This window comes from Streptomyces chumphonensis (genome assembly GCF_014779715.1).
In the GTDB taxonomy this organism is placed as follows: domain Bacteria; phylum Actinomycetota; class Actinomycetes; order Streptomycetales; family Streptomycetaceae; genus Streptomyces; species Streptomyces chumphonensis.
The window spans coordinates 229,480-286,879 of record NZ_JACXYU010000006.1 but is presented as its reverse complement, the minus strand read 5'-3'; the positions used below and the strand labels follow the sequence as shown (position 1 = coordinate 286,879).

General features: G+C 72.9%; 48 protein-coding genes and 1 pseudogene (2 of these 49 running past the window's edge). 22 read left to right on the top strand and 27 right to left on the bottom strand.

Annotated elements, in window-relative coordinates:
- From IF129_RS14760 to IF129_RS14740, 5 genes are all read left to right on the top strand, one after another.
- Window positions 1–571: the 3' portion of a class I SAM-dependent methyltransferase gene (locus tag IF129_RS14760; protein WP_191210096.1), read on the top strand. 119 nt of this gene lie to the left of the window's left edge; 571 of the gene's 690 nt are visible here — the last part of the coding sequence; the start codon falls outside the window, past its left edge; its stop codon occupies window positions 569–571.
- Window positions 572–621: 50 nt separating this feature from the next.
- The gene (locus IF129_RS14755; RefSeq protein ID WP_191210095.1) at window positions 622–1,122 is read left to right on the top strand and encodes an SRPBCC family protein; all 501 of its coding nucleotides are present in this window, start codon (window positions 622–624) and stop codon (window positions 1,120–1,122) included.
- A gap of 94 nt (window positions 1,123–1,216) precedes the next feature.
- Window positions 1,217–3,058: an asparagine synthase (glutamine-hydrolyzing) gene (gene asnB / locus IF129_RS14750; RefSeq protein ID WP_191210094.1), complete on the top strand. Its 1,842-nt coding sequence runs from the start codon at window positions 1,217–1,219 to the stop codon at window positions 3,056–3,058.
- 83 nt (window positions 3,059–3,141) lie between these two features.
- A complete protein-coding gene (ubiG, locus tag IF129_RS14745) occupies window positions 3,142–3,915 on the top strand; it encodes a bifunctional 2-polyprenyl-6-hydroxyphenol methylase/3-demethylubiquinol 3-O-methyltransferase UbiG (RefSeq protein ID WP_191210093.1) in 774 nt (257 codons plus the stop codon).
- Window positions 3,912–5,717 (top strand): FAD-dependent monooxygenase, encoded by a 1,806-nt coding sequence (locus IF129_RS14740; RefSeq protein WP_191210092.1) that lies wholly within the window; start codon window positions 3,912–3,914, stop codon window positions 5,715–5,717. Before ubiG ends, IF129_RS14740 begins: the two co-directional genes overlap by 4 nt.
- Window positions 5,718–5,843: 126 nt before the next feature.
- On the opposite strand, the gene IF129_RS14735 is transcribed toward IF129_RS14740, so the two are convergent.
- The 3 genes from IF129_RS14735 to IF129_RS14725 form a co-directional block, all read right to left on the bottom strand.
- On the bottom strand, window positions 5,844–6,320 hold the full coding sequence (locus IF129_RS14735) for a hypothetical protein (protein ID WP_191210091.1): 477 nt from the start codon (window positions 6,318–6,320) through the stop codon (window positions 5,844–5,846).
- A 120-nt stretch (window positions 6,321–6,440) separates the two neighbouring features.
- Window positions 6,441–6,650, bottom strand: a complete 210-nt coding sequence (locus IF129_RS14730; RefSeq protein ID WP_191210090.1) for a DUF397 domain-containing protein — start codon at window positions 6,648–6,650, stop codon at window positions 6,441–6,443.
- On the bottom strand, window positions 6,632–7,474 hold the full coding sequence (locus tag IF129_RS14725; RefSeq protein WP_191210089.1) for a helix-turn-helix domain-containing protein: 843 nt from the start codon (window positions 7,472–7,474) through the stop codon (window positions 6,632–6,634). The genes IF129_RS14730 and IF129_RS14725 overlap by 19 nt, the downstream gene beginning before the upstream one ends.
- A gap of 470 nt (window positions 7,475–7,944) precedes the next feature.
- Here IF129_RS14725 and IF129_RS26755 point away from each other — a divergent pair.
- The 3 genes and pseudogenes from IF129_RS26755 to IF129_RS27090 all read left to right on the top strand — a co-directional run.
- Window positions 7,945–8,904: pseudogene (locus IF129_RS26755) on the top strand (ATP phosphoribosyltransferase regulatory subunit); the annotation flags it as partial.
- Window positions 8,905–8,993: 89 nt separating this feature from the next.
- The gene (locus tag IF129_RS26750; RefSeq protein WP_263576228.1) at window positions 8,994–9,326 is read left to right on the top strand and encodes an ATP phosphoribosyltransferase regulatory subunit; all 333 of its coding nucleotides are present in this window, start codon (window positions 8,994–8,996) and stop codon (window positions 9,324–9,326) included.
- Between the two features lie 27 nt (window positions 9,327–9,353).
- Window positions 9,354–9,524: a His/Gly/Thr/Pro-type tRNA ligase C-terminal domain-containing protein gene (locus tag IF129_RS27090; protein WP_345602004.1), complete on the top strand. Its 171-nt coding sequence runs from the start codon at window positions 9,354–9,356 to the stop codon at window positions 9,522–9,524.
- A 95-nt stretch (window positions 9,525–9,619) separates the two neighbouring features.
- Here IF129_RS27090 and IF129_RS14715 read toward each other — a convergent pair whose 3' ends face one another.
- Window positions 9,620–10,786, bottom strand: coding sequence for an RCC1 domain-containing protein (locus tag IF129_RS14715; RefSeq protein ID WP_191210088.1), 1,167 nt, complete (start codon window positions 10,784–10,786; stop codon window positions 9,620–9,622).
- Between the two features lie 484 nt (window positions 10,787–11,270).
- On the opposite strand from IF129_RS14715, the gene IF129_RS14710 reads away from it, so the two are divergent.
- From IF129_RS14710 to IF129_RS14690, 5 genes are all read left to right on the top strand, one after another.
- A complete protein-coding gene (locus tag IF129_RS14710; protein ID WP_191210087.1) occupies window positions 11,271–11,525 on the top strand; it encodes a hypothetical protein in 255 nt (84 codons plus the stop codon).
- Window positions 11,522–11,749 (top strand): hypothetical protein, encoded by a 228-nt coding sequence (locus tag IF129_RS14705; protein WP_191210086.1) that lies wholly within the window; start codon window positions 11,522–11,524, stop codon window positions 11,747–11,749. Before IF129_RS14710 ends, IF129_RS14705 begins: the two co-directional genes overlap by 4 nt.
- Window positions 11,750–12,108: 359 nt before the next feature.
- On the top strand, window positions 12,109–15,474 hold the full coding sequence (locus IF129_RS14700; protein ID WP_191210085.1) for an RHS repeat-associated core domain-containing protein: 3,366 nt from the start codon (window positions 12,109–12,111) through the stop codon (window positions 15,472–15,474).
- A gap of 302 nt (window positions 15,475–15,776) precedes the next feature.
- Window positions 15,777–15,992 (top strand): hypothetical protein, encoded by a 216-nt coding sequence (locus IF129_RS14695; RefSeq protein ID WP_191210084.1) that lies wholly within the window; start codon window positions 15,777–15,779, stop codon window positions 15,990–15,992.
- A 285-nt stretch (window positions 15,993–16,277) separates the two neighbouring features.
- Window positions 16,278–16,658 carry a hypothetical protein gene (locus tag IF129_RS14690; protein ID WP_191210083.1) on the top strand — a complete coding sequence of 127 codons (381 nt, stop codon included), beginning with the start codon at window positions 16,278–16,280 and terminating at the stop codon, window positions 16,656–16,658.
- 593 nt (window positions 16,659–17,251) lie between these two features.
- On the opposite strand, the gene IF129_RS14685 is transcribed toward IF129_RS14690, so the two are convergent.
- Window positions 17,252–17,860 carry a CGNR zinc finger domain-containing protein gene (locus tag IF129_RS14685; protein WP_191210082.1) on the bottom strand — a complete coding sequence of 203 codons (609 nt, stop codon included), beginning with the start codon at window positions 17,858–17,860 and terminating at the stop codon, window positions 17,252–17,254.
- A gap of 93 nt (window positions 17,861–17,953) precedes the next feature.
- On the opposite strand from IF129_RS14685, the gene IF129_RS14680 reads away from it, so the two are divergent.
- Window positions 17,954–18,742 (top strand): MBL fold metallo-hydrolase, encoded by a 789-nt coding sequence (locus tag IF129_RS14680; RefSeq protein WP_191210081.1) that lies wholly within the window; start codon window positions 17,954–17,956, stop codon window positions 18,740–18,742.
- A gap of 247 nt (window positions 18,743–18,989) precedes the next feature.
- Window positions 18,990–20,876, top strand: coding sequence for an ATP-binding cassette domain-containing protein (locus IF129_RS14675; RefSeq protein ID WP_191210080.1), 1,887 nt, complete (start codon window positions 18,990–18,992; stop codon window positions 20,874–20,876).
- Window positions 20,877–20,897: 21 nt separating this feature from the next.
- Here the strand turns inward: IF129_RS14675 and IF129_RS14670 are convergent, their stop codons facing one another.
- The 13 genes from IF129_RS14670 to IF129_RS14610 form a co-directional block, all read right to left on the bottom strand.
- A complete protein-coding gene (locus IF129_RS14670) occupies window positions 20,898–22,565 on the bottom strand; it encodes a serine/threonine-protein kinase (RefSeq protein ID WP_191210079.1) in 1,668 nt (555 codons plus the stop codon).
- A gap of 98 nt (window positions 22,566–22,663) precedes the next feature.
- A complete protein-coding gene (locus tag IF129_RS14665) occupies window positions 22,664–23,935 on the bottom strand; it encodes a Glu/Leu/Phe/Val dehydrogenase (RefSeq protein ID WP_191210078.1) in 1,272 nt (423 codons plus the stop codon).
- 376 nt (window positions 23,936–24,311) lie between these two features.
- Entirely contained in the window at window positions 24,312–25,709 is a 1,398-nt protein-coding gene (locus IF129_RS14660) for an FAD-dependent oxidoreductase (RefSeq protein WP_191210077.1), read from the bottom strand.
- Window positions 25,706–27,808, bottom strand: coding sequence for a molybdopterin oxidoreductase family protein (locus IF129_RS14655; RefSeq protein ID WP_318153746.1), 2,103 nt, complete (start codon window positions 27,806–27,808; stop codon window positions 25,706–25,708). Before IF129_RS14655 ends, IF129_RS14660 begins: the two co-directional genes overlap by 4 nt.
- 11 nt (window positions 27,809–27,819) lie before the next feature.
- Window positions 27,820–29,349: an FAD-binding oxidoreductase gene (locus IF129_RS14650; protein ID WP_191210076.1), complete on the bottom strand. Its 1,530-nt coding sequence runs from the start codon at window positions 29,347–29,349 to the stop codon at window positions 27,820–27,822.
- Entirely contained in the window at window positions 29,346–30,188 is an 843-nt protein-coding gene (locus IF129_RS14645; RefSeq protein WP_318153745.1) for an aminotransferase class IV, read from the bottom strand. Before IF129_RS14645 ends, IF129_RS14650 begins: the two co-directional genes overlap by 4 nt.
- Window positions 30,189–31,430 (bottom strand): FAD-dependent oxidoreductase, encoded by a 1,242-nt coding sequence (locus IF129_RS14640; RefSeq protein ID WP_191210075.1) that lies wholly within the window; start codon window positions 31,428–31,430, stop codon window positions 30,189–30,191.
- A 37-nt stretch (window positions 31,431–31,467) separates the two neighbouring features.
- On the bottom strand, window positions 31,468–33,057 hold the full coding sequence (locus IF129_RS14635) for a class I adenylate-forming enzyme family protein (protein ID WP_191210074.1): 1,590 nt from the start codon (window positions 33,055–33,057) through the stop codon (window positions 31,468–31,470).
- An 84-nt stretch (window positions 33,058–33,141) separates the two neighbouring features.
- Window positions 33,142–34,635 carry an AMP-binding protein gene (locus IF129_RS14630; protein ID WP_191210073.1) on the bottom strand — a complete coding sequence of 498 codons (1,494 nt, stop codon included), beginning with the start codon at window positions 34,633–34,635 and terminating at the stop codon, window positions 33,142–33,144.
- Window positions 34,636–34,684: 49 nt separating this feature from the next.
- Window positions 34,685–36,823, bottom strand: coding sequence for an aminodeoxychorismate synthase (gene pabB / locus IF129_RS14625; RefSeq protein ID WP_191210072.1), 2,139 nt, complete (start codon window positions 36,821–36,823; stop codon window positions 34,685–34,687).
- A gap of 53 nt (window positions 36,824–36,876) precedes the next feature.
- Window positions 36,877–38,262 (bottom strand): 3-deoxy-7-phosphoheptulonate synthase, encoded by a 1,386-nt coding sequence (locus IF129_RS14620; RefSeq protein ID WP_191210071.1) that lies wholly within the window; start codon window positions 38,260–38,262, stop codon window positions 36,877–36,879.
- Window positions 38,263–38,314: 52 nt separating this feature from the next.
- Complete coding sequence (locus IF129_RS14615) at window positions 38,315–39,688, bottom strand: aldehyde dehydrogenase family protein (RefSeq protein ID WP_191210070.1); 1,374 nt, start codon at window positions 39,686–39,688, stop codon at window positions 38,315–38,317.
- Window positions 39,688–40,773: an AMP-binding protein gene (locus IF129_RS14610; RefSeq protein ID WP_191210069.1), complete on the bottom strand. Its 1,086-nt coding sequence runs from the start codon at window positions 40,771–40,773 to the stop codon at window positions 39,688–39,690. The genes IF129_RS14615 and IF129_RS14610 overlap by 1 nt, the downstream gene beginning before the upstream one ends.
- Before the next feature lie 420 nt (window positions 40,774–41,193).
- On the opposite strand from IF129_RS14610, the gene IF129_RS14605 reads away from it, so the two are divergent.
- The 3 genes from IF129_RS14605 (at window position 41,194) to IF129_RS14595 (ending at window position 43,498) form a co-directional block, all read left to right on the top strand.
- On the top strand, window positions 41,194–41,673 hold the full coding sequence (locus IF129_RS14605; RefSeq protein WP_191210068.1) for a carboxymuconolactone decarboxylase family protein: 480 nt from the start codon (window positions 41,194–41,196) through the stop codon (window positions 41,671–41,673).
- A gap of 71 nt (window positions 41,674–41,744) precedes the next feature.
- Window positions 41,745–42,347 (top strand): hypothetical protein, encoded by a 603-nt coding sequence (locus tag IF129_RS14600; protein ID WP_191210067.1) that lies wholly within the window; start codon window positions 41,745–41,747, stop codon window positions 42,345–42,347.
- Entirely contained in the window at window positions 42,344–43,498 is a 1,155-nt protein-coding gene (locus tag IF129_RS14595; RefSeq protein ID WP_191210066.1) for an FAD-dependent monooxygenase, read from the top strand. The genes IF129_RS14600 and IF129_RS14595 overlap by 4 nt, the downstream gene beginning before the upstream one ends.
- Here IF129_RS14595 and IF129_RS14590 read toward each other — a convergent pair.
- Window positions 43,492–44,514 carry a helix-turn-helix domain-containing protein gene (locus IF129_RS14590; protein WP_191210065.1) on the bottom strand — a complete coding sequence of 341 codons (1,023 nt, stop codon included), beginning with the start codon at window positions 44,512–44,514 and terminating at the stop codon, window positions 43,492–43,494. The two genes, IF129_RS14595 and IF129_RS14590, sit on opposite strands and share 7 nt — an antisense overlap.
- 368 nt (window positions 44,515–44,882) lie before the next feature.
- Between IF129_RS14590 and IF129_RS14585 the strand changes: the two genes are divergently transcribed.
- A complete protein-coding gene (locus IF129_RS14585) occupies window positions 44,883–45,365 on the top strand; it encodes a MarR family winged helix-turn-helix transcriptional regulator (RefSeq protein WP_191210064.1) in 483 nt (160 codons plus the stop codon).
- 24 nt (window positions 45,366–45,389) lie between these two features.
- Here the strand turns inward: IF129_RS14585 and IF129_RS14580 are convergent, their stop codons facing one another.
- The 3 genes from IF129_RS14580 to IF129_RS14570 form a co-directional block, all read right to left on the bottom strand.
- Window positions 45,390–45,971: a DsbA family oxidoreductase gene (locus tag IF129_RS14580; RefSeq protein WP_224754948.1), complete on the bottom strand. Its 582-nt coding sequence runs from the start codon at window positions 45,969–45,971 to the stop codon at window positions 45,390–45,392.
- 549 nt (window positions 45,972–46,520) lie between these two features.
- A complete protein-coding gene (locus tag IF129_RS14575; RefSeq protein WP_191210062.1) occupies window positions 46,521–46,919 on the bottom strand; it encodes a RidA family protein in 399 nt (132 codons plus the stop codon).
- Window positions 46,916–48,025 carry an acyl-CoA dehydrogenase family protein gene (locus tag IF129_RS14570; RefSeq protein ID WP_191210061.1) on the bottom strand — a complete coding sequence of 370 codons (1,110 nt, stop codon included), beginning with the start codon at window positions 48,023–48,025 and terminating at the stop codon, window positions 46,916–46,918. The genes IF129_RS14575 and IF129_RS14570 overlap by 4 nt, the downstream gene beginning before the upstream one ends.
- Before the next feature lie 123 nt (window positions 48,026–48,148).
- Here IF129_RS14570 and IF129_RS14565 point away from each other — a divergent pair, with 123 nt between their 5' ends.
- The 3 genes from IF129_RS14565 to IF129_RS14555 are packed head-to-tail and all read left to right on the top strand — an operon-like array spanning window position 48,149 to window position 50,953.
- Window positions 48,149–49,777, top strand: a complete 1,629-nt coding sequence (locus IF129_RS14565) for an AMP-binding protein (RefSeq protein WP_191210060.1) — start codon at window positions 48,149–48,151, stop codon at window positions 49,775–49,777.
- A 31-nt stretch (window positions 49,778–49,808) separates the two neighbouring features.
- The gene (locus IF129_RS14560; RefSeq protein WP_191210059.1) at window positions 49,809–50,627 is read left to right on the top strand and encodes a PaaX family transcriptional regulator; all 819 of its coding nucleotides are present in this window, start codon (window positions 49,809–49,811) and stop codon (window positions 50,625–50,627) included.
- A gap of 41 nt (window positions 50,628–50,668) precedes the next feature.
- Entirely contained in the window at window positions 50,669–50,953 is a 285-nt protein-coding gene (locus IF129_RS14555) for a DUF3099 domain-containing protein (RefSeq protein ID WP_191210058.1), read from the top strand.
- Between the two features lie 6 nt (window positions 50,954–50,959).
- On the opposite strand, the gene IF129_RS14550 is transcribed toward IF129_RS14555, so the two are convergent.
- The 5 genes from IF129_RS14550 to mmuM all read right to left on the bottom strand — a co-directional run.
- Complete coding sequence (locus IF129_RS14550) at window positions 50,960–53,242, bottom strand: bifunctional salicylyl-CoA 5-hydroxylase/oxidoreductase (RefSeq protein ID WP_191210057.1); 2,283 nt, start codon at window positions 53,240–53,242, stop codon at window positions 50,960–50,962.
- A complete protein-coding gene (locus IF129_RS14545) occupies window positions 53,227–54,054 on the bottom strand; it encodes an enoyl-CoA hydratase family protein (RefSeq protein ID WP_191210056.1) in 828 nt (275 codons plus the stop codon). The genes IF129_RS14550 and IF129_RS14545 overlap by 16 nt, the downstream gene beginning before the upstream one ends.
- A 75-nt stretch (window positions 54,055–54,129) precedes the next feature.
- The gene (gene argF, locus IF129_RS14540; RefSeq protein WP_191210055.1) at window positions 54,130–55,134 is read right to left on the bottom strand and encodes an ornithine carbamoyltransferase; all 1,005 of its coding nucleotides are present in this window, start codon (window positions 55,132–55,134) and stop codon (window positions 54,130–54,132) included.
- 90 nt (window positions 55,135–55,224) lie between these two features.
- Window positions 55,225–56,451: an arginine deiminase gene (locus IF129_RS14535; RefSeq protein ID WP_191210054.1), complete on the bottom strand. Its 1,227-nt coding sequence runs from the start codon at window positions 56,449–56,451 to the stop codon at window positions 55,225–55,227.
- Window positions 56,452–56,530: 79 nt separating this feature from the next.
- Window positions 56,531–57,400, bottom strand: partial view of a homocysteine S-methyltransferase gene (gene mmuM, locus IF129_RS14530; protein ID WP_191210053.1) — the 3' portion only. 30 nt of this gene lie beyond the right edge of the window; 870 of the gene's 900 nt are visible here — the last part of the coding sequence; its start codon lies off the right edge, out of view — the gene reads right to left on this strand; its stop codon occupies window positions 56,531–56,533.

The window sequence follows — 57,400 nt, the reverse complement described above, 5'->3', positions numbered from 1 at the left end:
CCCGCTGTTCTGGCGCTGCTCGCCGCGCGACTTCGAGCGCCTCTACCACACCAGCGTCGGTGCGAAGCACGTGGAGATAGGCGTCGGCACCGGCTATCTGCCGTCCCGCGCCCGGTTCCCGGTGTCCAACCCCAAGATCACGCTCGTCGACCTGAACCCGGCGACGCTCGACTTCGCCGCCTCCCGGCTGCGCTTCTTCGAGACGACGAAGGTCGTCGGCAACGCGCTGGAGCCGCTGCCCGTGCCGGACGAGAGCCACGACTCGGCGGCGCTGTGCTTCCTGCTGCACTGCGTGCCGGGCAGCCTGCGGGACAAGGGGGTGGCGCTCAAGCACGCGGCGGCGGCCGTCCGCCCCGGCGGCACCGTCTTCGGCAGCACCGTGCTGTCCTCGGGCGTCCCCGTCACCTGGGCGGGCCGCAGCCTGATGGACAAGCTCAACGCGAAGGGCGTCTTCCACAACGACCAGGACAGCCTGGCGGACCTGACGTCCCAACTGAAACAGAACTTCACGGACTTCGACCTCGTCACGCGCGGCAGCGTGGCCCTGTTCCGCGCGCGCAAGGCCGCGTGACACCGCTCCTCCCCCGCCCCCGTCCCCCGCACCGCCCGGAAAGGAACGTCATGCCCACACGCTGGTACCCGATCGAGGAGGCCGACGACTCGCTGTTCGCGACGGCCTCCCTCCACCACGCCCGCTCCGTCGAGGTGCCCCACTCGGTCGAGGAGACCTGGGCGGCGCTGACCGGCGACGAGGTGTCCAGCTGGACCAAGGGGATGAAGCGGCTCACCTGGACCTCGCCGCGTCCGTTCGGCGTCGGCACCACCCGCGAGATCGAGCTGGGCGGCGGCTTCCTGCTGCGGGAGCGCTTCTACCGCTGGGAGGAGGGGCACCGGAAGACGTTCTGCGCCGTCGAGACGACGCGGCCCATCTTCCGCCGGCTGGTGGAGGACTACGTCGTCGAGCCGACGGAGACCGGCTCGCGGTTCAGCTGGCGCTGGGCGGCCGACCTCAACCCGCCCTACTCCTTCTTCAAGGGGACGCTGGACCGGCTCGCCTTCGCGCCGACCGGCCGCTCCCACATCGACGGGCTGGCCACCCACCTGGCCACCACCCGCCGCTGACCGCCGCCGACCCGGCGACGCGACCGGCCCGCGCACGTCCCGGGCCGGTCCGCGCCGCCCCGAGCACCCCGACGAGCGAAGGAAGAAGACGCACATGTGTGGGATCACCGGATGGATCGCCCTGCGGCGGAACCTGGAGGAGCAGCGGCCCGCGCTCGACGCGATGACCGCGACCATGGAGTGCCGCGGCCCGGACGCCGAGGGCGCCTGGGTGTCGGGCCCCGCCGCGCTGGGACACCGTCGGCTGGCGGTGATCGACCTGGAGGGCGGCGTCCAGCCCATGACGGCCGAGACGCCCGACGGGCCGGTCGTCCTGACCTACAGCGGGGAGACCTACAACTTCCGTGAGCTGCGCGATGAGCTGGTCCGTCGCGGTCACCGGTTCCGGACCGCGAGCGACACCGAGGTCGTCCTGCGCGCCTACCTGGAGTGGGGCGAGGAGGTGGCCGACCACCTGGAGGGCATGTACGCGCTCGGCATCTGGGACGGCCGCGTCGACCGGCTCCTCCTCCTGCGCGACCGGCTCGGCATCAAGCCGCTGTTCGTGTACGAGACGGAGGACGGCGTCCTGTTCGGGTCGGAGGCCAAGGCGATCCTCGCCCACCCGGAGGCGGAAGCCGTCGTCGACGCCGACGGCTTCCGCGAGCTGTTCGGCTTCGTCAAGGAGCCCGGCCGGGCGGTGTGGGCGGGCATGCGCGAGGTCGCTCCCGGCACCATGCTGCTGCTGGACCGGGGCGGGCTGCGCGAGCGCGTCTACTGGCGGCTGGAGGTGGCCGAGCACCGCGACGACACGGAGACGACGGTCGGCCGCGTGCGGGAGCTGCTGGAGGACAGCGTCGCCCGTCAGCTCGTCGCGGACGTCCCCCGCTGCGTGCTGCTCTCCGGTGGGCTGGACTCCAGCGCCCTGACGGCTCTGGCCTCCCGACAGTTGGCCGAGCAGGGGGAGCGGGCGCGGACGTTCACCGTCGACTTCGAGCAGCCGGAGGCGTTCCGCCCCGACGAGCTGCGCGGTTCGCAGGACGCCCCGTTCGCCCGCGCCGTCGTCGAGCACCTGGGCACCCTGCACACCGACATCAGGATCGACCACCAGGAGCTGGCCGACCCGGAGGTGCGGCGGGCCACGGTCCGGGCGCGCGACCTGCCCTTCGGCTTCGGCGAGGCGGACAACTCGCTGTACCTGCTGTTCAGGGCGATCCGCGAGCACTCGACGGTGGCGCTCTCCGGCGAGTCGTCCGACGAGATCTTCGGCGGCTACCCGTGGTTCCACCTGCCGGCCGTGACCGAGGTCCCGATGTTCCCCTGGGTCACCGCCTCGGGCATGGGACCCAAGTCGCACCCGACCAAGCTCATCGACCCCACGCTGCTGCTGGAGACCCTCGACGTGCCCGGCTACTGGGCTCAGCGCTGGGCGGACAGCGTCGCGCACCTGCCGGCCCTCCCCGGCGAGGACGCGCGCGAACGTCGGATGCGCGAGCACGCCTACGTCCACCTGACCAGCCTGCTGGGCCTGCTGCTGGACCGGAAGGACCGGATGAGCATGGCGGTGGGGCTGGAGGTGCGGGTGCCGTTCTGTGACCACCGGCTCGCGGAGTACGTCTTCAACACCCCCTGGTCCATGAAGACGTTCGACGGCCGGGAGAAGAGCCTCCTACGCGCTGCCGTGCGCGACACGCTCCCGACGTCGGTGGTGGAACGCGTCAAGGCGCTCTACCCGCACACCCAGGAGCTGCGCTACGTCGCGGCGTTGCAGCGCCAGGTCGGCGAGCTGCTGAGCGACGACCACGGCGCGGCGGACTTCTTCGACCGGGACGCGCTGGCCAAGGCCGCGGCCGGTGAGCCCGGCGCCGTCGAGCCGGACGAACGCGAGGCGTTCGAGCGCGTCCTGGACCTCGCCGTCTGGCTCGACACCTACCGTCCGACGATCAAGCTGTCCTGAGCCCGGACGGCCGCCCCGCCGTCCCGTCTCTCCCCCACCCCCACGCGCCCCTTTCCCTTCCCTTCCTGAGGAGCAGCCGAGCCATGGCAGTCGACAACGACGTCTACAACGAACTTCCCTGGTGGGACGACGACCAGCCGTTCGCCACGCTGGAGGCGTTCACTCCGGCCCGCTTCGACTACTTCCACCGCGTGCTCACCGACCGTCTGCGCCTGGACCCGGCGGGCCTGCGGGTGCTCGACATCGGCTGCGGCGGCGGGCTGCTCGCGGAGCGCTTCAGCCGCCTGGGCGCCCACGTCACCGGCGTGGACCCCTCGGGCCCCTCCCTGGCGTCGGCGCGTGAGCACGCCGCCCAGGAGGGCCTGGCCATCGCGTACCAGGAGGCCGTCGCCGAGGAACTGCCCTTCGAGGACGCCTCGTTCGACCTCGTGTACTGCTGCGACACGCTGGAGCACGTCACGAGCACCGACCGGGCCGTCGCGGAGGCGGTCCGCGTCCTCAAGCCCGGCGGCCACTACTTCTACGACACGATCAACCGGACGTTCCTCTCCAAACTGTCCATGATCAAGATGGCCCAGGACTGGAAGGCGACGCGCTTCGCGCCGAAGAACCTGCACGACTGGAACAGCTTCATCAAACCCGAGGAGCTGTACGCCCTCTTCCGCAAGCACGGCCTGGAGAACCAGGACACGGTCGGCTTCGCCTCCGACCGCCCGAAGGGCGAGCTGCTGCGGGCGATGCGCAGCCGCGCCAAGGGCGAGATCACCTACGGGGAGCTGGGACGCCGCTTCCAACTGGGCGTCCACCGGGACACCTCGGTCGTCTACGGCGGCTGGGCCCGGAAGGCGCGCCGATGACCCACCGCCCGCGGGGCGCCCCCGCCCCCGGTCCCGCAGGGACGCCCGCACCCGACGTCCGCGTCCCGGTGCTCGTCGTCGGCGCGGGCCCGGCCGGGCTGACGACGTCCCTCGCCCTCTCCCGGCAGGGGGTGCGCCACCTGCTGGTGGACCGCCACCACGGCAGCGCCCACACCCCCCGCGCCCACCTCCTCAACCAGCGCACCGGGGAGATCCTGCGCGACCTCGGCCTGGAGGAGCGGGTGCTGGCCGAGGCGACCCCGAGCCCGATGTTCGCCAACCACGTCTTCATGTCCACCTTCGCGGGCCCCGAGGTCAGCCGCCTGCACGCCTACGGCAACGGACCGGACCGGACCGGGGACTACCTGGCCGCCAGCCCCAGCCGGATGTGCAACCTCGCCCAGCACCTGCTGGAGCCGCTCATGGTCGCGGAGGTGGAACGCGCCGGGGTGGGGTCGCTGCGCTGCGGCCAGGAGTTCGTGCGGCTGGAGCAGGACGGGGAGGGCGTCACCTCGGTCCTGCGGGACCGGCGGACGGGACGGGAGTGGACCGTACGGTCGCAGTACGTCGTCGGCGCCGACGGCGGACGCAGCCGGGTGCGGGAGAGCTGCGGCATCGCGCTGGAGGGCACCGAGGGCCTGGCCCGGGCGGTGTCGGTCTGGTTCGAGGCGGACCTCTCCCGGCACTGCGCGGACCGTCCGGCGATCCTCTACGTCGGGGGCGTGCCCGGCCGGCCGCCCGAGGACGGCCGGGTCTTCGTGAGCGTCCGCCCGTGGCACGACTGGATGTACCTGCGCTTCCTCGACGCCGAGGGCGCCGCGCCCTTCGACCCGGACGACCACGAGGAGATCGTCGCCCACATCCGGCAGAGCATCGGCGACCCCGCGATCGACGTCCGCGTGAAGTGCGTGTCGCCGTGGCAGGTCAACGCGGTGGTCGCCGAACGCTTCGCCGCCGGACGGGTGTTCTGCCTGGGCGACGCCGTGCACCAGATGCCGCCGACGAACGGCCTCGGCCTCAACACGGCCATCGCGGACGCCTTCAACCTGGCGTGGAAGCTCCAGCTGGTCCTCGCCGGGCGGGCCGGCCCCGAGCTGCTGGCGAGCTACGAGGCCGAGCGTCGTCCCGTCGCCGCGCAGGTCGTGGACCGGGCCGTCCGCAGCATGGTCGACTTCCTCGGCATCCCCGCCGCCCTCGGCTACACGGCGGGACAGAGCGCGGAGGAGCAGTGGGAGCTGCTGCGCTCCCTCGACGACGACACCCCCTCGGCCGCAGCCCGACGCACGGCCCTGGCCGAGGCCACCGCGCGCATCGACTACCAGGTCAACGCGCACGGCGTCGAACTCGGCTACCGCTACCGGACGGGCGCACGGATGGACGACGGCACACCCGAGCCCCCCGCCGAACGCGACCCGGAGCTGTACTACACACCCACCACCTGGCCGGGCGCCCGTCTCCCCCACGCCTGGCTGGAGGACGGCCGCCGTCGGCGCTCCACCCTGGACGTCACCGGAGGCGGTCGCTTCACCCTGCTCACCGGCCGGGGCGGCGACGCCTGGTACGACGCGGCGAGGGCGGCGGCCCGCGAGACCGGCGTGGACGTCACCGTGCTCTCCATCGGCACCACCGACGGGCTGCGCGACCCCTACGGCACCTGGGAGCGGCTGCGCGAGGTCGACGCCGACGGCGGCGTCCTCGTCCGCCCCGACACCCACGTCGCCTGGCGCGCCCCGACCTCCGCCTCGGCCCCGGACCTCCCGAAGATCCTCACCGAACTCCTCCACACCCCGTCCCACCCCTGACCCGACCGCTCACCCGCAGGGACGTACGGCGACGGCCCGACGACCGACGGATCGTCGGGCCGTCGCGCGTGCCGCGCTCCATCCGGAACCGCCGCACGCGCAGGGCGGGCATGGCCATGCGCAGACTCAGCCCACCACGCACGTCGGCCAGAACTGCACGAGGTAGCGCTCCACCCCGCGCGGAACGCCACGGACCGCCAGCCGCGCCACGGCGGCCCGCCCGGCGGAACGCGCCCGCACGCGCCAACACAGGCCACCAGCCCCGAGCTCGACGGCGGTCGGCACGCTTCCGGCGACCACTTCGGCGGAAAGCCGCCCGCTGACCGACACCAACTGCGCCTCTGCTGTCACCTCCCAAGGCGTCCCCTCCTCCTGCGGAGGCTCCGCATCCCACACCTCGGCTACCAGCTCGGCCGTATGGGTGTGCCCCGCGCTCGCGAAGTCCAGCCGCATGTCGAACGCGGTCAGGAACGGAGGGTCGTCTGAGACCTCCCGGCCCTCCGGATACGGCAGGGGCACCTCCATGTCGTCGTAGTCCTGAAGCGCGAAGCCGTGGAAGTCCACAGGGATCTCCACGACCTGCCGCCGCGACAACGACGCCATCGCGTCTCCTTCCGGACACGGCTCCTGCCAGCGGCGCGCGCCGCGAAGAAGTGGTCCGCACCCACGTCAACGGCTCCTGCGATCAACAAATCGCAGAAGCCGTCGCACGCACCGGGGGGCTCAAGCCGTGAACTGCCCGCTCTTCACCGCGCCCAGGAAGGAGGTCCAGCCGCTCGCGGGGAACGCGAGCACGGGCCCATGCGGCGCCTTGCTGTCCCGCACCGGCACGACAGCGGCGAAGTCGTCGGAGACCTCAACGCACTCGCCTCCGTCCTGGTTGCTGTAACTGCTCCTACGCCAGGTGATGATGCTCAGGTCGATGGGTCGCACGCCGCTTCCTCCAACATGGCCAGGACGAACTTCTGCGACTCGACCGGGGACAACGCCAAGTCGCGCATTGCATCGTATGCACGCTGCAAGCGCTCAACCGGCGCGTTCGCCTCGATCAAGTCACCGCCGTAGCCGTGCTCGGTGTAGGCCACGGTACGAGCATCCATGAGCCTCAGGAACATCACCGTCGCGTTGGTCAGTCCGTGAAGTCCTGCCTTCAGCGGCAGGACCTGCAACGTCACGTTCGGTCGCTCTGCGACCTGGGCGACGTACTCAAGCTGTTCGCGCCACGCCTCCGCCTCCTCCAACGGCGTGCGCAAGACCGCCTCCGACAGGATGGTTCGAAACGGCGGGGCGCCCTCGCCCTCCAAGAGTCCGCGCCGACCCATTCGGGCCTCGACTTGCTGGTCGAGGTCAGGGCCCTTCAGGCCACCGGCTGACAGCACGTCCCGCGCGTACCCCGGCGTCTGCAACAGCCCCGGCAGGACGCTCACCGCGAAGTGCCACAGGCTCACCGCTTCCGCCTCCAGCGTCATGTACCGCCGGTAGCGTTCGCGGAACTGGGACTTGTCGCCGGCGGCCAACTCCCACATGGCCAGGAGCAGACCCGGGGTGCCGTAGAAGCCGTCGAGTGCCTCGGCGACCTCGGGGCTGCCGATGGTGTCGCCCTTCTCCATCTTGCCGAACAGCGACCAGTCCCAGCCCATCCGCTCTCCGAGCTGCCGCAGGGTGATGCCCCTCTGCGACCGCAGTCTCCGCAGCTCCTCGGCGAAACGCTGGCGTGGCTCCTGGCTCCGACCCGTGACGACGCGACGTTGCGGCATGCGGTGTTCCCCTCCGTGCTGGCCGTTGGTCCCGCCCGTGGAAGGTGTGGAACAGACGTGGAATGGCGTGGAACCATCCCGCCCGCCCTCGTCCCAGCCCTCCCTTGGCGGCCAAGCTCGTAATGAACCTGTTACAAACCGTAGTTCGCGCCACCGGACTTTCGCAGGCAAACCCCCAGATATCCACAGAAAGAGTCACCAACACCGAGCTGAAGTGCCGCGCTGACGGCTCAGAGGAAACTCGAAGGTGACGCCTGAACACCAGCAAGCACAGCTGACATGAGGTACGTGAGAGCGGCAACGCCGTGCCATCGGTGCCCGCAACCGTTGTTGACAGGCCCCATCCGTACGCGGGCGATCTCGCGACGCAAAGGCCCTTCCACACTGCCGCTGACCGATGCCTTCCGCCCGTGCGGTCTCCATAGGCCCCGGCGAACCGTTGACGTCCCTGACGACTCCACCCGCGGGGTATGCGCTTCCGTCGTGGCGACAGGTCGGCTCGTGGAACGTGTGGAACAAGAACTCTGGCCTGTGGCGGCAACCTTCTTGTGAGCCGACGAAAGCCCTGTCCGGCACACACTCGACGCAAGACATGCTGCGAGGTTCTTGAGGCCGCCCTCATGGCCTCGCTGACAAGGCTGACTCAAAGCACCCTTGTGCGGCCGGAGCTTGGTCGACTTGACAACGCCTACACCTGGAGAAGCACGAGCATGGGGCAAGCCGCGCAGGCACCGTCGGGTACCCGGGACCTCTTGGCCGATGAGGTACGCCGCCGAAAGGCCGCGTTCGACACGTTGGCCGAAATCTTCGAGAGCTTCGGGTTCGACCCCCTGGAAACCCCGGCTTTCGAGAATGTGGACGTGATCACCGGGAAATACGGAGAAGAAGCGTCAAAACTCGTCTTCAAGATCCTCAAGCGCGGCGTGCATGAAGCATCCGGGCAGCCCGATCTGGCTCTGCGCTACGACCACACGGTGCCGCTGGCGCGAGTCATCGGTAGTCACGGCGGCAAGTTGCCCAGTCCCTAAAAGCGTTACGCGATCGGTCCGGTGTGGCGGGCGGACCGGCCGCAGGAAGGGCGCTTCCGTGAGTTCGTGCAATGCGACATCGACACGGTCGGGTCCCACTCCCCGCTTGCCGACGCTGAGGTCGTTCTCGCTCTCGCGCAATGCCTCGACGCCCTCGGCGTGCGCGAGTTCACCGTCATGGTGAACTCCCGGAAGGCTCTCTACGCCCTGCTGGACGTCTACGGCATCGCTCCGGACAACGGCCCCGGCGTCCTGGGCACGCTCGACAAGCTCGACAAGATCAGCGCCGATGCCGTCGCGAAGGAGCTGGCGAGCGAGCGGGGCATCTCCCCGGACGTCGCCGAGTCGCTGGTCGCGGACGTGGCCGCCGACAGCCCGAACCGCGTCCGGGAGCGCCTGGAGGCAACCGAGCAGGGCAAGGCCGGCTTGGCCGAGATCGACACACTCATCCGCCTCACGACCAGTGCCGGACTCGCTCGCGAGCGCATCGTATGGTGCGCGGTCTCGACTACTACACGGGCGCGATCTACGAGGTGGTGGCCGCCGGATTCCCCGGTTCGATCGCCGCCGGCGGCCGATACGACCATCTCGTGGCGACGCTGGGCGGCCCCGATGTTCCCGCCTGCGGTGGTTCCATCGGCATCGAACGCATCCTGGCGATCCAGGGCTCGCAGCTCACCGAACCACGGGGCCTCGATGTCGCCTTGACGGTGATCGGTGGCGAGGACGACGTGATGCGCCTTGCTGCCGAGCTCCGCAGCAAGGGGAAGCGTGTGGGCACCTACCTGGGTGCTTCCACGAAGCTCGGCAGACAACTCAAGTAGGCCGCCGACCAGAAGGCCCGCATCGCGGTGTTGTACGGCCCGGACGAGCGAACCGCAGGAGAGGTCACCGTCAGGAACATGCACTCGGGTGAGCAGGCTCGGGTACCTCTCGCCGAGGCCGCCTCGTACCTGTGCGAAGCACTTGAGGAGTCCGGACTCCGCCCCGACCAGGAACACCTTGGGGCAGACCTCCGCTGAAGTGTTCCCGTCCAACGGGCAGGGCGCAGACGGTGACCGGGTCGGCGGTCGGCACATCCGGCCGCCGACCCGGTGCTACGCGGTGTCTTGTGCCGCTATCCGGCGAGGCTGAACGCTCCCCCTGCGGCGATCAGCGAGATGCTGCTGAGGCTGTTGACGGGTGCGGAGAGGGTCGTGCGGTTGACGGCGGTGCCGTCACCGATCTGTCCGTTGTTGTTGTAGCCCACGGCACTGACCTTGCCGTCACGATCGAGGACAAGGGTGTGGTAGTGACCGGCGGAGATGGCGCGGATGTTGGTGGCGCCGTCGAGGGTGATGGGGGCGGGGCGGTTGGTGAGGGTACCGTCGCCTTGCTGCCCCTGGGCGTTGTAGCCCCAGGTCTTGACCGTGCCGTCCGCGAGCCGGGCGACGCTGTGGTGGACACCGGCGCTGATCTCGCGGGCGGTGGTGATCTCGTCGACCTTGACCGGCGTGAGGCGCTGCGTGGAGGAGTTGTCGCCGAGCTGCCCCTCGGAGCCGCGGCCCCAGGCCCAGACCGTGCCGTCGGCGAGCCGGGCGAGGCTGTGGACATTGCCGCCCGCGACACTGCGGACGTTGGCGAGGCCGGTCACGGTGACCGGGGTGGTGCGGGTGGCGACGCTGTTGTCGCCGAGCTGGCCGTTGCCGTTGAGGCCCCAGGTCTTGACGGTGCCGTCGGCGAGGACGGCCAGGCTGTGGGCGCCTCCGGCGGCGATGGCTTCGACGTTGGTGAGACCGGCGACGGTGACCGGGGTGGTGCGGTTCGCAAGGCTGTTGTCGCCGAGCTGACCACTGGAGTTGAGGCCCCAGGCACGCACGGTGCCGTCGGCGAGCAGAGCCAGACTGTGGTTGGAGCCCGCCGCGATGGCGACGACGCCGCGCAGCCCGGTGACGGTGGACGCCTGGTCCTGGTTGGTGGCGGTGCCGATGCCGAGCTGACCGCTGGTGTTGAGGCCCCAGCTCTCCACAGTTCCGTTGGAGAGTAGTGCGAGGCTGTGGCTGGCGCCGGCTGCGATGCTCTCGATGTCGGCGCCGGTGAGCCCGGGGACGGTCACGGGCTTGTACTTGGCGCTGGTGACGACGCCGCCCAACTGGTAGCTCTCGTTGGCTCCCCAGCCCTTGAGCCGGCCCTCCTGGGCGGTCGCGACGGAGGGCAGGGCCCACGCCGCGAGAATCGCCAGCAGCGTCAGCAGCCCCGCAAGGGCGGGAGACCTGCGGCTCCGGCCGTGTTGAAGTGCGTCCATCTCGGTCCTTAGCGATCAGGTGGCGCGGGCAGGGCAGCAAAGCCGCCCAGACCAATCACCCACAGTGAAATAGCTGTCGCCGGGAGTATCTGCCCTTGGTGAATCGTCGCTGCCCCAGATGGCGGGTGCGTTCACCCGAAGTGGTGGGCAGACCGGGCGTGTCGCACGTGACACGCCGTCTTCGAAAGCCCGGCGCACGCCCCGGAAGTCACCGGCGCAGGCGGGGGCGCGCCCGTCACTGACTCCGATCCGCGACAACTCGGCGCTCCGACCGGGCCCGGCCGCTCGCTTCCGCCGTCCCCGCGTCCCTGGCGTGGAACGTGTGGAACGAGCGCTCTGACCTGGGGTAGTCACGTCACCCGACACGTCGTCAGCCGCCCCCGGGCGGCATTCTCGTCATGCCTCTACTACGCAGCGTGTTCCCTGCTGCGACTCCGGCGCAGGGAGGCAGTGAGACCAGGCGAGACACAGGAAGAGGCACGGCATGACGACGACACCACGACCCGACAGCGAGACCGCCGCCCGACGGGCCAAGGTCAAGGAGGCCCTGACCGCCCAGTACGCGCTGGCGGACGCCCTCCGGCGGGCCGGCATCCAGCTTCCGGCCATGGAGATCCGTACCCCATGGGCCGACGAGTCCGAGGGCGGGGCACGGTATGCGCTCATCCATCTCGGCGTCTGTTCGGCCCCCGTCGCTCACCTGCTGGCCGATGTCATCGCCAGGGGCGCCGAGCGGTGACGGCGGCCGAGCTGCCCGCCGTGGGCACGGCGGTGCGGGACACCGGATCCGACCGCGTCGGGGTCGTCATGGCGCACGAGGGCCCGTACGTGCAGCTTCGCCCGCTGCTCGGCGGGCTGGAGTGGGACGCGGCCCCCGACGCCCTCGTCCCGCTGGACTCCGGCGAGCGACTGCGCGCCCACGTGGCGGAGCTGAACGCCCGCAGCCGCCGCCCAATCCGCTGAACGCACCACGTCGCTGCCGTCGGCGACGCGCGGCGCGTGCCCCTTCCGCGTGTCGCCGAGGCTCGACGCGGAACCTCCTGCTCCGAGCACAAGATCACGCCAACTTCCCCTGGCGCGATGCCCAGTGTTCCCACTGGTCAACTCTTGCTGGCAGACAACTGAGCGATCCTGGCGGGCCGGCGACCTTGGCAAGAACTGGCCGGTATGGCCGGTGAGTTCCGGGGCACAGGCAGGCCACTTCTGGGGCTGCCGTGACACCTTGCGCGTGCTGTGGCGGCCACTGGGGCCGTCCTGGGGGTCTTCCTGGGGGGAAGATGCTGCGCAAGCGTGCTGCGGGCACGCCATATCGGCGTGCCCGCATGTCAGTGAGATCCGGCCTGGTCGCGGTCGTCGCGGCGTTGGCCACCACCGCCGGTGCCATCCCGGCCGTCGCCCTGTCCGATCCGGGCCCGGAGTCGGCGTGGGGCAAGGGCGGTGACGCGAAGGTGCCCCCGGTGGAAGTCGGGGAGACCGAACCGCCGGCGGCGTTGGACGAGCGGACGCCGTCGAAGGAGGTGTCCGACTGGCGGGACGCCCAAGAGCGGCGCGCCACCGAGGGCAGGGATGGCGAGAAGTCGCAGGGTCCGGACGCCGTGCCCGGCGCCGATGCCGAGGCCGACGCGACGGGCTACGTGCCCGAGGGTCAGGGCCAGGTCCCGTGGCACGAGATCACCGATATCCGCGTCACCGACTCCCTGGTGGCGCGCGTCAACTACTCCACCGGCAACCTCATGCTGGCCGCGACCGACTTCGACATCGCCGGGGTCGGCCAGAGCCTGCGCCTGGCCCGCACCTACAACTCCCTCGACGCGCCGTGGGGCAAGGTCTCCCAGCGCTGGTGGCAGGAGTACGAGCGCTACCTGCTCGTGCAGCAGGACGCCGTCGTCCTCTACGACGCCACCGGCGCCTCCGCGCGGTTCACCCAGGACGGCAGCGCATTCACCACGCCGGACGGCTCCAGCAAGGACCTCACCCGCGAGGGCGACGGCTCCTACACCCTCACCGACCGCAGAACCGGGGCGAAGGACCACTTCAACAGTCACGGCACCCTGACGTCGGTGGAGGAGCGCAACGGCGGCCGGATCACCGTCGACCAGCACGACCAGGGCGCCGAGCACCTGGGCTTCAAGCTCACCGAGACCCGCTCCGGTCGGTGGGTGGACCTGGTCAAGACGGCCGGTGATCAGTGGCAGGCGAAGGACCACACCGACCGCACCGCCGTCTTCAATCTCAACGCGGCCGGTGACCTGGCCGAGACCATCGACACCGAGGGCAAGAAGACGACCTTCGGCTACGACCACGACCGCCGCCTGACGAAGATCACCACTCCCGAAGGCCGCGTCACCGTCTTCACTTACGACGCCCACAACCGCGTCACCTCGATGCTGCGCGCCACCGAGTTCGACGGCGACGGCCACACCGGACCCACGTACACCTACCACTACACCGCCGCCGCGCCGGGCGAGGCGGGCACCACCACCGTCACCGACCCCCTCGGCCACGCCACGGAGTACGAGCACAACGCCGACGGTGAGGTCGAGAAGGTCACCGACCCGCTCGGCCACTCCCGCTCGCGCACCTACAACGTCTCCACCGCCACCGACGCCATGGGCACCGGCGGCAGCGGCGGTAACGTCACCGCCTACGGCTGGGACGCCCGCAACAACCCCACCTCCGCCGAACTGCCCACCGGCGCCACGGCGGCGCTGACCGGCTACCAGACCATCGCCGGCACCGACCTTCCCGGCACCCTCACGACCCCCGACGGCGAGAAGACCGACTACGCCTACGACGGCGCGGGCAACACCACCTCCGTCGCCGTGTCCGGGAGCGGCGGCGGAACGCGGGAGTTCACCTACAACGACGACACCCCGCACTGCGGCGGCTTCGAGGGCCAGCGCTGCACAGCCAAGGACGCCAACGGCAAGACCACCGAGTTCGAGTACGACGCCACGGGCAACCTGAAGAAGGTGATCCCGCCCTCCCCGCTGGGCGCTACGACCTACACCTACGACGACCTCGGCCGCCCCAAGACCGTCACCGACGGTCGCGGGATCGAGAGCGTCTACGTCCACGACCACCGCGACCGTGTCACCAAGGTCTCCACCGCCACCACCACGGTGACCTACGGTTACGACGGCGACGGCAACCTGGCCATCCGCTCCGACGGCACCGGCGTGACGAAGTACGCCTTCGACCCGCTCTCCCGCGAAACCGTCCGCACCCTGCAGAACGGCTCCCAGACCGTCCTGACCTACACCCCCGACGGCAACGTCAACACCTACACCGACCCCGGCGGCACCACCACCTACCACTGGGACTCCGCAGGCCGCCTGGAATGGCTCAAGGACCCGGCCGACCGCAAAACCACCTACGCGTACGACAACAACGACGTCCGCACGAAGACCACCTATCCGGGCGGCACCGTCCAGGACGTCACCCTCGACGCCTCCAGCCGCCCCACCCGCATCAAAGCGACCTCCCACGAAGGAACCCTCGCCGAGCTCTCCTACGACTACACCTACACCGCCGGTGGTCAGGCCGCCGACGGCACCAAGATCCGCACCCGGACCGACCACACCACCGACACCACGACCACCTACACCTACACCGACGCCGGACGCCTCTCCCGCGCCACCGAATCCGGCGGCGGCGCCACCTGGCAGTACTGCTGGGACCCCGCAGGCAACCTCACCAGCCAGGGCATGGCGTCCGGCTGCCCGGCCAGCACCACCTACACCTACAACGACGCCTCCCAACTCACCGCGAAGAACGGCGACACCACCGGCTGGTCCTACGACCCAAGCGGCAACGAACTCGCCGGAGCCTTCACCAACGCCACCGCCCGCACCGACGCGCAGTGGTCGGACCACTCCCAGATGACCTCCGTCGAGGTCGACGGAACCACCTTCGACGCCCAGTACGCCTCCACCGACCAGAGCGAACGCATCCGCCTGGGCAACACCTGGTTCCACAACGGGCCGTTGGGCCTCGCGGCCAAGACCACCGCAGGCCAGGACATGGGATTCGTCCGCGAACCCGGGGGCACGCTCAATTCCATGACCACCGGAGGCACGGCGTACTACTACCTCACTGACGCCCTCGGCTCCGTCATCGCCATGACCGACGAACACGGCAACAAGAAGAACACCTACGCCTACACCCCCACCGGCACGCTACGCGCCAGCCAGACGAGCGAGGAGGTCTCCCAGCCCTACCGCTACGCCGCCGGCTACCAGGACACCACCGGCCTCTACCACCTCAGCGCCCGGTATTACGACCCTCAGATCAGCCGCTTCACCCAACCCGACCCGAGCGGCCAGGAATCCAACCCATACCTCTACGCCGAAGGCGATCCCACCAACCGCATCGACCCCACCGGACTGTGGTCCATCGGCCTGGGAGGCGAAGCTTGCTTCATCTACTGCATCGGGGGAGGCTTCAACTGGGATGCTGACAGCTCCGAATCGGGAGCCTACTTCCGCATGGGCCTGGGGTGGCCAGGCGTTGAAGGAGGCGTAACTGCATCTAGCGGGAATCCAAGCGAAGGGCATTCCGGCTATGGAGGTTGCGGCGCCGGACCACTGATGGGAGAAGCCAACTACTCAGACAAATGGGTCGGCACAACAGGAATAGGCTACTTCAGCTCTCCAACTTGCTCGGCCGGTTGGCAATACCAGTGGTAGTGATGGTGCCCCGCCTCCCGTAGGCGGGGCACCATCACGTTGTAAAATCCTAAAGAGGGAGGCTTCGTGGGTATACCGTTCAGCATATTTTTCATCGCTTTCGGTACCTCACTCATAATTTTTCGAGAACGGTTCATACTTGGCGCACTTGAAAGTCAGCAAAAGATCTTCCACACTGACGGCCGCGGATTTGAGAAAGCCGGGCGCATCATGGTTTTCACCATGGGGATCGGAATGACACTGCTAGGCATCCTGGGGGTTTCCGGGATAGTTTAGCGGTGACATCAACGGGAGTGGCCATAATGGAATTACTATTCGGAATCTTCTTGACCGTTTTCGGCTTGGCCATGGTCGCCTACCGAAAGCGATTGGTGCAAGGGTCCATGGCAGGACATCGGACTGTATTCGGCCTGGGTGGCAAATTCACTCGACTCTACGCCACGGTGATTTTCACGGCCTCCGGCATCTCCCTCTCAGCTTTTGGCATTCTCATCATGATCGGCGCTATCGAAATGTGAGCAGTCGCACCGATACCGCTGCAGACGTCGCCAGAAAGGATCGTCCAGACGAGGACATGGCGTGACGCTGGACGCGGATGGCCGTGATGTCCGGGACCGAGCCCGGTTCGACTTCCGATATCCACAGCGGAACGCCGTTGGGGGCGGCCAGGAGTTGAAGGTTGCCGGCGAAACGGCGGGCCTTCCCAAACGTGGTTCCACAACGGGCCGTTGGGCCTCGCGGCCAAGACCACCGCAGGCCAGGACATGGGATTCGTCCGCGAACCCGGGGGCACGCTCAATTCCATGACCACCGGAGGCACGGCGTACTACTACCTCACTGACGCCCTCGGCTCCGTCATCGCCCTCACCGACGAACACGGCAACAAGAAGAACATTTACGCCTACACCCCCACCAGCACGCTACGCGCCAGTCGAACAGACGAGGAAGTGCCTCAGTCCTACCGCTTCGCCGCCGGCTACCAGGACGCCACCGGACTCTTCAGCTTCGCCGATGCTGTCCGCGTGGTCGTCGGCACTGCCACCGGTGCCCTCGGCGTCTCGGCTGTCGGCGCTCTGTGCGGGAACGTTCGGGATCGGTGCGTGGGTGCCGCGGTCGTGACCGGAACCCTGTGGGGCGCCGCCGGCGGCGGCCTCGGGGCTACTCTCGCGGGGCGTTCCCGCTGAGAGGGAGAACGGTGTCTGGGGTGGCCTGCCGGGCGGTGCGACCGGCGCACTCCTCAAGTAGGGCGTGAACCGATGAGAAACCGACGCATTCTCACCGTGGCGCTCTGCAGCCTGGGCACTGCCCTGGTGGGTGGACTTGCCACAAGCCTCGGGGTCTTCGACTGGGAGGTGTGGCAAGGCGCGGCAGTGTTCCCCGTGGCCGGACTGGTCTCAGGGGCTATCGCCTCCGCGTCACGTTCAAGGCCGTAGCACCTCCGGAATCTCCCGTTTCACCGATGACCGAGGTCGGGATACCACAAACCTCATCGACCCACCGCACTCTGCTCCTACGATGAACTCGTTCCAGACATGCCCTGCCCGCCGCCCGCTGGCAGGCCGCCCGCGCCGCCGTCGACGCCGACACCCCCCTCGTCCTGCCGGACGTCGACCCCCGCGCCGTCACGGGGCTGAAGTTCTCCGCGGCCCTCCCCCGACGCCTGGCCGTGGCCACGCTCGCCGCCCGCCTCGCGGACTTCACCGGCGCCCGCGCCGCCCTGGCCGAACCGACCCGCCTGCACCTCGACACCTGAGGCGCCGTCGGGCGGCGGGGCGCGTCAGGGCCGGGTGGCGGTGCGGCGGGCGTAGGCGCGCGCGGCGCGGACACGGTCGCCACAGCGCGTGGAGCACCAGTGGCGCCTGCCGTGCGTGCGCAGGAGGAACCGGTCGCAGGGGGCGGATCCGCAGACGGCGAGGATGTCGGCGTCGGAGCCGGTGAGCAGGTCGGCGGTGTCGGATGCGAGGGTCGCCAAGGCGTGGTTGACGGCCCGGTCGGTCGGATGCGCCCGGACGCGGCCCGGCCCCCGGGATTCGCCCCAGGTGAGGAGAGGTGCGGTCGGTACGGCCGTGAGGGCCTCGTTCACCGCGCGCAGGGACTCCTCGGGCGGGACGGTGCCGTCGGCGCGGGCGGCGAGCAGGGCGCGTACGTGAGTGCGCAGGGTGCGCAACCGCTGGGCGCACACCTCGTACAGCCGCACGTCGGGGGCGATCAGGTCGTGGGCGGCGAGCCAGTGCATGGCGGTCGCGGGGGTGGCGAGCAGGTCGTAGCTCTGCTCGGCGGGCAGGGTCGCGGCGGTGTCGGCGAAGTCGAGGGAGCGGTAACGGTCGGCACCCGGCGCCGGCGGCAACGGAGGCCGCGCCGGGTCGGGAGCCGGGGCGTCGTCCATGCCTCTCATGGTAGCGCTTGCGCTTTTCCGTGAAACCCGCTTAGCCTCACATCACGCTAAACACTCGCTTCTTTCGTGAGAAACGGAGACGTGATGTCCCATCCCGACGCCGATCAGTTCCCGGTCCGCACGCTCGGGGGCCCGACCGCCCTGTTCGAGTACGGCGGCCTGCGCTTCCTGACCGACCCGACCTTCGACGGCCCCGGCGAGTACCCCTCGGCCGGGCCCACCCTGACCAAGACGGCCCCCGCCACCGCCACCCCCGCCGATCTCGGCCCGATCGACGTGGTCCTGCTCTCCCACGACGAGCACGCCGACAACCTCGACACCTCCGGCCGGGCCCTGCTCGCCGATGTCCCTCTCACCCTGACCACGCCCGGTGGCGGCGAACGCCTCGGGGAGCGGGCCCGGGGCCTGTCCGACTGGGAGGCGGTCGCACTGGATCGGCCTGGCGGCGGCACCCTCAGCGTGACCGCCGTACCCGCCGTCCACGGGCCCGGACCGCGCGCGGACGTCGAGCCCTTCACCGGGCAGGTCGTCGGCTTCGTCCTGACCGGTGCGGGGCTGCCGACGGTCTACGTCAGCGGTGACAACGCCTCCCTCGACGCGGTCAGGGAGACCGCCGAGCGCTTCGCCCCGGTGGACACCGCCCTCCTGTTCGCCGGCGCCCCCCGCTTCCCCGTGCTCTTCGGCGGCGGGCTGCTCGTCCTGGACAGCGCGCAGGCCGCCGAGGCCGCCCGGATTCTGGACGCCCGCCGTGTCGTCCCGGTTCACCACGACGGTTGGGCCCATTTCACCGAGGGCCGGGGCGAGTTGGAGGCGGCCTTCGCCGCCGCCGGACTCACCGCACGCCTGGACCGGGACTGGAGGGCGCACGCCTGACCCTCAACCGTCGCCGGGACCCTCGTGGGAGCAGGGTGCCTGCACACGTGGCCCGCGCCGAGTAGGTACGTTCCGGCCATGGAGGGCGACGCGGGGGCGTTGCGGGAGTGGGGTGGGTGGTGGGTGCAGGAGTCGACACGCGTGGGGTTTCGGGGTTCGGAGGCTGACCGAAACACATCAGTTCGACATCCCGGGCAGGCTCGTTGGGCCCCTCGACCGCGCTGGACGACCGTCAGGGGTGACCACGTTGACCTCGACCGCTGTGCACGAGAAGCCGGAAGCCGTGCCTCCGCCGCCCCCGGCGGAGATCACCTACACCGGGCGGTACTCCGTCAATCCGCTCGCCGAGGTCTCCTTCCGGCGGATGTGCGCGCAGATCCCTGCCGTGCTGGGGCGGATCGGCCGGCTGGCGTGGCGCACGGACCGACGGGCCGTGCAGATCCTGCTCGGCTGCCAGGTCGTGACGGGCGTCGCGGCGGCCGTCCTGCTCACCGCGACCGCCCGCGCCATGGGGCCGCTGCTCGGGGCCGGTCCGGTAGCCGAGCGGCTGCACGGGGCGCTACCCGCGCTGCTGGTAATGGCGCTCGCCGCCGCGCTGGGCCGGGGGGCGGGGGCGGTGGCCACCTACGCCGAGCGGCGCATCACGCCCCGGCTCGTCACCGAGACGGACAGCGCGCTGGTCGAGGCGGTGTGCCGGGTGGAGGCCGCCGCCTACGCGGAGGACGGGTTCGTGGACCGTCAGGAGGCCGCCGAGATGGGGGTGATCCGCGCGCAGTTCATGGTGGCCGACGCGCAGCGGTTCAGCTCCGCGCTGATCCGCATGGTCACGGCGGCCGGGGTCCTGTCGGTGCTCAACGTGCTGATGCTGCCGCTGCTCCTGCTGGCCGTGCTCCCGGCCGGTGCCGGCGCCGTCCTGACCGCGCGGGTGGACTACGAGATCCACTACGCCAACATCGCCGACCGCAACGTGCGCGGCATGATGCGCTGGTGGGCCACCACGTCGAAGTACGCCGACGAGGTCCGTGCCAACTCGATGACGGACTACCTGGTGTTCTGGTACCGGTCCCTGTCCGACCGCTGCGACCGGCGGACGCTGGCCGGCACGCCCCGGACCTTGCGCATCGCGCTGCTGTCCTCACTGGCCGGCGGGGTGTTCCTCGTCGCCGCGTGGGGCGCGCTGGGCTGGCTGGCCGTGACGGGCCGAGTCGACCTGGCCGTCGCCGCCACCGCCGTCATCGCCGTGCAGACCACGCTGGCCGCGCTCTCCGGGGTGGTCGTCAGCGGGGCGGCCGTCTTCCACACCAGCCTGTACCTGAGCGACATGCAGGCGTTCCTCGACGACGCCGTGGCACGGGCCCCGCGACGCGGCCGGGCCGCCCTCACCGGCCCGGCGGAGGAGATCCGGGTGGAGGAGGTCGTCTACCGCTATCCCGGTAGGAGCCGACCGGCCGTGGACGGCGTCTCCCTCACCCTGAGGCGCGGACAGATCCTCGCGATCGTCGGGGCGAACGGCTCGGGCAAGTCGACGCTGACCCGGCTGCTCACCGGGGTCTACCTGCCCGACCGGGGCAGGGTCACCTGGAACGGCACCGACCTCGCCGACATCGACCCGGGGACGGTGTGGGCGCGCACCGGCCTGGTGCCGCAGATCTTCGCCCAGTGGCCGCTGCGGGTGCGGGAGAACGTCACCCTCGGCCAGCCCCGGACGCATGACGACGGGCCGGTGTGGGAGGCGGTCGACGTGGCCGGGCTGCGCGAGGCCGTCGAGGAGCTGCCGGCCGGCCTGGACACCCTCCTGGCCCGCGACGTCTTCGGCGGGTCGGAGTTCTCCGGGGGCCAGTGGCAGCGCGTCGCCTGTGCCCGCGCGCTGTACCGGCGGTCCGAACTGCTGATCCTGGACGAGCCCACCTCCCAGATGGACCCGCGCGGCGAGCACCGGATCTTCGAGCGGATCAAGGCCGTCGCCGCCGACCGCGTCACCATCGTGGTCACCCACCGGCTGGAGAACACCCGGCTCGCGGACCACGTCGTCGTGATGGAGCACGGCCGCGTCACCGAGCAGGGGCACTACGACGATCTCGTCCGTGCCGACGGGACGTTCGCCGAGTTGCTGGCCCTGTCGCAGGACCGCTGACGGACGCCCGGGTCCGCGGCGTCAGTCGGTCTCGTTGGGCATCACGCGGGTGACGCGGCCCTGCGGGTCCGCCTCCAGGTAGCCCACCTCGTGGTAGTCGTTGGTGAGGTAGACGGCGAGGCCCAACGGGGTCTCGAACGTCGGGTCGGGGGCCCGCACGGTGGCGTAGCGGACGGTGACGTCCTCGACGCCCAGCCGGTCCTCGGCCGTCCTCAGCAGCGCGGGGAGGGTGTCCCAGTCGAGGTCGTCGATGCTGAAGGGGCTCTCCGTCGCGCTCACCGAGCCGCGGATGATGCCCTTCTCCGCGCCGGTGGCGGTGCGGTAGGTCCAGCTGTCGTAGCGGCTGTCGCTGCCGTCGACCATGACGTTCGCCGAGACGTGCTCGGCGTACACGGTGAAGGAGCTCATCCGGTCGGTGCCGGTCGCCTCCTTGAGCGCGGCCACGGCGGTGCGGACGCCGTCCGGGGTGAGGAGGTCCGCCGCCGAATCCCGGGCCGGACGGGCGGTCCCGGTGGGCTCGGCCGTCCCCGCACCCGGCTCCGGAGTGCCGGAGGCGGGGGTGTGGGGCCCGGCGGAGGGGCCGGGCGCCCTGGCCGCCGGGTCGCCGCTGCCGGCATCCCCCCACGACGCGACGGCCCACAGGACGCCGCCGGTCAGCGCGGCGGCGGGGAGGGCGATGTTCCACGCGAGACGCCGGGCACGGCCACGGCCGACCGGCACAGGCGCGGTCGGCGGGGAGGCCGGTGGGGCGAGGGGGTAGGAGGTGGGGGTGTCCTCGTCGGCCGGGGCGGCCGGGGCGGCCGGGGCGGCCGGGGCGGGCGGGGCGGGGACGGGCGGCGGGCCCGGACGTGCCTGCTCGGCCGCCGCGAGGAGGTCGTCCAGCGCGGCGGCGGAGGGCCGCGCGGCCGGGTCCCTGCGGAGGACGGCGTTCAGGGCGGGCGTCAGCGGCCCGGCCTGGGCGGGCGGCGGCAGTTCCTCGTTCAGGACGGCCGCCAGGGTGGCGAGGGTGCTGGAGCGGCGCAGCGGATGGGCGCCCTCCACGGCGACGTAGAGCATCATCGCCAGCGACCACAGGTCGGCGGCGGGTCCGCCCGGTGAGCCGGAGATGCGCTCGGGGGCCATGTAGTCGGGCGTGCCGATGACGGAGCCGGTGGCGGTGAGCGCCGTCGCCTCGCGGACGGCGGCGATGCCGAAGTCGGTCAGGACGGCGCGCCCGTCCGGCCGCAGGAGGACGTTGGCGGGTTTGACGTCGCGGTGCTGGACGCCGGCCGCGTGGGCGGCCCGCAGTCCGGAGAGCACCTCGCGGCCGAGGCGGGCCGCCGCGTCGGGGGTCAGCGGGCCGCGGGCCAGCCGCTCGGCCAGGGAGCCCCCGGTGACGAGTTCCAGGACGAGCCAGGGGTAGTGGTGATCGGCGCCGTCCACGACGTGGTGGACGGTGACGACGTGCGGATGGTCGACGCGGGCCAGCGCCCGGGCCTCCCGCAGCACTCGGGCGCGCAGCGTCGCCGCCGCGTCGGGGTCGTACTCGGCGAGGTCCGGGTCGGAGGGCCGGACCTCCTTCAGCGCCACGGCCCGGTCCAGCACGAGGTCGCGTGCCCGCCACACCGTGCCCATGCCGCCGCCCCCGAGGCGTGCCTCCAGTGCGAAGCGCCCGTCGATGACCCGTCTGCCGGGCTCCCCCTGCGTCATGGAAGGGATGCTACGAGAGGGCCCTCAGCACGGCGGTCCCGGCCCCGCGCCCGCCGTTGCGGCGGTGCGGGGCCGGGCGTCCGCCTCGGGCGGCGTGGTCAGGCGGCGGGGCCCGCTTCCTGGTGGGCCATGTGGCGCTCCTCCCCGAACTCGGGGAAGAGGCCCCGGAACGCGACCGCTCCGCCGTACTCGTGCACGAGGCGTCCGGCGTTCTCGTGGGCCAGGTGGGTCGCCTCGGTCCGGACGGGGACGCCCAGGGCGTCGGCGCGTTCCAGGAGGCCCTGGACGAGGGGGCGCATCTGCGCGGACAGCCGGCTGCAGGCGCCGGAGGGGCTGATCACCTCGCCCAGGATGACCCACCAGGCCCCGGCGGCGGCACCGGTGTTGGCGACGAAGTCGGGGACGACGGTCACGCCGCGCCCCAGCAGGCGCTGCTCGGCCTCGGGGGTGGTCGGCACGTTGGCGGCCTCCACGACGAGCGGGGCCGTGATGAGGTCGCAGTTGTCGGCGGTGATCGTGTAGGACACGGCGGCGGGGACCAGCACGTCCACGTCCAGGCCCAGCCACGCGTCGCCGGGGCACTCGACGTCGTCCTCCCGAAGCACCGTCCGGTCGATCACGCCGGACGGGCTGCGGGCGGCCAGCAGGGCCTCCACGTCCAGGCCGCGGGAGGTGTTGAGGACGAGACCGCGGGCGTCGGTGATTCCGACGACCGTCACCCCGGCGCGGGCGAGGTAGAGGGCCGTGGAGCCGCCCATGGCGCCGAAGCCCTGCACGGCCGCGCGGGCGGAGGCGGCCGGGACGCGCCGCTGTTCCAGGGCAGCCAGCGCCGCCTCGGCGACGCCGTAGCCGCCGATGAGTTCGCCCAGGAGCAGCCCGTCGGTGCGGGCGGTGAACGCCTGGCGGACGCGGGAGCGCGCGTCCGCCTCGTCGGGGGCACGGACCATGGCGGCGTGCAGGGAGGTGTCGCCCAGGCCGATGCGGACGAAGGCCCGGTCGAGCTGGTCCTGCGGGGTGCCGAGGTCGCCCGCCGTCACCCAGAAGCGTTCGAGGAGCGGCCGGACGGCCTGCAGGAAGCGCTCCCGGACGGACTCGGCCCTCGGGTCGGCGGGGTCGAAGTCGATGCCGCCCTTGGCGCCGCCGACGTGGAGGTCGAAGACGCCCATCTTCAGCGTCATCTCCCGCGCGAGCGCCGCGACCTCGTCGCGGGTGCAGCCCGGCCGCATGCGCAGCCCGCCGGTGGCGATGCCGGTGATCAGCCGGTCGATCACGACGTGGCCTCGGGCGGTGGTCTCCGGGTCGTGCCAGGTGATCTCCAGATACGGCTGATCGCGGGCCTGAAGAGGGGTCTCGACAACGGTTTCCAGCACGGGGCACTCACCCTTTCCAGCCACTGAGCAGCACGAGATCGACGCCGGTGCCCCGGTCGGCGCGTACGCCGTCGGCCCGGGGGCACAGCGAGGAGGTTCCTTTCGGGGTCACGAAGGTCGGCTCGCGTGGGAGCCGAAAACGTTCACGAGCAGGCTGAGGAGCCCGAGGGGGCGGAAGAGTCCGCACGACCGATAACACGTAGCGCCGGGACACCGGAGGAACGCGGATGATGGCGTCGCAGGGGTCCGTGACGCCCACTGTGAGCTGGGGGTTCGGGCGTTGTCAAGACATCCCGGATCCCGTTCCCCCACACGGGTACGGGGGTGGTCGCCGGGGTCGTCCGACGGGGCGTCGGGACGGGCTTTCGGGGGCGGTTCAGCCCTCGGTGAGCAGGCGTTCCACGGCGGAGCGGCAGCCTCCGCAGCCGGTGGTCGCGTGGGTCCGTCGGGCGACGTCGGCCGTGTCCCTGGCCCCTTCGCTCCGGCTGCGCCGGATGGCCTCGGCGGTCACGTGGGCACACCGGCAGACGACCGCGTCGGACGGCTCGGTGTCCTGCGCTCCGGCGGCGAGGCCGGGGAAGAGGAGCAGCCGGCGGTCCAGCGGTATGCGGGCTCCGGTCAGGTAGAGACGCGAGAGCGGGCCCGCCGGTGCGGCGTCGCCGAGCAGGACGGCCCCGACGACGCGCTCTCCGCGCACGACGATCCGCTGGTAGACGTGTCGGCCCGAGTGGGAGAAGTGCAGGACCTCGGCGTCGGGGTGCGCCTCCTCGGCCTCCACGTCACCCATGGCGGCCAGGTCGAGGCCCTCGGCCTTGAGCCGGGTGAGGGGCGCGGAGCCGGTGTAACCGGGGCCGGGGTCGCCGTCGGTGAGGGCCTCGGCGGCGATGCGGGCCTGTTCCCAGGCGGGTTCCACGAGGCCGTGGGCGACACCCCGGTGCTCGGCGCAGTCGCCGACGGCGTAGACGTCCGGCGCACTGGTGCGCAGGTGGTCGTCCACGACGACGCCGCGCGCCGTGGTCAGGCCGGCGGCGGCCGCGAGCTGGGTGTCGGGGCGGGCGCCGCAGGAGACGACGAGGAAGTCGCCGGGGACGTGCCGGCCGTCGGCGAGGACGAGGCCGCGCATCCGGCCGCCGCCGAGCACGCGCGCGGCCTGGGCCCCCGTCCAGCAGGTGACGCCGAGCTCGGCGAGGGCTCCGGCGAGCGCGGCGCCCGCGCCGGGGTCGAGCTGGCGCTCCATGAGGTGGCCCATGGCGTGCACGACGTGTACCTCCAGGCCCCGGGCGGCCAGCCCGCGGGCGGCCTCCAGGCCGAGCAGCCCGCCGCCGAGGACGATGGCGCGCCGCCGCCGGGAGGCCAGGTCCGCGATGCGGCGGCAGTCGTCCAGGGTGCGGAAGGCGACGGCGTCCGGGTGGAGGTGGCCGTCGTCCGAGACGAGCCCCTTGACCGGGGGCAGGACGGGGTTCGCGCCGGTCGCCAGCACGAGGCGGTCCCAGCGCAGCTCGCGGCCGTCGGCGAGGACGACCGAGCGCGCGGCGCGGTCGATGGCCGTGGCGCGGTGGCCGGTCAGCGGGGCGGGGAGGCCGTCGGGCCAGGGCAGGGTGAGGCGTTCGGCGTCCGGTCGTCCGGCCAGGAGGTTCGTCAGCAGGACGCGGTTGTAGGCGGCGTGGGGCTCGGCCCCGACCACCGTGACGTCCCACTCGGGGCGCGCGGCGTGCACCCGCGTGGCGACCCGGTGCCCGGCCATGCCGTTGCCGACGATCACGACGTGCTTCACAGCGGCTCCAGACGGACGGCGCACGCCTTGAACTCGGGCATGCGGGAGACCGGGTCGAGCGCGGCGTGGGTGAGGGAGTTGACGCGTCCCTCCCCGCCCCAGTGGAAGGGCACGAAGACGGTGTCCAGAGGCGCGGCCGGGACGACGCGGGTGACCGCCCGAACGGTGCCCCGGCGGCTGACCAGGCGGACGGGACCGCCGTCGGTGAGCCCGTGGCGGGCGGCGAGGTCGGGGTGGATCTCCGCGTAGACCTCGGGCTCGCGCGCGGTGAGGGAGGTGACGCGGCGGGTCTGCGCGCCCGACTGGTAGTGGGCGGCCGAGCGCCCCGTGGTGAGCAGCACGGGGTAGGCGTCGTCGGGCTCCTCGGCGAGGGGACGGTCCTCGACGGGCACGAAGCGGGCCCGGCCGTCGGCGTGCGCGAAGGCGTCGGTGAACATCCGCGGGGTGCCCGCCCCGTCCTCCTGCGAGGGGCAGGGCCAGAAGACGCCGTGCTCGGCGTCGATCCGCTCGTAGCTGATGCCCGAGTAGTCCGCCGGGCCGCCCCGGCTGGCCTCCCGCAACTCGGTGAAGACGGCGTGCGGGTCGCTCGGGAAGCCCCGGTCGTGGCCGAGCAGCCGGCTGAGGGCGGCGAGCACCTCCAGGTCGGTGCGGACGCCCGGTGGTGGGGGCAGCAGGCGGCGCCTGCGGATGACGCGGCCCTCCAGGTTCGTCATGGTGCCGTCCTCCTCGGCCCACTGCGCGACGGGCAGCACGACATCGGCGAGTCGGGCCGTCTCGCTGAGCACGACGTCCGCGACGACCAGCAGGTCGAGGGCGCGCAGGCGGTCGGTGACGCGTCCGGCGTGCGGCGCGGAGACCACCGGGTTGCTGCCGAGGACGAGCAGGCCGCGCGGCCCGCCCTCCGTGCCCAGGGAGTCGAGGAGCTCGAAGGCGCTCGGTCCGGGGGCGGGCAGGGTGTGCTCGGGCACGCCCCACACGGCGGCGACGTGGGCGCGGGCGGCGGGGTCGTCGAGGCGCCGGTAGCCGGGCAGTTGGTCGGCCTTCTGCCCGTGCTCGCGCCCGCCCTGGCCGTTGCCCTGCCCGGTCAGGCAGCCGTAGCCGGAGCCGGGCGTGCCGGGGAGCCCGAGGGCGAGGGCGAGGTTGATGAAGGCGGTGACGGTGTCGGTGCCCTTGCTGTGCTGCTCGGCTCCGCGCGCGGTGAGGACGTGGGCGCGCTCGGCCGCCGCGAGCAGCCGCACGGCCCGGCGCTGGTCGGCCACGGGCACGCCGGTGATCCGCTCGACCCGTTCGGGCCAGAACTCCGCGACGCTGTCCCGCGCCTGGTGGAAGCCGGTCGTGCGGCGCGCGATGTAGGCGTCGTCCGTGAGGCCCTCGGCCACGGCGAGGTGCAGCAGGCCGCAGGCCAGGGCGAGGTCGGTGCCGACCCGGGGCCGCAGGTGGAGGGTGGCCTCCTCGGCGGTGGCCGTGCGACGGGGGTCCACCACGACGAGGGCTCCCCCGGCCTCGCGCTGGCGGTGCAGGTGCCGCATGAAGGGCGGCATGGTCTCGGCCGGGTTGGCACCGACGAGCAGGACGGCGCCGGCGCCTTCCAGGTCCTCCAGCGGGAAGGGCAGGCCCCGGTCGAGGCCGAAGGCGCGGGTTCCGGCCGCCGCGGCGGAGGACATGCAGAAGCGGCCGTTGTAGTCGATCCGCGAGGTGCCGAGGACCGTCCGGGCGAACTTGCCGAGCAGGTAGGCCTTCTCGTTGGTCAGGCCGCCGCCGCCGAAGACGGCGACGGCGTCGGGCCCGTCGTCGCGGCGCAGGGCGACGGTCCGCTCCGCGACGCGGGCCAGCGCCTCGTCCCAGGTGGCCGGCTCCAGCGGGGCGCCCGGCGCCCGGCGCACCAGGGGGGTGGTGAGCCGGTGCGCCGGGGAGAGGAGTTCGGCCGCCGTCCGGCCCTTCGCGCACAGGCCGCCCCGGTTCGGGGGGAGGTCGCGCGGACGGACGTGGACGGTCCCCGAGGCGTCCTGGCCGAGCCACATGCCGCACTGCAGGGCGCAGTACGGGCAGTGGGTCGGGACCGCCTCGGGAGCGGCCGGTTCCGGGGGATCGTCCCGCACGCCGGCCCGTGTCACGGCAGGGGGACGGACTGGGGGAACCGGAAGAAGCCGTGCGGGTCGTAGGAGCGCTTGACCTGCCGCAGGCGCGGCAGGTTGGACCCGTAGTAGGCCTCCGCCCAGTTCTCCAGCGCGGTGTCGGGGAAGTTGACGTAGGAGCGCCCGTTGGAGTGCGGGTCGATCGCGGTGAAGATCCCGTCGAGCCAGTGCTGGGCGGCCTGCCGCTCCTCGGCGGGGGGCGTGGCCGAGGCGAGCGAGACGGTGCAGGTGGCGCTGTAGAGCGCGTCGCGGTGGACCCAGGCGGTGTCCCCGGTCGCGGGCAGGTTGGCGCGGGCGCCGAGCCCGAGGAGGCTGACGATCCGCGTCTGGCCCGCCCTGCGCTCCGCCTCGTACGCGGTGAGCAGGTCGGTGACGCCCTGCCGGGAGAGGTTGGCGTCGAACATGCGGCCCCGGTTCTTCACCCAGGCCTGGCGCGGCAGCGCGGCCTCCGGGTTGCTGCCGGTGAGGTGGCAGGCGTCGACGGTGCGGTCCTCGCAGCCGAAGACCCGCATCATCGCCCGCTCGTAGGAGAGTTCCTCCACCGCGCGGGTCGCCGGGGAGGTGCCCGCCAGCGAGACCAGCTCGGCGAGCTCCCGCTCCAGCTTCGCGACGCCGCCGAAGTGGACGCCGGTGATGATGACGGTCGGCCGGTTGCCCGGAGCGGCGTCCGGCAGCCGCAGGAGGGCGCCGCAGGCCAGGTCGCCGGAGGCCTGCTCGGCCCAGCGGAGGTAGGCGTGGACGACGTCGGGGGCGTCGTCCCAGTCCCAGGTCAGGACGTAGTGGCCGACGTGGGTGATCGGGTTGGCCTCGACCTCGAAGTGGGTGACGACGCCGAAGTTGCCGCCACCGCCGCCGCGCAGCGCCCAGTACAGGTCGGGGTGGGAGTCACGGGAGGCCGTCACGACCCGTCCGTCGGCCAGGACGACGCGCGCCGAGACGAGCTGGTCGCTGGCCGGCCCGTACTTGCGGTACTGCCAGCCCGTGCCGCCGCCGGTGATGAACCCGCCGGGGCTCACGCTCGGGCAGAAGCCGCCCGCCACGGCGACGCCGTGCGGCGCGAGTCGCTCGACGATGTCCACGCCCTGCGCACCGGTGCCGACCTTGGCCGTGCGCCCGCACGCCCGGACGCCGTTCATCCGGGTCATGTTGATGACCAGGCCCTCGCTGGTGGACCAGCCCCCGTAGTTGTGGCCGCCACTGCGGACGGCCGTGTGCAGCCCGTGGTGCTGGGCGAAGCGCAGCGTGCGGCTGACGTCGCGGGGGCTCTCCGCGAGGACGACGGCCTGCGGGTGGATGGTGTCGAACATGGCGGTGGCGAGCTTACGCGCCGGGTCGTACTGCGCCTGACCGGGGAGCACGACGTCCCCGGTGAGCCAGCTCTCCAGGCGGTGCCAGGGGACCGAGGAGCGACGCGGCTGGGCGGTCGCGCTCGGGACGGCCGCGAGCGGACCCGCCGCCGCGGCGAGGCCCGCGCCTGCTCCCAGAAGTGCCCTGCGGCTGATCATGTGGTGGTCCTTCCTTCGAAAGCGGGCCGGTCGGCCGGTCCGGCGTCCCGGCGGGTGGGCGGCAGGGGCTCCTCCAGGGTGCGCAGGAGCTCCCGCCAGCGGGCGGCCTGTTCGGGGGCGGCCGCCCGTACTCCGGTACCGATCCACGCGGAGACCGGCCGGATGCCGTGCAGGGCGTTGACCAGCCAGACCTCGTGCCCGGGCAGCTCCGCCGCCGTGACGGGGGCGGTCCGCACCGGGATGCCCCGGGCGGTGGCGAGGCCGGTGATCAACGCCTGCGTGACGCCTCCCAGTTGGTGCCGCCCGGCGTCGGCGGCGCACAGTGTCCCAGCGTCCCACCACAGCAGGCTGGCCGTGGTGGATTCGGTGAGGACGCCGGAGGGCAGCGCCAGCAGGAGGTCGTCGGCGCCCTCGCGCTGCGCCTCCCGCCGCAGTTCACCCAGGGCCGGCAGGTCCGGGCCCTTGCGGGCCGGGGCGCGCCGGGCGTCGGGACGGGGCGGCAGCAGCACGCGGATGTCGGACCTCAGGGGTGGCGCGGGCCGCACGCGGAGCCCGAGGACGCCGCCCTGGTGCAGCTCCGTGCGGGGGAACCAGGCGCCGTGCCGGGGCAGGGCGGCCAGGGCCGCGTCCCAGAAGCGGGCAGCGACCTCCTCGGGGACGCCCTCCTGGCGGCAGGCGCCGGTGAACCGGGCGCGGTGCGTCGACCGGCCGCGCATCCGGCCGTCGTCCACGAGCCAGGAGTCGGCGGCCAGCAGGGCGGGCTCGGGGCCCGGTTCCCCGGGCACCAGGCCGCGTGCGTCGTCCCAGACCCACCAGGGGGTCGGTGCGGTGTCCCCCACTCAGTACCGTCCGCTGGTGTTGGTGGCGGCCCCGGCGCGCGGGCCGTAGGGCGCCCTCTCCAGCCACTCGCCGCAGGAGGGGACGACCGGGGACAGGGCCGCGCCGGCCGCCTGCCGCAGCCGCGTGATGCGTCGCTTGGGCCGCAGGTGGTCGAGTGCGGTGCGGGCGGCATCGCTGTTGTAGAGGGCGGCCTCCCGGCGCAGCACGGCGAACTCGTCGATCGCCCGCACCCGGTCGTCCGGGGCGGCGAGCGCCTTGGCGACGCTCTCGGCGGCGGCCACGGAGTCGGCGATGCCGCTGTTCATGCCCCGCGCGCCGAAGGGCGGGAAGAGGTGGGACGCCTCCCCCACGAGCAGCACCCGCCGGTGGTGGTCGGCGAAGCGCTCGGCGACCAGGTGGAGGAAGTGGTACTTGGAGACCCACAGCACGCGGTCGGCGTACTTCGCGGGCACCACGCGCGGCACCCAGCGGCGCACGGCCTCCTCGTCGGCCCAGTCCTCGGGGGTGTCGTCGTCCTTGCACTGGACGTCGAGCTGGAACCCGCCGGCGAAGGGCACCCGCATCACGCTGCGCCCGTCGAGGCCGGGGTGTTCGTAGGTGAACACCCGCTCCAGCGGCATCGGGTCGTCCTCGTCCTCCTGGATGTCGACGACGACGTGGAAGGCGACGGAGCGGTCGCCGCGCATGGTGATGTCCTGCGAGCGCCGCACGGTGGAGCGCGCGCCGTCGGCGCCGATCACGTACTGGCCGTGCCACACGCCCTCCCCGGCGTGCACCTCCACGCCCTCGGCGGAGGAGCGCACGTCCCGCACCGGCGCGCCCCACCGGAAGCGCACCCCCGCCCGGTGACAGGCCGCGAGCAGGTGCCGCTCGGTCTCGACCTGCCGCAGGCTGGTGAAGGGCGGCGCGGCGCCGGGGGTGCCCGCGCCGGCGGCGCGGGCCGGGTAGGTCCGGGCGAACACCTCGCGGCCCCGGTAGACCGTGCGGCGGGTCGGCCACACGACGCCGTGGCTGACCAGCGTCTCGTCCAGGCCGGGGCTGATGCGGCCCAGCAGCCGCAGCGACTCGCGGTGGACGAACAGCGCGCGGCTGCCGGGCCGGACCCGGTCCTCCGGCTCGGCCTCCAGCAGGGTGACGGGCAGTCCGTGGCTGCGCAGGGCCAGTGCGGCGGTCAGCCCCACCGGGCCGGCGCCGATCACCAGCACCGGAAGCACGTCCTGCGTCGGCTGGTCTTCGGTCATGGGTGTTCCCCTCGGTCTTCCGTCGCGGCGGGGCGCGTCAGTCGTCGGCGTTCAGGACGGGCACGCGGTTCTCGCGCAGCATCTGGGTGATCTCCACCCGCCGGACCTTCCAGGTGGAGGTGCGCGGCACCTCGCTGAAGGGCCAGTGCAGCGGGGGCGCGAGCGCCGGCAGGTCGGCGGTGGCCTTCGCCCAGCGGTCGGTGTCCAGGGGGGCGTCCCGGCGCGTGCAGATGACGGGGACGGGCTCGCCGTCGGTCCCGATCACGATGATCGCTTCGAGGAGTTCGGGCAGCCGCGACATCAGCACGTCCTCGACCTCGAGGTTGCTGTCGATGTCGTCGATGCGGTCGATCTCCCGGTCGATGAGGTGGAGCTTGCCGAAGCGGCCGAGGTGGCCCATGTCGCCCAGCCGCCACCAGCCGTCGTTCTTGTTCCGCAGGTAGCGCTCGTGCTCGCCGAGGTAGGTCATCACGGTGCTGCGGCCGCGCAGTTCGAGATGGCCCGCGGTTCCCTTGGGCACCGGGCGGCCCGCGTCGTCCACGACGCGCACCCGGATGAAGCCGGGCAGGACGTAGCCGACGTCCCGGCCGTCCATGCGGCTGGCGCCCTTCTCGGTGTAGACGGCGCCGGAGATCGGGCCGGTCTCGCTCTGCCCGTAGAGCTGGACGAGCATGGGGCGGCGGCGCCGGGAGGCGGCCAGCAGCCGCTGGATGGTGCGCGGGTGGATGGCGTCGAAGGTGCTGCTGTAGTAGCGGACGCTGGCGAGGGGCGAGCCCGCCGCGGTCGCCAGCTCCTCCCACTGGATGAAGTTGTTGGGGTGGGTCTCCACCAGTCCGGGCCGGTGCCGCACGAACGTGGGAGCGATCTTGTCGGGGTCCGGGTCGTGGAGGACGACGAGCGGGTTGCCGTAGTTCAGGAACACCCCGAGGGAGTGGAAGAAGCGCGAGTGCACGAAGGACATGCACAGCGCGACCGTCTCCTTGCGGCGCACGGGCCAGGCCATGATCTGCTGCGGCAGCAGCCGGTGGAACAGCCCCCGGGCGTTGTGCACCATCAGCTTGGAGACGCCGGTCGTCCCGGAGGTGTGGGTGATGAGCGTCGGGTGCGTGGGGTGCATGGTCACCGGGGAGCGCCGGGGGGCGTCCTCGACGGCGGCGATCAGCCGCAGCCCGTCGTGCTCGTCGGTGCCGGCCAGCAGCGTCTCGTGGGTCAACTCGCGCACCGGGACGCCGTCGAGCGGCCCGGCCAGCTTCGCGGCGTCGGTGATCAGCCACGGCTGGTCCAGCCGCTCCAGCAGCTTGCCGACGATCTCGCCCGGGAGGGCGGCCGAGATCATCACGGGGACGCCGCCGATCCGGGACACGGCGCTGGCCAGCAGGGATATGTCGAAGTTGTCGCTCTTGTGCACGGCGACGCGTTCGCTGGGCCGCACGCCCATCCGCCACAGCCGTGCGGAGAGGTCGGCGACGACGTCCGCGACCGACGCGTACGTGAAGTGGGTGCCGAGCGTGGGCAGGGTCGCCAGCGGCTCGTCCAGGGTCACGGGCGCGGCGGGGAACTTCCGGGCCGCCTTCTCCCACATGAGGCCGACGTAGAAGGCGGATTCCGGCAGACGATCGAGGAACATCTCAGGCTGCTTTCTTCTCTGGCGCGGGGGCGGGGGGAACGGGTACGGACGGGGCTCCGGGTGGCCGGACGCGGGGCCGGGACGTCACCAACTGCCGCCGCGCAGCAGGTAGCGCTGGATCTTCCCGGTGGCGGTGCGCGGCAGGGCGCTCACCACCTCCACGCCGCGCGGCACCTTGAAGGCCGCCAGTTCCGCGCGGGCCGTGGCGAGCAGTGCGGCGGCGACCTCCTCCTGCGGGTCGGCCGTGCCGGGGCGCAGGACGACGAAGGCCCGCAGCTTGGTGGCGCCCCGGTCGTCGGGGACCCCGGCGACCGCCACGTCCAGCACGGCGGGGTGCCGGGCCAGGAGGCGTTCGATCTCCACCGGCGAGACGGTGATGCCGCCGATCATCTCCAGGTCGTCGGTGCGGCCCAGGTGGACGAGGGTGCCGTCGGGGTTCCGGACGGCGCGGTCGCGGGTGTTGAGCCAGCCGTCGACGATGGTCGCCCGGGTGACCTCCGGCAGCCCGTGGTAGCCGGGCGTCACGGTCGGCCCGCTCACCCACAGCTCGCCCGCCTCCCCGTCCTGGACGGGCTTGCCGTGCTTGTCGCGGATCTCGGCGGCGAAGCCGGGTACCGGGCGGCCGACCGTGCCGGGGGTGTGCGCGGCCGGCCCGTTGGTGGCGATCGCGTGTCCGGCCTCGGTGGAGCCGAGCTGGTCGTAGACGGGCGCCCCGAGGAACTCCGTCACCCGTTCGCCGAGTTCGGGTGTGAGGCGCTCGCCCGCCGACACGGCCGCGCGGACGGTGCGGAAGGCGTCGGGGGACGTTTCCGCGAGGAGGTTGGCGTAGGCCGAGGGCACGGCGAAGAGGTAGGTGACGCCGTGGCGGGCCACGAGTTCGGCGATCCGGGCCGGCTTGGGCGGGCCCGGCTCCAGGACGGCCGCGCCGCCCGAACAGAGCGGGAAGGCGAGGGCGTTGCCGAGACCGTAGGCGAAGAAGAGCTTGGACACCGACAGCAGGACGTCGTCGGGGCCGATCTCCAGCACCTGGGCCCCGGCGCCGCTGTGGTAGCGCTCCAGGTCCCGGTGCCGGTGCAGCACGCCCTTGGGGGAGCCGGTGGTGCCGGAGGTGTACTGGAGGTAGAGGGGGTGGTCGCCGCCGACCGGGGCCGCCGGGGCGGGTTCCCCGCCCTCGGCGGCCTCCAGCAGCGCCTCGGGGGTGAGGTGGGGCACGCCGGGGAAGTGGTCGGCGGTCTCCTCACGCGTCACGACGAGCACGGGCCCGCTGTCGCGGACGAGGTGGGCGTGGTCGGCCGCCGTCAGCGCCGGGTTGGTGACGACGGCGACGGCGCCGAGCCGCGCCGTGGCCAGGAACGCGGCGACCCAGGCGATGCCGTCGGTCAGGGCCAGGCACACCCGGCTCCACTGGCGCACGCCCCGCTCGGCGAGGACGGTGGCCGTCCGCGCCGCGAGCGCGTGGACCTCCCCGTGGGTGACGCTCACGTCGTCCTCGTGGAACGCCGGACGTCCGTCCCACCGCTCGCGCGTGCAGAGGTCGGCCAGCGCTGCCGCCGCGTTGCCCGCGGTCGTCGCGTTCATCCTTCGGCTCCTGTCGTCGTCGGGTCCCGGCTGGTGGGTGGAGGGGGCGTCAGCCCGGCAGCGGCACCTGCGCGCTGTCGGCCGTCTCCCCGGCGGCGTGGGCCCGCAGCGGGGCGGCGGCCTTGAGGAGCACCTCGTCGTACTCGGCGTCGGCGTCCGAGTCGAGGACGATGGCCCCGCCCGCGCCGACCCGCCAGCGTCCGTCGCTGCGCACGGCGGTGCGGATGACGATGTTCAGGTCGGCCGTGCCGTTCGTGGACAGGAACCCGATGGCCCCGGAGTAGACCCCCCGCGCCTCGTCCTCCAGGGAGTCGATGATCTCCATCGTGCGCAGTTTGGGGGCGCCGGTCATGGAGCCGCCGGGGAAGCAGGCCCGCACGACGTCGATCACGTCGTTCTCGGGACGGACGCGCCCGCACACGGTGGACACGAGCTGGTGCACCGTGGTGTAGGTCTCGGCCGCCATCAGCCGGGGCACGTGGACGCTGCCGATCTCGCACACCCGGCCGAGGTCGTTGCGCAGGAGGTCCACGATCATGAGGTTCTCGGCGCGGGTCTTGGCGTCGGCCGCGAGCGAGTCGCGCAGCCGCACGTCCTCCTGCGGGTCCGGGCTGCGGTGGACCGTCCCCTTGATCGGCTTGGTCTCCACCACCCGGGACCGGTCGATGGACAGGAACCGCTCGGGGGAGGAACTCGCCACCTCGACGTCGCCCAGCCGCAGGTAGGCGGCGTAGGGGGCGGGGTTGAGGCGGCGCAGGGCGCGGTAGTACGCGTAGCCGTCCCCGTCGGCGGCGGGCAGCCACGCGGAGGTGGTCAGGCAGACCTCGTAGCTCTCCCCGGCGTGCAGGTAGCGCTGGATCTCCGCGATCCGGGCCCGGTACTGCTCGCGGTCGTGCAGCAGCCAGGATCCGGCGTCGGTGCCGGGGGGCGGCGGGACGGGCGACACCGGCGGGAGGGAGAGCAGCGAGGCCACCGCCGCGTCCGCCCAGCGCGCCGCCGCGACCTCGGTGTCGGGGTCGGAGAGCGCGACGACGTAGGTGCACTCCTCGAAGTGGTCCACGACGACGAAGCGGTCCACGAAGAGCCACATCGCGTCGGGCACGGGCGAGGTGTGGCGGTTGACGGAGCCGAGGTCGCCCTTGAGCTCGTAGCCGAAGTACCCCACGTAGCCGCCGGAGAAGTCGAACGGCACGTCCGTCAGGTCCACCCGGCGCCGGCGCAGCTGGCGCTGGAGGTAGTCGAAGATGTCGCCGGGGACCGGACGCGCGGGGTGTCCGGCACGTTCGACGACGACGGCCTTCTCGCCGGTGCGGTAGCGGACGAGCTCGGCCAGCGGGCCGGAGGCGTCGCCCATGAAGGAGAACCGGGACCGGCCGGGCTCGACGTGGGCGCTGTCGAGCCAGAACGCGGGGGCGGCGGAGTCGCTGTAGAGGTGGGTGAAGGCGGCCTCGGTGTCCACGGCGGTCTCGATGGTGCGCAGGTGCACCCGCAGTCCGGCGGACGGTTCGTCGGGCCGGACGCCGGGCGCCTGGGCCTTCGGCGGCGCGGGGGCGGGCGGCGCGGCCGGGGAGGTCGGGGCGGGGGCGCGGTCGGCCGGGGCGCCGGTGCCGCGCCGGAGGGTGAGGTCGCGGAAGTTCGCCAGGAGCTGCCGGCCGTACTCGGTGCACACCGACTCGGGATGGAACTGCACCCCCCACAGCGGCCTGGTGCGGTGCCGCAGCCCCATGATGACGCCGTCCTCCGACCAGGCCGTGGCCTCCAGCTCCGGCGGCAGCGGCTCGGCCACGCTCAGGGAGTGGTAGCGCACCGCCGTGAAGTCCTGCGGCAGACCGGCGAAGACGTCCTCGCCGTGGTGCCGGACGGTGCTCAGGTAGCCGTGTCGCGGCTGCGGGGCGGGGACGACGGCGGCTCCCGCCCCCAGGCCGATGCCCTGGTGCCCCAGGCAGACGCCGAGGACGGGAATCTCGCTGCGTTCCAGCACGTCGGTGGCGATGCCGAAGTCGCGCGCCCTGCCGGGGTGGCCGGGGCCTGGTGAGACGACGACGTTGTCGAAGTCGGACAGCTCCGGAACGGCGGTGGCCGGTGCGTCGTTGGTGATCACTACGGGCTCGGCACCGTTGACCTCGGCGATCAGCTGGAAGAGGTTGTAGGTGTACGAGTCGTAGTTGTCGATCAGCAGAGTGCGCATGCGTGTCGCTTTCTGCCGAAGTCACGTACCTCCGGCTCGGGTGGGGAAAGGGCTCAGTGGTGGCGCAGCAGGTCGGCCACGGCCTCGATGACGTGGAACGCCTGGGCGTTGCTGAGCCGCGGGTCGCACAGGGTGCGGTAGGCCTGGGTGAGCTGCTCCTCGGAGGAGGGGCCGCCGGGGCCGAGGCACTCGGTGACCTCCTCGCCGGCGATCTCCAGGTGCACGCCTCCGGGCCAGACGCCCGCCCGGCCCAGCACCTCGAAGAACCCGGTGATCTCGGTGAGGACGTCGGCGACCCGGCGGGTCTTGAGTCCGTTCCCGAGGGTGACGGTGTTGCCGTGCATGGGATCGCACAGCCACGCGACGTCGTGTCCGGCCCCGCGCACCGCGCGGACGAGGGCGGGCAGCCGGTCCCGTACCTGACCGGCGCCGAGACGGCTGATGAGGGTGAGCCGTCCGGGCGTGCGGTGCGGGTCGATGCGTGCGCAGACCCGCAGCAGGTCCTCCTCCCGGGTGCCGGGCCCGACCTTGCACGCGACGGGGTTGGCGATGCCGGCGAGGAAGGCCACGTGGGCGCCGCCCACCTGACGCGTGCGGTCGCCGATCCACGGGAAGTGCGTGGAGAGCAGGTACTGCTGCCCGGTGTGCGGGTCCCGCCGCACCAGGGGCTGTTCGTAGTCCAGGACGAGGGCCTCGTGGCTGGTCCACAGCCCCGTGCGGGTCCAGCCCTCCGGGCCGGGCACCGTCTGGCCGTAGTCGCGCAGCACGGACCGCAGGCTGCCGTCCCACGTCCGCACCGGGTAGGCGCTGCCGCCGCGCCCGCCGTTCAGCTCGCGCAGGGCCTGCTCCCCCGCCGACGCGTGGGCCAGCAGGCGCAGTTCGTTCATCACGGCGCGCGAGGTGGAGTAGGCGAGTTCCATCCGGGCGGGGTCGGCCGTCCGGGACGCCTCGTCGGGCGCGTGCCCGTTCACCAGGTCGCCCCGGTAGACGGGCAGGGCGCGGCCCTCGTACCACTCGACGGGCTTGGAGCGCGGTTTGGCGTGCTGGCCGGCGATGCGGCCGACGGTGACGGTCGGCAGGTCCAGCCGCTCGCTGAGGAGTTCCGCCAGCGCGCCGATGACCTCGTGCTTGGCCCGGACCGCGTGGACGGCGGCGGGGCCGGTGGGTTCGGCGCAGTCGCCGGCCTGGAGCAGGAAGGCGCGGCCCGCGCGGACGTCCACGAGGGCGGAGCCGAGCCGCCGCACGTCGGCCGGGGCCGTGAGGGCGGGCCACAGGGCGAGCCGGTCCTGGACCCGGGCGGCGGCGGAGGCGTCGGGCCACTCCGGCTGCTGTTCGGCGGGCAGGTGCCGCCAGTGCAGGCCGGGGAGCGGAAGGGCCGCGGCCCCGGCGTGGGCGTCGGAATGGGTCGGGGGCGCAGGTGCGAAATCGGTCGTGGTCACCCGTTCATCTCTTCCGTGGACGTGGCGGGCACGGAGCCCGCCGGCGGCGGGCTCAGCTCTCCGGCGCAGCGGAGACCAGGCCCTTCGGTTCGAGCAGGAACTGGGCGAGACTGCCGTCGTGGGGGATCTCGGGGACCGAGGTCCAGGGCCGGACCCGGCCGGTCACGACCTTGCGGACGCTCGGCTCCCGCAGGACCCGCTCGGCCAGCTCGGCGTGCTCGTCGGGCAGCGAGACGACCAGCGACTCGCGCAGCGGGGCGGTGCCGTCCCGGGGGTGCCAGGGGGCCACGACGACGAAGGGGAAGCCGAGTTCCGTGCCGACGATCGGTGCGGTCGCCTCGCTCACCGACACGACGAGCGGACGCATGACGGCGCTGCCGTCTCCCGGGTCGCCGCAGAGGCCGTCGGGGTACCGGTGGGTGCTGTGGTCGACCGCGCCCTCCGTCATTCCGGTGAGGTGCTCGGCCAGCAGCGCCCCGCTCTCCCGTGCCATGGCGGGCAGCGTGGCCGCCGGGTCGGTGACCGGACGGACCGGCAGGGCGGCAAGGCGCTCGGCCAGCGCGTCCGCGAGCGGGGCGACGGGCCCGCTGGTGAGGACCAGGGAGATGTTGTTGCAGCGCACGCCGCCGTCGTCGGCGATCCACTCGACGAGGTCGCCGAGCAGGCCCTCGTCCTGCGCGGCGGCGGGGCCGACCAGGACCTTGCTGCGGCCCGGGCCCCGGACGAGGACGTCACGCCGTGCGCCGAACCGCTCCGCGGCGGCCGGGCCGCCGTAGACGAGGCCCAGGTCCGCCTCGGCGAGGAGGTGCTCGCCCACCTCGTGGCCACCCGGCAGGAGGGCCGCGCGGTCGGGTCCGGTGCCCGCCGCGAGCAGGGCCGCGAACAGCCGCCGGGGGGTGAAGGGGTCCTTGCTGCCGGGGCGCACCAGGACCGAGACGCCCATCGCCAGGGCGCGCACCCAGGTGACGTTCGGCTCGGGGTGGTTGTTGGGGACGACGGCCGCCAGCAGGTCGCCGCGCGGGAGCCAGCGGGTGGCGAAGCCGGGTTCGGCGAACGGAGCCGGCAGCTCGGCCTGGTTGAGCCGCTCGATCCGGCCCAGCTGAGCCCGGATGCCCTCGATGGCCCGGTGGACGGCGCCCAGCGGCGTACCGGTGGCCAGCGTGACGCGGCGCCCGTACTCCTCGGGCGTCTCCCCCTCCAGCTCGGCGGTGGCGAACAGTTCGCCCGCCTTGGCGAAGACGGACGCGTCGGGCGCGGGGTCGGCGGCACCGGCGCGCACCCGGTTGAGGGCGGCCTGGGCTAGCAGCCGCGGAGCGAGGCCCACGGACGCGAGCGGCATGCCGTCCACACCGGTCAGCGTCGAGCGGTCCCGGCTGTCCACCTCGCGCCCGGAGATGACCGGGTTGACCACGGGCAGCGCGCTCATCAGTAGACCCCTTCCACGACGGTCGGCGCGTCGTCGGTGCGCAGGGGGGCGATGTCGGCCAGCCCGTCGACGGTGTCCCCGGACGCCGGGCGCACCCGGATGGCGGTGTCCCGCTCCAGCACGTTCGGCAGGAACATGTCGTGGCTCAGCTGGTGCATCAGGACCTGTCCGCGCCGGCCGTACTCGACCTCCTCGCCCGTGTCGGGGTCCAGGACCTCGACCACGGACTGCGGGAAGTAGGGCCGGAAGACGCAGGGGTGCTCGTCGCCCTCCTCGGGCGGACGCTGGGGCGCGATGCCCATGATCGTGTTGCCGTAGATGGCGGCGACCTTCGCCCGGGGGAAGAAGAACTCCTCGACCTGGCGAAGCGATTCGGCACTCATGCTCGTCCCCGCCCACAGGATGCCCTCGACGGTGGAGGCCAGGCGCTCGTGCAGGGAGGACCGCGCGCAGACGGCCTCCAGCACGGGCGGGGTGATGAAGAGCGTCTTGATCTCCTGGGAGCGGACCACCAGCTCCATCTGGTCCAGCAGGTACTCGCGGTACTCGGCGGCCAGGTCGGTGCGCCCGGAGCCGATGAGCCGCTTCACCCAGCGGGGGTCGAAGTCCAGGGTGAAGCAGACACCGCCGCGCAGCTGGGCGAGGTGCCGCACGGTGCGCCCGACGACGTGCGGGCCGGTGGGGCCGACGTGCAGCCAGTGGCCGGTGGCGGGGAAGCCGTGCTCCGCGAGCACCTCGCTCACCCAGTCGACGTTCCGGGTGCGCGCGGTGCTGTCGACGATGCGCTTCGGCGCGCCGACCGTGCCGCCGGACTCGAAGACGTCGAAGGACGCGGCGTCGGCGCCCTTGGGGAAGAGCTCCTCGACCGGGACGGTGCGCAGTTCGTCGCTGACGTCGGGGAAGCGGCGCAGGTCGGCCAGGCCGGTGATGTCGGTCAACGGGTCGAAGCCGAGACTTCCCGTCCTGTTCAGCCAGAACGGCGAACCGGTGGCGGGCTCGAAGTGCCACCGCATCATCGCGTTCAGGTGCGCGGCGACGGCGGCCTCGTCCTGCGGCCGTGACGTGCCAGGGGTCAGCTCAGGCATGTTGATCTGCGGCCCTTCATCGGTCGGTCCCGGATCACCGTCGGAGCGCGGCGGGACGGATCCGGAGGTGGAAACGTGGCGGACCGCGGGAAGGTCGGACGCCTGGACGGCAGCCCGCACCGGCGAAACCCGCGGCGTGGAGCACGTCGTGCTGTGGTGCAGGTGGTTGGTGGTGCAGGTGGTGCTGGTGGTCAGCCAGGGAAATGTGGTCACGCGTCGAACCGGACCGTGCGTCATCGTTCCGGCGAGCACAGTTATCTTTCGCGCGAGACAGTTCGCCTGTCAAGGAGAAGCCGAGCGGGAGCCGAGCCCACCGCTAGCAGATCGCGGACCGGCCTGGCGGGACGCCGTCGAAAACGTTCAACTGCGGATGTCGTTCCGGAAGTTGGGCGACCACTTCGAGTCACATATGGTCAGCGCATGGCTACCGGAAAGAACGAGCGCCTCGACCTCCGTGAACTCTCCTCCTCCACCTACGCGGTGATGCACCGGCTGGCCGGCCAGGCCGACAAGGCGGCCGAGGAGTCCGGGCTGGAGAGCGAGCTGCTCCACCTCGTGCGCATCCGCGCCTCGCAGATCAACGGATGCGGGTTCTGCATCGACATGCACACCATCGACGCCCGCCGGGCCGGCGTGGCCGAGCAGCGCATCTACGCGCTCAACGCCTGGCGGGAGACCCCCTTCTACAGCGACCGCGAGCGCGCGGCCCTGGAGGTGGCCGAGTCGGTCACCCTCATCCACGACGGTCAGCTGCCCGACGACGTCTTCGAGCGGGGCCGCGACGCCCTGGGTGAGGCGCAGCTCGCCCAGCTCGTCTGGGTCGTCGTCGCCATCAACAGCTACAACCGCCTGGCCATCACCGCCCGCCTCGCGCCGGGGAACTACCACCCCGGGGAGTGACCCTCCCGGCCGTTGTGGCCGCCGGCGCGGCCACAACGGCTCCGTCCCGTCCAGCCGAGGGTGAGCCGACCATGCGCACGCGCGGGAACACCGGAACCTCGACCCCGCCGCAGCCCGCGCGGTGGGAGCACTTCGCCGACCCCTTCACCCGGCGGCTGGTCGGGCACACCGGGTCCACGACCGAACAGCTCCGGCTGCGGACCGGACAGCCGCTGCTGCTGCGCCTCGTCAGCCAGCGGACGGGGCCGCCACGAGAGGCGGACCGGCTTCACCTGCCCCACGCGGCCCGGCCGGCACCGGGCACGCCCTGGCTGGTGCGGCTGACGGAGCTGGTGACCCCGCAGGGCCTGACCGTCTCCCGGAACCTGGTGACGGGTCGCGTGCCCGCCGCACCGGCCGTCCTCGACGCCGTCACCTGCCCCCGCACCCCGCTGGGCAGCACGCTGCTGCGCACCGGCATGACCCAGCGGCGCACCCTGCTGAGCGCCGGCACCGCGCCGTGGCCGGGTGCGCCGGGCTCCCCCGCCGTCCGCCGGGGCTATCTGCTGCATCTGGCCGACGAGGCGCCGCTGTACGTCGTCGAGCACTTCAACCCCGCCGTGGTGCCGAGCGGCCGACGGCCGTCCGGCGGCGGACCCGCCCGGTCGCACCCGCGCGAAGGGGCACCCGCGTGAGCCGGTCCGTCCTCGTCGCCGGTGCGGGGCCGGTGGGACTGAGCGCCGCCCTGGCGGCCGCCGCGTCCGGGCTCTCGCCCCGCGTCCTGGAGGCACGCGGTCGTGACGAGGAACGCGCGGGCAGCCGGGCCCTGTTCGTCCACCGCGCGACGCTCCGGCATCTGGAGGCCGTGCGCCCCGGGCTCGGCGCCGCCGTCGCCGCGGCGGGGCTGACCTGGTCCACCCACCGCACGCTGTGGGCGGGGTCGGAGGTCCACCGGCGGTCCTTCCCCACCGGCCCGGCGGGCTCGGGACTCCCTCCCTTCACCAGCCTGCCGCAGACGGTGCTGGAGGATCTCCTACGCGACGCGTGCGAGGCGTCCGGCATCCCGGTGAGCTGGGGCGACGCCGTGCACCGGGTGACCGCGGGACGCGAGGGGGTGCGCGTGCGCACCGCCTCCGGCGCCGAGCACCGGGGCGGCCACCTCATCGCCTGCGACGGGCCGCGCTCCGTCGTGCGCGCGGAGCTCGGGGTGGCCATGGCGGGCGTGACCACGCCCGCCGACTTCGTCGTGCTCGATGTCGACGAGGGCACGCTGCCCGCCGAGCCGGAACGCGTCTTCCACTACCGGCACCCCGCGCTGGGGCGGAACGTCCTGCTCGTCCCGTTCCGCGGGGGCTGGCGGATCGACGTGCAGTGCCGCGCCGGGGAGGACCCGGACCGCGTCGGCGCGGAGACGTCGCGGCGCCTGTCGGAGGTCGTGCCCCAGCTGAACGGGCCGCGGATCACCTGGACGTCGGTGTACCGGTTCCAGCAGCGCGTGGCGGAGAGCTTCACCGACCCGCAGGAGCGCGTCCTGCTCGCGGGGGAGGCCGCCCACCTGCTGCCCCCGTTCGGCGCCCGGGGCATGAACTCCGGCATCGCCGACGCGGTGGCCGCCGCCCGCGCCGTGCGCGAGGACGCCGTCGCGACCTACGGCCACGAGCGCCGCCGGGCGGCGGAGCAGAACGTGGCGGCGGCCGGCAGTGCCCTGCACCACCTGCTCGCGCCCCGCCGGCGGCAGCGCTGGGCGCAGCGCGCGGCGGCGGCGGTGGCGCCCTGGTCGCCCGCGGCGGGCCGCTGGCTGGACGCCGCGCCCTACGGACCGCGGCTGCGCTCCGTCCGCTACTGACCCCGGGCGCCGCCGCCCACCTGCTCCGCGAACGCCTCCCACAACCGGCCGCAGGCGCGGGCCATCTCCGCCACGTCCTTGCTCCGGTGCCCCGGGACCGCCTCCGCCATGGCACCCCACTCCTCCGTCGCCACCTTCAACTGCCCGAGCAGCCGCAGGAGCGCCCGCCCGGACTCACTGTGGCGCAGCGCCGGATCGCCGCACAGGCTTCCGTAGAGGTCGCCCAGCTCCTTCGCCGGTCCGGGCCGGGGCACGGTGGCGGACCGGACCGGCCGCCGGGGCGCGGGCGGCGGCCCACCGGCCGGGGCGGGGCGTCGGAGCCGGGCGGGGACGGGGTCCTCGCCCCGCCGGACCCGGTCCCGTACGTCCCGGACCGTGGTGGGCGAGAGTCCGGTGAGCCGGCCGATCTCCCGCAGGGACAGACCGGGCTCCTCGGCCAGCAGGCGGCGCGCTTCCTGACGTTCGGTCACGGTGCTGAGCGGCCTGGTCCGGCCGTCCCGGCCGACCCGGACCGGCCCGGCGGGGAGGGCGGCCCGTCGGCGCATGGCGGCGACGGCGTGCGCCGAGAGGCCCGTCACCGCTCCGATGGAGCGGTCCGACCAGTGGGGGTGGGTGGCGAGGATGCGCGCAGCCGCCGCCGAACGCTCCGACGGCGTGAAGGGCAGCCCGTGGGTGGAGTTGGCGGTGACGGCGAGCACGAAGGCGTCCTCCGGGGTGCCGTCGAAGAACCGCGCCGAAATGTGGGTGGCCCCCCGCAGCACGGCGACGCGCAGCCGGTACGTCCCGTCGATGACCCGCATCGAGGAACGGTGGACGATGACGGGTGGCAGTTCGCCGGGCCACGCGGCCAGTGCCCGGAGGTGGTCGGAGTTCCCCGCCGCCGAGCGCGGGGAGTCGGCCGGACGCAGGTCGGCGATCGGCACCGGGACGGCGGGAGAGAGACGGTCCGGGCCGGGGGCGTCGAACGGCTCGGGTAACGCGGCGGTTCTACGGGCGAGTCCGGATTGACTGATCATGTGACCTTCTGTGTGCGGACGTCGGGGTGGCCAACTGCGCGCATCGCACGGTTGGCCACGCGCGGAGAGATGTCGGGCCCCGAGCAGAACCGTGCGACCGCACTCAAAAAGCTTTCCAGAAAGGTACATCTCCATGCTAATATCACGCGCTCCACGGAATCAACTGGCCAATATTGCCAGGGCCCACCCCGTCGGCGAACGTTGCCTTTTACACTTGCTCAAGCAAGGGCGCCGGGGGCCGCCTTCACCACGGAGTGGGAGTCAGACAGCCCCCTCTTCGGCTTCGCGCCCCCGCATCGAGCCTTCGCTAGTCGCTGCGCGAACCGGTCCGGGGAGCAGAGGCTCCAGAAGCAGAAGGAGAACGCTGAATGGCGCCTTCGGACGACTTCACGGTGAACCCCGCCCTGCTCGCCCATCAGGTGGACCGACTGGGTCAGCTGCTGAGCTCCGCGACCGCTGCCGCAGCGGCCCGCGTCGGACTCACCCGGGCGGAGGCCGACATCCTCAGAGCCCTGCTCAGGGCCCAGGACCAGCGCCTGCGGCCGACGTCACTGGCGGCCACCTGCGGACTGTCGTCCGGAGGGACGAGCAACATCATTCAGCGCCTCGCCCGGTCGGGCTTCGTCAACCGCGAGGCGAACACCCGCGACGGTCGGAGCAACTGGGTCCATCTCACTCCCGAGGGAGCGGAGTTGACGCGTCTCGTGGCCGAGACGGTCACCGAGTGCCATGCCCGCCTGCTCGCCCGTCTGCCCTGCGGCACGGCGGCGCACCTCCTGCAGGCGCTCAACACGACGCTCGCCCACATCGACGAGGCCGGTGAGCCGACGACCGCCGGTCGGGGCAACTGAGCCCGACCGAGGTGCCGTTCGCTCTCACGGCCGCAGCACCCGCGGGGATCCCGCGTCGGCGGTCAGGCGGTCCATCTGGGCCTCCGTGGGCACCCCCTCGATCCGATGCCGACCGCAGACCAGCGTCGGCACCACCGTCACGTTGCGCCCCTCCCGCAGTGCCGCCCGGTGCCGCTGGGCGTAGTGCTGCGAGGTGACGGCTCTTCGGAAGGCCTCGGGCTCCAGCCCCGCCCGTTCGGCCGCCCCCACCAGTTGCCCCAGAGCCCCGATGTCACGGCCCTCGGAGAAGTAGGCGGCGTAGACGTGGTCGCTGTAGTTCTCCCCCAGTCCCTGGTCGCAGGCGTACTGATAGCCGCGCAGGGCCAGCCCCCCGCTGGTCGGTCTGGGAGCGCACGCCCCCACCTCCTCGCCCAGCCTGCTCGCCAGGCGGCGGACCCCGAACTCCCAGACGAGGCCCATAGGTGGCAGCGGCCCCTGGCGCAGGACTCCCCCCTCATGCGGTAACCACCGGACCTCCACGGCCGCCCCGGCCAGCGTGCTCCCGACGATGCGCCGGGTCAACATACTGAAAGGAGACAAGTAGTTGAACCATATGCGGATGACCATGGAACGGCCCACACCTCCCACTTCGCCGAGCCCCCCGTCCGCCGGCGTTCCGGACCGAACCCTTACGCACCTTCGGCAGCGGCGGGCCCCAAAGGAATATACGCGCGTCATTACCCCGTGAGCCCGGTTCCTACCCCTGAGCGACGTTTCCGGTGGTCAGGTGATCCCGGCGCGCCGACTGGTCCACCCGCCCGAAGCGATCGGACAAGCCCGGCAGTTCAGGTGAAGCGGACTCACCGCCGACCGCCGCGGGAGGAGTTCGCCGTGTTTGCTCCCGCACGAATCCGGCGGCCGTTCCCACCCCCGCGGCCCGCCCCGCCGGAGTCCACGTACGCCGCGAACGACGCCGGGGCGCACCCCGAGCGGCTGACCGCGAAAGGCTGAAAAGAATCGCCGGGACCTGAGCCCCGTCGATATTTCCGGCGGACCGCGCGCATTTCCCTCTCCTCTCGCTCCCCCTCCCCTTCGCTCCGGAGCCGGGACCTTCGGAACGTGCCCGGGAAGCGGGTGTGGGCCACGGCCGCGCGCCCCGCGCGCACACCGCTCGGCTCAGGGGAGGAGGGCCAGGCCGTCGAGTTCGACGAGGGCCTCCTCGTCCCACAGGCGGGCTACGCCGACGAGGGCCATCGCCGGGTAGTCGCGGCCCGCATGGGTGCGCCATATCCCCCCGAGAACGGTGGCGTGCGTCCGGTACGCGGGGACGTCGGTGGTGTAGACGGTGACGCGGGCGAGGTCGGCCGGGGCACCGCCGGCGGCGCGCAGGGCGGTCAGCAGATTCGTCAGGGCCCGCTCGAACTGCGCGGGCAGCCCGCCGGGGACGACGTCCCCCCGGCCGTCCAGCGCGGTCTGCCCGGCGAGCATCACGAGACGGGAACCGGTGGCGACGACGGCGTGGCTGAACCCGGACGGGCGGGCGAGCCCGGCGGGGTTGAGGCGGTGGAGGGTCACCGGTACAGCTCCTTCGCGATGATCGTGCGCTGGACCTCGCTGGCCCCCTCGTAGATCCGGGGGGCGCGCACCTCCCGGTAGAGGTGTTCGAGGAGGTGGCCGCGCTGGAGGGCGCGGGCCCCGTGGATCTGGACGGCGGTGTCCACGACGTACTGGGCCGTCTCGGTCGCGAACAGCTTCGCCATCGCGGAGCGGGCCGCGATGCCGGGCCCACCACGGTCGCAGGCCGCCGCGGCGGCGTGGACGAGGAGCCGGGCGGCCTCCACCCGGGTCGCCATCTCGGCCAGTTGGTGGCTCACCGACTGGAGCTCGCGCAGCCGTCCGCCGAAGGCCCGGCGGTCGTCGGCGTACACGAGCGAGGCGTCCAGCGCGGCCTGGGCCATGCCGACGGCGAAGGCGCCGACACTGGGCCTCAGGAGGTCGAGCGTGCGCATGGCGAGGGGGAAGCCGCCTCCCACATCGCCGAGGAGGTCCTCACGGCCGACGGGGACGCCGTCGAACTCCAGCGTGCCGATGGGGTGCGGGGAGAGCATGTCGAGCGGTGTCACCGAGATCCCCGGCCGGTCGGCGGGGAGGAGGAAGGCGGTGACGCCCCGGGCTCCGGCACCTTCGCCCGTGCGGGCGAAGACCGTCAGCAGGTCGGCGCCGGGGGCGTTGGAGATCCACGTCTTGGTGCCGGTCAGGCGCCAGCCCGCGCCGTCCGGCCGGGCCCGCAGCCCGAGGGCCGCGGCGTCGGACCCGGCGTCCGGCTCGGACAGGGCGAAGGCGGTGACGGCCCGCCCGGCGGCGACCTCGGGCAGCCAGCGGTCCCGTTGGGCCGCGCTGCCGGCCAGCACCATCGGGTAGGCGCCGAGCCCCTGGAGGGCCAGGGCGGTCTCCGCCTCCGTACAGCCGTGGGCCAGGGACTCGCGCAGGAGGCACAGTTCGAGGGCGCGGACCGGGAAGAGGCGACTCAGCAGGCCGAGGTCACCGAGGGCGGCGAGGAGCGGCCGGTTGACGGTACCGGGGGTGCCGCGCTCTGCGAGCGGTCGCAGGGTTTCGGCGGCGAGCGCGCGGAGTTCGGCGCAGCGCGCCGTCTGCTCGGGTTCCAGGGCGAAGTGCGGCATCCGGCGCCTCCGGCTCGTGTATGGCGATCTGTTGACTGTCGTCACCATCACGCTACGCTCAACCGCACACGGCATGCCAGGAACCACCCCATTTCTTCGGTGCGCCCAAGGGGAGATCCCGCCATGGAGCTGAGCCGGTCCGCCCACGTGGACACCTTCGCCCGCGACCACCTGCCACCGCCCGGACAATGGCCCGTGCTCCTGCTCGACGGCCCCGGCCCCCGCTACCCCGAACGGCTCAACTGCGCCTCCGAGCTGCTGGACGCCACCGCACGGCGGCTGGGCGCGGACCGCACGGCCCTGCACGACGCCCACGGCCCCCGCTTCACCTACGGCGAGCTGCGCACCGAGGTGGACCGCATCGCCCACGTGCTCACCGCCGACCTCGGCGTGGTGCCCGGCAACCGGGTCCTGCTGCGCGGCCCGAACTCACCGCGTCTGGCGGCCTGCTGGCTCGCCGTGCTCAAGGCCGGGGCCATCGCCGTCACGGTGCTGGCGGCGCAGCGCCGCACCGAGCTGCGGGCGGTGTGCGAACTGGCCCGGATCGGCCACGCCCTGTGCGACGTCTCGGCGCTGGGGGAACTGGTCGGCGCGGAGGTCACCGGGCTGCGGCTGGCCACCTTCGGCGGCGCGGAGGACGAGCTGCGCCGGCTCGGGGCCGCGCACCCCGCGCCGTACCGGGCCGTCGACACCGCCGCCGACGACGTCGCCCTCATCGCCTTCACCTCCGGCACCACCGGCCAGCCCAAGGGCTGCGTCCACTTCCACCGCGACGTGCTCGCCGTCGCCGACACCTTCTCCGCGCACGTCCTGCGCCCCGAACCGGACGACGTCTTCGCGGGCTCTCCCCCACTCGGCTTCACCTTCGGGCTCGGCGGGCTCCTCGTCTTCCCGCTGCGGGCCGGGGCCTCCGCCCTGCTGGAGGAGTGGAGCGGCCCGCAGCAGATGCTGGAGGCCGTCGAACGGCACCGGGTGAGCGTGCTGTTCACCGCCCCGACCGGCTACCGGGCGCTGCTGGAACGGCTCGACGGCCGGGACGTCTCCTCGCTGCGGCGCTGCGTGTCGGCGGGCGAGAACCTCCCGGCCGCCACCTGGACCGCGTGGGAGCGCGCGACCGGGCTGCGGCTCATCAACGGCATCGGCGCCACGGAGATGCTCCACATCTTCCTCTCGGCCGCCGACGAAGCCGCCCGCCCCGGCGTGACGGGCGTTCCGGTGCCGGGCTTCGAGGCGCAGGTCCAGGGCCCCGACGGCCTGCCGGTGCCGGACGGCCGACCCGGTCTGCTCGCCGTCCGGGGGCCCGTCGGCTGCCGCTACCTCGCCGACGACCGCCAGCGCGGCTACGTGCGGGCGGGCTGGAACCTCACGGGCGACACCTTCGTGCGGGAGCCCGACGGCTCCTACCGGTACGTCGCGCGTGCCGACGACATGATCGTGTCCGCCGGGTACAACATCGCGGGGCCGGAGGTCGAGGACGCCCTGCTGCGCCACCCGGCCGTCGCCGAGGTGGCCGTCGTCGGGCGACCCGACGAACGGCGCGGGCAGATCGCGGTCGCCCACGTCGTCCTGCGGGAGGGGGTACCGGCGACGGCCGCGACGGCGGAGAGCCTGCGGGCCTTCGCCCGCACCGAGCTGACGCCCTACAAGTGCCCGCGCGCGATCCTGTTCACCGCGGCACTTCCCCGCACCCCGACGGGAAAGCTCCAGCGGTACCGGCTGCGCGGACCCGACCCCGCCGCGACCGGCGGGTAACCCGGGTGCCACGGCCCTTAGAGTGACGGGCGTGGCAGAGCAGCACACACCCGGATCACTGATCCTCACCTTCTACGGCGCCTACGGCCGCGACCTCGCCCCCGGGGCCCGCGTCCCCGTCGCGGCGCTCATCCGCCTGCTGGCGCCGCTCGACGTGGACGGCCCCGCCGTGCGCTCGGCGGTCTCCCGGCTCAAACGGCGCGGGCTGCTGACGGTCGCCGACGCCCGGAGCAAGACCGCGGGCTACGCGCCCTCCGCCGCCGCCCGGCAGCTCCTGGAGGACGGCGACCGACGGATCTACCGGCGGCCGCGACCGGACGGACAGTGGCTCCTCGCCGTCTTCTCCGTCCCGGAGAGCGAACGCACCAAACGCCACCTGCTGCGCTCCCGGCTCACCCGGCTCGGCTTCGGCCACGCGGCACCGGGCGTCTGGATCGCACCCTCCCACCTGGAGGAGGAGACCCGGCACACCCTGCGGCGGCTGGACCTGGCCGGGTACGTCGACCTCTTCCTGGGCAGCCACGCCGGCTTCGCCCCCACCGCGCACACCGTCGCCCGCTGGTGGGACCTGGACGCGCTCGCCGCACTCCACCACGCCTTCCTCGGCGCCCACGAGCCGGTACTGGCCGCCTGGACCCACCTGGTGGGCCGCCCCTCACCCGTCGAGGCGTACCGCGACTACCTGGCGGCCCTGGACGCCTGGCGGCAGTTGCCCTACGCCGACCCCGGCCTGCCCCCGTCGCTGCTGCCGGCCGACTGGCCCGGCGAGCGTTCCGCCGCCGTCTTCGCCGCACTGCACGAGCGGCTGCGGGACCGGGGGGCGGAGTTCGTGACCGAGCAACTCGGCTGAGGTCCCGGCGCGGCCGGCGGCGCCGGGCGTAGCCTGGAGACATGCCCGACCGCAGGCCCCCGGGCGGCGCCCCCACCGGGACGCGGCCGCGCCGGGAGCGACGCTACTTCGCGCTGATGGCGGTGTGCCTGACGCTCTTCGTCAGCGCCTGGGCCTTCGTGCGGCTGTTCTCCGTGCCGCTGGCCATCGGCATGTGCGTGGTGGCCGCGCTCATTCCCCCGGTGGCGGCCGTGGTGGCCAACCGCCGCGAGGAGTCGGACCGCTGGTGGGACGAGGGTGGGGACGGGCCCGAGGAGGGCGGCGGGGACGGGCGCGGTGACGTCTGACCGGTCTCAGAGGGCGAGCCTCGGGCGGGGCGCGTCCGTCCGCCCGGTCGGCGGTGTGCGGCTGCCCGCGCGATACGGCGCGGGCCAGGGGGCGCCGGGGCCGCTGTAGCCCTGTTCGGCGGCGGCGTGCAGCGTCCAGTGCGGGTCGTACAGGTGCGGACGGGCCAGCGCGCACAGGTCCGCCCGACCGGCCAGGACGAGGGAGTTCACGTCGTCCCAGGAGGAGAGGGCACCGACGGCGATGACCGGCACGCCGAGGGTGTTGCGGACGCGGTCCGCGTACGGCGTCTGGTAGGAGCGGCCGTGGTCGGGCCGTTCGTACGGGACGACCTGACCCGTGGAGACGTCGATGGCGTCGGCGCCGTGGTCGCGGAAGGCGGCGGCGATGCCGAGCGCGTCCTCGGGCGTCGTGCCGCCCGGGGCCCAGTCGGTCGCGGAGATCCGTACGGTCAGGGCCCGGGCGGCGGGCCACTCCTCCCGCACGGCCTCGAAGACCTCCAGCGGGAAGCGTAGCCGGGCCGTGAGGTCGCCGCCGTAGGCGTCGGTGCGGCGGTTGGTGAGCGGGGAGAGGAAGGAGGAGAGCAGGTAGCCGTGCGCGCAGTGCAGTTCCAGCACGTCGAAGCCGGCGCGGACGGCGCGGCGGGCCGCGGCGGCGAACTGGCCGCGCAGCCGCGTCAGCTCCGCGCGGGTCAGCTCCCGGGGCCGCTGGCTGACACCGTCGAGGTAGGGCAGGGCGGAGGGCGCGACGAGCGGCCAGTTGCCCTCCGCGAGCGGCTGGTCGATGCCCTCCCACATGACCCGCGTGGAGCCCTTGCGGCCCGCGTGGCCGAGCTGGACGCCGACGGCCGTCGTCGGCGACTGCGCCCGCACGAAGTCGGTGACGCGGCGCCAGCCCTTCTCCTGCGCGTCGTTCCACAGCCCGGTGCAGCCCGGCGTGATGCGCCCCTCGGGGCTCACGCACACCATCTCGGTCATCACCAGGCCGGCGCCGCCGAGCGCCCGGGCGCCGAGGTGGACGAGGTGGAAGTCGCCCGGGACGCCGTCCCGCGCCACGTACAGGTCCATGGGTGAGACGACCACGCGGTTGCGCAGGTGGACCCCGCCCAGGGTGAACGGCGTGAACATGGGCGGCGTGTCCGGCGGGACCCCGGCCTCCCCGGCGACCGCGGCCGTGAAGCGCGCGTCGCGCAGCCGCAGGTTGCCGTGGGTGACGCGACGGCTGCGGGTGAGCAGGTTGAACGCGAACTGCCGCGGCGGCTGGTGCACGTACCGGGCCAGGTCCTCGAACCACTCCAGGCTCGCGCGGGCGGCGCGCTGCACCGACTGCACGACGGGTCGTCGCTCCGCCTCGTAGGCCGCCAGCGCCTCGGGGACACCGGGCTGTTCGCGCAGGCAGGCGGCGAGGGCGAGGGCGTCCTCGACGGCCAGTTTGGTGCCCGAGCCGATGGAGAAGTGCGCGGTGTGGGCGGCGTCGCCCAGCAGCACGGTCCGGCCGTGGTGCCAGTGCTCGTTGACCACGGTGCGAAAGCGCGTCCACCGCGAGGCGTTGCCGCGCAGGGGCCTTCCACCGAGGGCGTCGGCGAAGATGCGTGCGCAACGCCGTGCCGAGGCGGCCTCGTCCAGGCCCGCGAACCCGGCTGCCCGCCAGACCTCCTCGCGCATCTCGACGATGACGGTCGAGCGGTCGGGCGCGTACGGGTAGCCGTGCAGCTGCATGACGCCGTGGGGCGTCTCGGCGATCTCGAAGCGGAAGGCCGTGAAGGCGACGTCGGCCGCGAGCCAGATGTAGCGGCAGCGGTGCGCGGTCAGGTGCGGGCGGAACGCCTCCCGACCGGCTTCGCGGGTGGGGCTGTGCAGGCCGTCGGCGGCGACCACCAGATCATGGGCGGTGGCGAGTTCGCCGGCGGGCGGGGCCTGGGTGCGAAAGCGCAGGTCGACACCGAGCTCACGGCAGCGCGCGTGCAGCACGGAGAGCAGGGCGCGGCGGCCGAGGGCGGCGAACCCGTGCCCGCCGGAGGTCAGCGTGCGGCCGCGGTGGACCACGTCGATGGTGTCCCAGCGCACGAAGCGCTCGCGCAGGGCCGCGTGGACGACGGGATCGGCCTCCTCGATGCCGCCCAGCGTCTCGTCCGAGAGGACGACGCCGAAGCCGAAGGTGTCCTCGGGCGCGTTGCGTTCGAAGACGGTGACGCGGCGGGCCGGGTCGAGGCGCTTGAGCAGCGCCGCCGCGTAGAGCCCGCCGGGGCCCCCGCCGACGACGGCGACGCGGTGCGCTACCTCCCCCGCCATACGGGCGGCCTCTTCCCGGTGAAGGCGGCGTGGAACTCGGCGTAGTCGGCGCTGTGCATGAGCAGGGCCTGGGTGGCGGCGTCCAGCTCGACGGCCGCCGCCAGCGGCAGGTCCAGTTCGGCGGTGAGCAGCGCTTTGGTCTGGGCGTGGGCGAGCGCGGGACCGTCGGCCAGGCGCCGGGCGAGCGCCCCGGCCGCCGCGTCGGCCTCACCGTGCGGCGTCAAGCGGCTGATGAGACCGATGCGTTCGGCCTCGTCGGCGGGAACGGGGTCACCGAGCATGAGGAGGCGGGTGGCGTGTCCCAGGCCGACGACGCGCGGCAGGAGGTAGGCGGCGCCCATGTCCCCGCCGGAGAGGCCGACGCGGGTGAACAGGAACGAGAAGCGGGTGCTGGGGTCGGCGACGCGGAAGTCCGCCGCCAGCGCGAGCACGGCACCCGCTCCGGCGGCGGCGCCGTGCAGGGCCGCGACGACGGGGAAGGGCGCCTCCCGGATCGCCCGCACGACCTGCCCGGTCATGCGGTTGAAGTCGAGGAGCCGGGCGGTGTCGGCGCCGAGGGTGGCGCCGATGATCTCCTCCACGTCGCCGCCGGAGCAGAAGCTCCTCCCCCGGCCACCGAGAACCAGGGCCCGGGCGGAGCGCTCGCGCGCCAGCTCCGCCAGCAGGTCGCGGAGGTCGGCGTACGCCTCGAAGGTGAGGGCGTTGAGGCGGTGAGGACGGTTCAGGGTCACGGTGACGACGCCGTCGTCCCGTTCGACGTCGAGGTGGTGCCACTGGTCGGTGCTGCGAGCGGAACCGGTGAACGGGCTCATGACGCGAAAATATCACCGCATCATGACTGTCGTCACGAGGGCGCGATAGACGCGGGCCCCCGGGCCCCGGCGCCGTCAGCCGCCCGCCAGCGTGGCGACGAGCACCGCCTTGATCGTGTGCATCCGGTTCTCCGCCTCGTCGAAGACGACAGAGTGCTCGGACTCGAACACCTCGTCCGTCACCTCCAGCGACGACAGCCCGTGGCGTGCGTGGATCTCCCGGCCGACCGCCGTTCCGAGGTCGTGGAAGGCGGGCAGGCAGTGCAGGAACCTGACCCCGGGATTCTCCGTGGCCCGCAGCACCTCCATCGTGACGGCGTAGGGCGACAGCAGGGCGATGCGCTCGTCCCAGACGTCCTTGGGCTCCCCCATCGAGACCCACACGTCCGTCGCGACGAAGTCCGCGCCGTGCACCGCGTCGGCGACCTCCTCGGTCAGGGCCACCCGGGCTCCCGTCACCCGGGCCAGGTCCCGGGCGCGCTCGACGACGTCCCGGTGCGGCCACAGCGCACGGGGAGCGGCGACGCGCACGTCCATGCCCAGCAGCGCACCGGTGACCAGGTACGAGTTGCCCATGTTGGAGCGGGCGTCCCCGAGATAGGCGTAGGCGACCTCGCTCAGGGGCTTGTCGCAGTGCTCCGTCATCGTCAGGACGTCGGCCAGCATCTGGGTGGGGTGCCATGTGTCGGTGAGGCCGTTGTACACCGGGACGCCGGCATGGGCGGCCAGTTCCTCGACGACCTCCTGGCCGCTGCCCCGGTACTGGACGGCGTCGAACATCCGGCCCAGGACGCGGGCGGTGTCCTTCACGGACTCCTTGTGGCCGATCTGGGACGCGGAGGGGTCCAGGAACGTCGTCGCGGCGCCCTGGTCGGCCGCCGCGACCTCGAAGGCGCAGCGGGTGCGGGTGGAGGTCTTCTCGAAGACGAGCGCGATGTTGCGCCCCCGCAGCCGGGGCGTCTCGGTACCCAGCTTCTTGGCGGCCTTGAGCTCGGCGGCGAGCCGGACCAGGTGACGGAACTCCTCGGGAGTGAAGTCCAGCTCCTTGAGGAAGTGGCGGCCGGTGAGATCTGTCGCCATGAGGATGGGCTCCTGGGTCGCGTAACCGATACGAACTGAAACTATATACGCGACATCGTATCTCTATGCAGTTCCGCTCGGGGCGGCCCCTCAGCCGACCGGGTCGCGCTGCACCGGGCAGCTCATGCACCGCGGCCCACCGCGCCCCCGCCCGAGCTCGCTCCCGGGGATCTCCAGTACCTCGATGCCCTCCTTGCGCAGATGCGTGTTGGTCGTGACGTTGCGCTCGTAGGCCACGACGACCCCGGGCTCGACGGCCAGCACGTTGCAGCCGTCGTCCCACTGCTCCCGCTCGGCCGACCGCACGTCCTGCACGGCGGTGAGCACCCGGATCGCGTCCAGACCGAGGGCGGCGGCGATCGCGTGGTGCATGTGCTCCGGCGCGTGCCCGGTCACCTTCAGCTCGTCCCCGTCGGCCGCCGGCTCGATCGTGTAGGACGGCAGCATGCCCAGCCCCGCGTACTGGGTGAAGGTGTCCCCGTCGATCATCGTCATCACGGTGTCCAGGTGCATGAACGAACGGGCCTTCGGCATGTCGAGCGCCACGATGGTGCGCGCCGAACCCGACTCGAACAGCACCTTGGCCAGCATCTCGACCGCTTGCGGAGTGGTGCGCTCGCTCATCCCGACCAGGACCGCGCCGTTGCCGATGACCAGGACGTCGCCGCCCTCGATCGTCGAGGGGTGGGTGCTCTCCCCGCGCGACCAGAAGGCGAACTCCGCCCCGGTGAACAGTGGGTGGTGCTGGTAGATCGCCTCGAAGTGCACGGTCTCACGCTGCCGGGCAGGCCAGCGCATGGCGTTTATGGCCACCCCGTCGTAGATCCAGGCCGAGGTGTCGCGCGTGAACAGGTGGTTGGGGAGCGGGCTGAGCAGGAAGTCGTCCGGGGCCATGACGTGGAAGCGCACGGACATGGGTTCCGCGTGCCGCTCCAGGAACTCCCGCTTGGTCTCCCCGCCCACCAGGACACGGGCCAGCTCCGCCGAGGGCAGTTCGTCGTAGGCCGCCCGCAGGTGGTCGGCCGCCAGCGGGCCGAACTCCTTCTCGTCGAAGACGCGCTCCAGGACCAGCGCGCGCGCCGTGGGCAGGTCCAGGCTCTCCGTCAGCAGATCGCCGAAGAGGTGCACCTCGACGCCCCGCTCGCGCAGCAGGTCGGCGAACATGTCGTGCTCCTGACGCGCCCGGCGCACCCACAGGACGTCGTCGAAGAGGAGGTCGTCCTTGTTGGAGGGGGTGAGCCTTTTGAGCTCCAGCCCGGGGCGGTGCAGGATGACGCGGCGGAGCCGCCCGGCCTCGGAGTCGACGTGGAATCCCATGGGCTCATCCTTCCCGAGGCCGGTGCCCCGTGCCCAGCGAACGACGGACGTTTCCCGCCGCGCCCCGGGTACCGGTCCGCTACGGCGCGAGGACGGCGGCGAGTCGGGCGACGCGGTCCGGGCCGACCCGGCAGCAGCCGCCGATGAGCCGGGCGCCGGCCGCCCGCCAGGGCACGGCCAGCCGCGGGTCGAAGGAGGCCGGTCCCTCCCACCCACCGCGTGCCCGGCTCCAGCGCTCCCCGCTGTTGGGGTAGGCGACGACCGGTTTCCCGGTGACCTCGGCCGCCGACGCCACGGCGAAGGCCACATCCTCCGGTGCGCAGCAGTTGACCCCGACGGCGGCCACCTGGTCGTTGCCCGAGGCCACCGCGAACGCCTCCGGCAACGGCTGCCCGGCCCGCGTCAGCTCCCCGCGCACGGTGTAACTCAGCCACACGGGCAGTCCGCAGCCCTCCGCCGCGCGCAACAGGGCCTCCGCCTCCCGCACGTCGGGCACCGTCTCCAGCGCGAGGACGTCCGGCCCGGCCGCCGCCAGCGCCTCGATCCGCGACCGGTGGAAGCGGGCCAGCTCGCGCGTCGTGAGCCCGTACCGGCCCCGGTACTCGCTTCCGTCCGCGAGCACCGCGCCGTACGGCCCGACCGAGGCGGCCACCCACACCGGACGCTCACCGGCCGCCTCGCGGGCGAGGGCCACACTGCGCGCGAAGAGCCGGGTCGCCGCCTCCGCCGAGACGCCCCGCCGGGCGAAGCCCTCGAAGGACGCCTGGTAGCTCCCGGTGATCAGGACCTGTGCGCCCGCCGCGACGTAGGCGGCGTGCGCACGCGCCAGCTCCTGCGGGGCGTCGACCAGCAGCCGCGCGGACCACAGCGCGTCCCCGAGGTCGCACCCCTGGTCGGCGAGCTGGTTGGACAGCCCGCCGTCCAGGACGAGCGCCTCGCGGGCCAGGGC

Coding starts and splice junctions, on each gene's coding strand:
- IF129_RS14755 (WP_191210095.1), top strand. CDS start 622: ATGCCCACACGCTGGTACCCGATCGAGGAGGCCGACGACTCGCTGTTC.
- IF129_RS14650 (WP_191210076.1), bottom strand. CDS start 29,349: ATGATCAGCCGCAGGGCACTTCTGGGAGCAGGCGCGGGCCTCGCCGCG.
- IF129_RS26750 (WP_263576228.1), top strand. CDS start 8,994: ATGGTGCGCGGTCTCGACTACTACACGGGCGCGATCTACGAGGTGGTG.
- IF129_RS14565 (WP_191210060.1), top strand. CDS start 48,149: ATGGAGCTGAGCCGGTCCGCCCACGTGGACACCTTCGCCCGCGACCAC.
- IF129_RS14600 (WP_191210067.1), top strand. CDS start 41,745: ATGCGCACGCGCGGGAACACCGGAACCTCGACCCCGCCGCAGCCCGCG.
- IF129_RS14610 (WP_191210069.1), bottom strand. CDS start 40,773: ATGCCTGAGCTGACCCCTGGCACGTCACGGCCGCAGGACGAGGCCGCC.
- IF129_RS14555 (WP_191210058.1), top strand. CDS start 50,669: ATGCCCGACCGCAGGCCCCCGGGCGGCGCCCCCACCGGGACGCGGCCG.
- IF129_RS14585 (WP_191210064.1), top strand. CDS start 44,883: ATGGCGCCTTCGGACGACTTCACGGTGAACCCCGCCCTGCTCGCCCAT.
- IF129_RS14545 (WP_191210056.1), bottom strand. CDS start 54,054: ATGAGCCCGTTCACCGGTTCCGCTCGCAGCACCGACCAGTGGCACCAC.
- IF129_RS14630 (WP_191210073.1), bottom strand. CDS start 34,635: ATGAACGCGACGACCGCGGGCAACGCGGCGGCAGCGCTGGCCGACCTC.
- IF129_RS14715 (WP_191210088.1), bottom strand. CDS start 10,786: ATGGACGCACTTCAACACGGCCGGAGCCGCAGGTCTCCCGCCCTTGCG.
- pabB (WP_191210072.1), bottom strand. CDS start 36,823: ATGCGCACTCTGCTGATCGACAACTACGACTCGTACACCTACAACCTC.
- IF129_RS14735 (WP_191210091.1), bottom strand. CDS start 6,320: ATGGCGTCGTTGTCGCGGCGGCAGGTCGTGGAGATCCCTGTGGACTTC.
- IF129_RS14635 (WP_191210074.1), bottom strand. CDS start 33,057: ATGTTCCTCGATCGTCTGCCGGAATCCGCCTTCTACGTCGGCCTCATG.
- IF129_RS14580 (WP_224754948.1), bottom strand. CDS start 45,971: ATGGTCATCCGCATATGGTTCAACTACTTGTCTCCTTTCAGTATGTTG.
- IF129_RS14640 (WP_191210075.1), bottom strand. CDS start 31,430: ATGACCGAAGACCAGCCGACGCAGGACGTGCTTCCGGTGCTGGTGATC.
- IF129_RS14685 (WP_191210082.1), bottom strand. CDS start 17,860: ATGGACGACGCCCCGGCTCCCGACCCGGCGCGGCCTCCGTTGCCGCCG.
- IF129_RS14695 (WP_191210084.1), top strand. CDS start 15,777: ATGGAATTACTATTCGGAATCTTCTTGACCGTTTTCGGCTTGGCCATG.
- IF129_RS14535 (WP_191210054.1), bottom strand. CDS start 56,451: ATGGGATTCCACGTCGACTCCGAGGCCGGGCGGCTCCGCCGCGTCATC.
- IF129_RS14590 (WP_191210065.1), bottom strand. CDS start 44,514: ATGATCAGTCAATCCGGACTCGCCCGTAGAACCGCCGCGTTACCCGAG.
- argF (WP_191210055.1), bottom strand. CDS start 55,134: ATGGCGACAGATCTCACCGGCCGCCACTTCCTCAAGGAGCTGGACTTC.
- asnB (WP_191210094.1), top strand. CDS start 1,217: ATGTGTGGGATCACCGGATGGATCGCCCTGCGGCGGAACCTGGAGGAG.
- IF129_RS14710 (WP_191210087.1), top strand. CDS start 11,271: ATGACGACGACACCACGACCCGACAGCGAGACCGCCGCCCGACGGGCC.
- IF129_RS14690 (WP_191210083.1), top strand. CDS start 16,278: ATGACCACCGGAGGCACGGCGTACTACTACCTCACTGACGCCCTCGGC.
- IF129_RS14670 (WP_191210079.1), bottom strand. CDS start 22,565: ATGACGCAGGGGGAGCCCGGCAGACGGGTCATCGACGGGCGCTTCGCA.
- IF129_RS14605 (WP_191210068.1), top strand. CDS start 41,194: ATGGCTACCGGAAAGAACGAGCGCCTCGACCTCCGTGAACTCTCCTCC.
- IF129_RS14570 (WP_191210061.1), bottom strand. CDS start 48,025: ATGCCGCACTTCGCCCTGGAACCCGAGCAGACGGCGCGCTGCGCCGAA.
- IF129_RS14615 (WP_191210070.1), bottom strand. CDS start 39,688: ATGAGCGCGCTGCCCGTGGTCAACCCGGTCATCTCCGGGCGCGAGGTG.
- IF129_RS14680 (WP_191210081.1), top strand. CDS start 17,954: ATGTCCCATCCCGACGCCGATCAGTTCCCGGTCCGCACGCTCGGGGGC.
- ubiG (WP_191210093.1), top strand. CDS start 3,142: ATGGCAGTCGACAACGACGTCTACAACGAACTTCCCTGGTGGGACGAC.
- IF129_RS14550 (WP_191210057.1), bottom strand. CDS start 53,242: ATGGCGGGGGAGGTAGCGCACCGCGTCGCCGTCGTCGGCGGGGGCCCC.
- IF129_RS14740 (WP_191210092.1), top strand. CDS start 3,912: ATGACCCACCGCCCGCGGGGCGCCCCCGCCCCCGGTCCCGCAGGGACG.
- IF129_RS14725 (WP_191210089.1), bottom strand. CDS start 7,474: ATGCCGCAACGTCGCGTCGTCACGGGTCGGAGCCAGGAGCCACGCCAG.
- IF129_RS14700 (WP_191210085.1), top strand. CDS start 12,109: ATGTCAGTGAGATCCGGCCTGGTCGCGGTCGTCGCGGCGTTGGCCACC.